This is a genomic window from Ruminococcus flavefaciens MA2007 (assembly GCF_000621845.1).
Classification (GTDB): Bacteria; Bacillota; Clostridia; order Oscillospirales; family Ruminococcaceae; genus Ruminococcus; species Ruminococcus flavefaciens_E.
The window spans coordinates 173,014-230,684 of sequence record NZ_KK211355.1; the positions used below are offsets into that span (position 1 = coordinate 173,014).

44 protein-coding genes, 3 tRNA genes and 1 pseudogene (2 of these 48 only partly in view) are annotated in these 57,671 nt (G+C 47.5%); 28 read left to right on the forward strand and 20 right to left on the reverse strand.

What is annotated here, in order from left to right; translation table 11 throughout:
• From T497_RS0113855 to T497_RS0113900, 9 genes are all read left to right on the forward strand, one after another.
• Positions 1–554, forward strand: partial view of a PP2C family serine/threonine-protein phosphatase gene (locus tag T497_RS0113855; RefSeq protein WP_028516130.1) — the 3' portion only. Its footprint begins 493 nt before the window's first position; the window shows 554 of its 1,047 coding nt (coding positions 494–1,047); its start codon lies off the left edge, out of view; its stop codon occupies positions 552–554.
• A 336-nt stretch (positions 555–890) separates the two neighbouring features.
• Positions 891–2,213 (forward strand): immunoglobulin domain-containing protein, encoded by a 1,323-nt coding sequence (locus T497_RS0113860; RefSeq protein WP_028516131.1) that lies wholly within the window; start codon positions 891–893, stop codon positions 2,211–2,213.
• A 219-nt stretch (positions 2,214–2,432) separates the two neighbouring features.
• Positions 2,433–2,666: a hypothetical protein gene (locus T497_RS0113865; protein WP_028516132.1), complete on the forward strand. Its 234-nt coding sequence runs from the start codon at positions 2,433–2,435 to the stop codon at positions 2,664–2,666.
• Complete coding sequence (locus tag T497_RS0113870; RefSeq protein ID WP_028516133.1) at positions 2,653–2,952, forward strand: sigma-70 family RNA polymerase sigma factor; 300 nt, start codon at positions 2,653–2,655, stop codon at positions 2,950–2,952. The genes T497_RS0113865 and T497_RS0113870 overlap by 14 nt, the downstream gene beginning before the upstream one ends.
• A gap of 9 nt (positions 2,953–2,961) precedes the next feature.
• The gene (locus tag T497_RS0113875) at positions 2,962–4,290 is read left to right on the forward strand and encodes an aminotransferase class V-fold PLP-dependent enzyme (RefSeq protein WP_028516134.1); all 1,329 of its coding nucleotides are present in this window, start codon (positions 2,962–2,964) and stop codon (positions 4,288–4,290) included.
• 68 nt (positions 4,291–4,358) lie between these two features.
• A complete protein-coding gene (locus tag T497_RS0113880) occupies positions 4,359–4,670 on the forward strand; it encodes a DUF1292 domain-containing protein (RefSeq protein ID WP_051530689.1) in 312 nt (103 codons plus the stop codon).
• Positions 4,671–4,950: 280 nt separating this feature from the next.
• On the forward strand, positions 4,951–6,255 hold the full coding sequence (locus T497_RS0113890; RefSeq protein WP_028516136.1) for a GGDEF domain-containing protein: 1,305 nt from the start codon (positions 4,951–4,953) through the stop codon (positions 6,253–6,255).
• Between the two features lie 570 nt (positions 6,256–6,825).
• Positions 6,826–9,231 carry an HD-GYP domain-containing protein gene (locus T497_RS0113895; protein ID WP_051530690.1) on the forward strand — a complete coding sequence of 802 codons (2,406 nt, stop codon included), beginning with the start codon at positions 6,826–6,828 and terminating at the stop codon, positions 9,229–9,231.
• Between the two features lie 52 nt (positions 9,232–9,283).
• Entirely contained in the window at positions 9,284–9,649 is a 366-nt protein-coding gene (locus T497_RS0113900) for a hypothetical protein (RefSeq protein WP_028516138.1), read from the forward strand.
• Positions 9,650–9,717: 68 nt separating this feature from the next.
• On the opposite strand, the gene pfkB is transcribed toward T497_RS0113900, so the two are convergent.
• Positions 9,718–10,626 (reverse strand): 1-phosphofructokinase, encoded by a 909-nt coding sequence (gene pfkB, locus T497_RS0113905; RefSeq protein ID WP_028516139.1) that lies wholly within the window; start codon positions 10,624–10,626, stop codon positions 9,718–9,720.
• Between the two features lie 67 nt (positions 10,627–10,693).
• Positions 10,694–10,778 (reverse strand) — tRNA-Leu (locus T497_RS0113910).
• 159 nt (positions 10,779–10,937) lie between these two features.
• On the opposite strand from T497_RS0113910, the gene T497_RS0113915 reads away from it, so the two are divergent.
• Positions 10,938–11,013, forward strand: a tRNA-Thr gene (locus T497_RS0113915).
• A gap of 157 nt (positions 11,014–11,170) precedes the next feature.
• On the opposite strand, the gene T497_RS0113920 is transcribed toward T497_RS0113915, so the two are convergent.
• From T497_RS0113920 to T497_RS19055, 3 genes and pseudogenes are all read right to left on the reverse strand, one after another.
• Positions 11,171–12,427 carry a tyrosine-type recombinase/integrase gene (locus T497_RS0113920; protein ID WP_028516140.1) on the reverse strand — a complete coding sequence of 419 codons (1,257 nt, stop codon included), beginning with the start codon at positions 12,425–12,427 and terminating at the stop codon, positions 11,171–11,173.
• Positions 12,399–12,821, reverse strand: coding sequence for a hypothetical protein (locus T497_RS0113925; protein ID WP_028516141.1), 423 nt, complete (start codon positions 12,819–12,821; stop codon positions 12,399–12,401). Before T497_RS0113925 ends, T497_RS0113920 begins: the two co-directional genes overlap by 29 nt.
• A gap of 48 nt (positions 12,822–12,869) precedes the next feature.
• Positions 12,870–12,950: pseudogene (locus tag T497_RS19055) on the reverse strand (XRE family transcriptional regulator); the annotation flags it as partial.
• 241 nt (positions 12,951–13,191) lie between these two features.
• On the opposite strand from T497_RS19055, the gene T497_RS0113930 reads away from it, so the two are divergent.
• A complete protein-coding gene (locus T497_RS0113930) occupies positions 13,192–15,756 on the forward strand; it encodes a dockerin type I repeat-containing protein (RefSeq protein WP_028516142.1) in 2,565 nt (854 codons plus the stop codon).
• Positions 15,757–15,849: 93 nt separating this feature from the next.
• On the opposite strand, the gene T497_RS0113935 is transcribed toward T497_RS0113930, so the two are convergent.
• The 7 genes from T497_RS0113935 to T497_RS0113965 form a co-directional block, all read right to left on the reverse strand.
• A complete protein-coding gene (locus T497_RS0113935) occupies positions 15,850–18,210 on the reverse strand; it encodes a glycoside hydrolase family 9 protein (protein WP_028516143.1) in 2,361 nt (786 codons plus the stop codon).
• A gap of 506 nt (positions 18,211–18,716) precedes the next feature.
• A complete protein-coding gene (locus T497_RS0113940; protein ID WP_028516144.1) occupies positions 18,717–20,672 on the reverse strand; it encodes a hypothetical protein in 1,956 nt (651 codons plus the stop codon).
• Between the two features lie 12 nt (positions 20,673–20,684).
• The gene (locus T497_RS0113945) at positions 20,685–24,086 is read right to left on the reverse strand and encodes a toll/interleukin-1 receptor domain-containing protein (protein ID WP_028516145.1); all 3,402 of its coding nucleotides are present in this window, start codon (positions 24,084–24,086) and stop codon (positions 20,685–20,687) included.
• 149 nt (positions 24,087–24,235) lie between these two features.
• On the reverse strand, positions 24,236–24,934 hold the full coding sequence (locus T497_RS18600) for a dockerin type I domain-containing protein (protein ID WP_028516146.1): 699 nt from the start codon (positions 24,932–24,934) through the stop codon (positions 24,236–24,238).
• Positions 24,935–25,088: 154 nt separating this feature from the next.
• A complete protein-coding gene (locus tag T497_RS0113955) occupies positions 25,089–25,448 on the reverse strand; it encodes a four helix bundle protein (protein WP_028516147.1) in 360 nt (119 codons plus the stop codon).
• A 149-nt stretch (positions 25,449–25,597) separates the two neighbouring features.
• Positions 25,598–25,673 (reverse strand) — tRNA-Gln (locus T497_RS0113960).
• 171 nt (positions 25,674–25,844) lie between these two features.
• Entirely contained in the window at positions 25,845–27,485 is a 1,641-nt protein-coding gene (locus tag T497_RS0113965) for a vWA domain-containing protein (RefSeq protein ID WP_028516148.1), read from the reverse strand.
• A gap of 586 nt (positions 27,486–28,071) precedes the next feature.
• Here T497_RS0113965 and T497_RS0113970 point away from each other — a divergent pair.
• The 13 genes from T497_RS0113970 (at position 28,072) to T497_RS0114030 (ending at position 44,186) form a co-directional block, all read left to right on the forward strand.
• Entirely contained in the window at positions 28,072–30,432 is a 2,361-nt protein-coding gene (locus tag T497_RS0113970) for an ATP-dependent helicase (RefSeq protein ID WP_028516149.1), read from the forward strand.
• 29 nt (positions 30,433–30,461) lie between these two features.
• On the forward strand, positions 30,462–31,886 hold the full coding sequence (pyk, locus tag T497_RS0113975) for a pyruvate kinase (protein ID WP_028516150.1): 1,425 nt from the start codon (positions 30,462–30,464) through the stop codon (positions 31,884–31,886).
• A complete protein-coding gene (locus T497_RS0113980) occupies positions 31,883–32,713 on the forward strand; it encodes a hypothetical protein (RefSeq protein WP_028516151.1) in 831 nt (276 codons plus the stop codon). Before pyk ends, T497_RS0113980 begins: the two co-directional genes overlap by 4 nt.
• The gene (locus tag T497_RS0113985) at positions 32,710–33,573 is read left to right on the forward strand and encodes a hypothetical protein (RefSeq protein ID WP_028516152.1); all 864 of its coding nucleotides are present in this window, start codon (positions 32,710–32,712) and stop codon (positions 33,571–33,573) included. Before T497_RS0113980 ends, T497_RS0113985 begins: the two co-directional genes overlap by 4 nt.
• Complete coding sequence (locus T497_RS0113990; RefSeq protein ID WP_028516153.1) at positions 33,551–34,057, forward strand: GNAT family N-acetyltransferase; 507 nt, start codon at positions 33,551–33,553, stop codon at positions 34,055–34,057. Before T497_RS0113985 ends, T497_RS0113990 begins: the two co-directional genes overlap by 23 nt.
• Before the next feature lie 5 nt (positions 34,058–34,062).
• Entirely contained in the window at positions 34,063–34,365 is a 303-nt protein-coding gene (locus tag T497_RS0113995) for a Dabb family protein (RefSeq protein WP_028516154.1), read from the forward strand.
• Between the two features lie 65 nt (positions 34,366–34,430).
• Positions 34,431–35,174 (forward strand): SDR family NAD(P)-dependent oxidoreductase, encoded by a 744-nt coding sequence (locus T497_RS0114000; RefSeq protein WP_028516155.1) that lies wholly within the window; start codon positions 34,431–34,433, stop codon positions 35,172–35,174.
• A gap of 67 nt (positions 35,175–35,241) precedes the next feature.
• Positions 35,242–36,492: a bifunctional folylpolyglutamate synthase/dihydrofolate synthase gene (locus tag T497_RS0114005; protein ID WP_028516156.1), complete on the forward strand. Its 1,251-nt coding sequence runs from the start codon at positions 35,242–35,244 to the stop codon at positions 36,490–36,492.
• A gap of 499 nt (positions 36,493–36,991) precedes the next feature.
• Positions 36,992–37,213 carry a hypothetical protein gene (locus tag T497_RS0114010; protein WP_024861728.1) on the forward strand — a complete coding sequence of 74 codons (222 nt, stop codon included), beginning with the start codon at positions 36,992–36,994 and terminating at the stop codon, positions 37,211–37,213.
• 12 nt (positions 37,214–37,225) lie between these two features.
• Entirely contained in the window at positions 37,226–37,990 is a 765-nt protein-coding gene (locus T497_RS0114015) for an ABC transporter ATP-binding protein (protein ID WP_196243047.1), read from the forward strand.
• Positions 37,980–40,043: an FtsX-like permease family protein gene (locus T497_RS0114020; RefSeq protein ID WP_028516158.1), complete on the forward strand. Its 2,064-nt coding sequence runs from the start codon at positions 37,980–37,982 to the stop codon at positions 40,041–40,043. Before T497_RS0114015 ends, T497_RS0114020 begins: the two co-directional genes overlap by 11 nt.
• A gap of 274 nt (positions 40,044–40,317) precedes the next feature.
• Positions 40,318–42,039 (forward strand): SulP family inorganic anion transporter, encoded by a 1,722-nt coding sequence (locus tag T497_RS0114025; RefSeq protein WP_028516159.1) that lies wholly within the window; start codon positions 40,318–40,320, stop codon positions 42,037–42,039.
• A gap of 542 nt (positions 42,040–42,581) precedes the next feature.
• On the forward strand, positions 42,582–44,186 hold the full coding sequence (locus T497_RS0114030; protein WP_024861732.1) for an ABC-F family ATP-binding cassette domain-containing protein: 1,605 nt from the start codon (positions 42,582–42,584) through the stop codon (positions 44,184–44,186).
• A 402-nt stretch (positions 44,187–44,588) separates the two neighbouring features.
• On the opposite strand, the gene T497_RS0114035 is transcribed toward T497_RS0114030, so the two are convergent.
• The 5 genes from T497_RS0114035 to T497_RS0114055 all read right to left on the reverse strand — a co-directional run bounded on the left by T497_RS0114035 (position 44,589) and on the right by T497_RS0114055 (position 47,739).
• Positions 44,589–45,311 (reverse strand): hypothetical protein, encoded by a 723-nt coding sequence (locus T497_RS0114035; protein WP_028516160.1) that lies wholly within the window; start codon positions 45,309–45,311, stop codon positions 44,589–44,591.
• Positions 45,312–45,322: 11 nt separating this feature from the next.
• Positions 45,323–46,036, reverse strand: a complete 714-nt coding sequence (locus T497_RS0114040; protein ID WP_028516161.1) for an NAD-dependent protein deacylase — start codon at positions 46,034–46,036, stop codon at positions 45,323–45,325.
• A 3-nt stretch (positions 46,037–46,039) separates the two neighbouring features.
• Complete coding sequence (locus tag T497_RS0114045) at positions 46,040–46,435, reverse strand: secondary thiamine-phosphate synthase enzyme YjbQ (RefSeq protein WP_028516162.1); 396 nt, start codon at positions 46,433–46,435, stop codon at positions 46,040–46,042.
• A gap of 312 nt (positions 46,436–46,747) precedes the next feature.
• The gene (gene nth / locus T497_RS0114050; RefSeq protein WP_028516163.1) at positions 46,748–47,383 is read right to left on the reverse strand and encodes an endonuclease III; all 636 of its coding nucleotides are present in this window, start codon (positions 47,381–47,383) and stop codon (positions 46,748–46,750) included.
• Entirely contained in the window at positions 47,380–47,739 is a 360-nt protein-coding gene (locus T497_RS0114055; protein WP_028516164.1) for a hypothetical protein, read from the reverse strand. Before T497_RS0114055 ends, nth begins: the two co-directional genes overlap by 4 nt.
• Positions 47,740–48,039: 300 nt before the next feature.
• Between T497_RS0114055 and T497_RS0114060 the strand changes: the two genes are divergently transcribed.
• Entirely contained in the window at positions 48,040–50,280 is a 2,241-nt protein-coding gene (locus tag T497_RS0114060) for a glycosyl hydrolase (RefSeq protein ID WP_028516165.1), read from the forward strand.
• Between the two features lie 588 nt (positions 50,281–50,868).
• Here T497_RS0114060 and T497_RS0114065 read toward each other — a convergent pair.
• Both T497_RS0114065 and T497_RS0114070 read right to left on the reverse strand, forming a co-directional pair.
• Positions 50,869–51,465, reverse strand: coding sequence for an AAA family ATPase (locus T497_RS0114065; RefSeq protein ID WP_028516166.1), 597 nt, complete (start codon positions 51,463–51,465; stop codon positions 50,869–50,871).
• A 20-nt stretch (positions 51,466–51,485) separates the two neighbouring features.
• Positions 51,486–52,838, reverse strand: coding sequence for an SLC13 family permease (locus tag T497_RS0114070; RefSeq protein ID WP_028516167.1), 1,353 nt, complete (start codon positions 52,836–52,838; stop codon positions 51,486–51,488).
• A gap of 655 nt (positions 52,839–53,493) precedes the next feature.
• On the opposite strand from T497_RS0114070, the gene T497_RS0114075 reads away from it, so the two are divergent.
• From T497_RS0114075 to T497_RS0114085, 3 genes are read left to right on the forward strand one after another with little or no spacing between them, the layout of a single operon-like run.
• Complete coding sequence (locus T497_RS0114075; RefSeq protein WP_028516168.1) at positions 53,494–54,432, forward strand: calcium/sodium antiporter; 939 nt, start codon at positions 53,494–53,496, stop codon at positions 54,430–54,432.
• Between the two features lie 13 nt (positions 54,433–54,445).
• A complete protein-coding gene (locus T497_RS0114080) occupies positions 54,446–54,826 on the forward strand; it encodes a zinc ribbon domain-containing protein (RefSeq protein ID WP_028516169.1) in 381 nt (126 codons plus the stop codon).
• 19 nt (positions 54,827–54,845) lie between these two features.
• The gene (locus tag T497_RS0114085) at positions 54,846–55,199 is read left to right on the forward strand and encodes a hypothetical protein (protein WP_028516170.1); all 354 of its coding nucleotides are present in this window, start codon (positions 54,846–54,848) and stop codon (positions 55,197–55,199) included.
• A 62-nt stretch (positions 55,200–55,261) separates the two neighbouring features.
• Here the strand turns inward: T497_RS0114085 and T497_RS0114090 are convergent, their stop codons facing one another.
• Positions 55,262–57,671, reverse strand: partial view of a beta-propeller domain-containing protein gene (locus tag T497_RS0114090; protein ID WP_028516171.1) — the 3' portion only. 2 nt of this gene lie beyond the right edge of the window; the window shows 2,410 of its 2,412 coding nt (coding positions 3–2,412); the start codon is cut by the window's right edge — 1 of its three bases falls inside, at position 57,671; the stop codon is at positions 55,262–55,264.

A 57,671-nucleotide genomic window follows, 5' to 3' on the forward strand; every position in this document is an offset into this window, starting at 1 on the left:
GAAAATGCGTGGTCATCGACGGCGACAGCAACGTTTTTGCGCCTATTCCCGAGGATCCGCGCTGCTATGAGAACGTTACCACTTCCATGTGTCAGGACGACGCGGCGCTTTCGGCAAGATTCTTCTATCTGCCAAAGGGACTTATGCCTGCGGCGGTTTTCCTTTGTACAGACGGCGTGGAGAACTCCTACTGGAACGAGGAGCAGCTTTTCAGCTTTTTCCGCGGACTTGCTCTTACAATAGTTGAAAACGGCATGGAGGACGGCGTGGCACAGCTTGCGGACTTCCTGCCTGCTATGACGAAAAAGGGCAGCGGCGACGACGTTACCTGCTCGGGTATAATCAATATGCCGAAGCTGGGCGCCTGCTCGGACGGCATACGGGAGGACTTGGAAGCGGCGGCTGCGGCTATCTCCGAGGAGACATTGCCCGAGGATATCGAATATGCCGACGAGGAATCACAGCAGGTCATCTCAGACGTTGTGGCTGAGCCTGCCGAGAGCGAAGAATCGGCAGAAGAAGCTCCCGAGGAGCAAACAGAGATCAGTGAATAGAGTAAGGAACGGCGCTTTTGCCGTTCCTTTTTTATTTTGGACGCCGTCCCCTATATATATTCCGAAAAGGGGAGATCTTCAACGTGAACAGGTTGAAGATCACAAAAAGTTTACCGAAGATACATAGATGAGATTCCTGCGAAAAACAGCCATAAAATACAAGTTGTTGAGCTAAATTGCGAGAATTAGTGACAAATGTCATTGAAACAGTGACAAATGTCACTTGGTTTTTTATGTTCCGATATGTTAAAATATGCACATATTAAACCTTGGGAGGCATAAAACCGTTCATGGCGCCGAACGTTTTTATATTTTATTTTAAGGAGGATTTCTGAGATGAGAAACTTTAAATCAAAGGCAGTATGCCTTCTTTCAAGTGCTGTGCTTCTGTGCGGAGCAAGCGGGATGACTGCAAATGCGGCAACGAACTATAGCTTTACCGCGACTTCGCGCCCGACTATTACTGCTATGACAGTAAGCGAATATTATCTTGATAAGACAGATATCGAGATAGAAAGCGACAAGACAGCTGTTATCAATGCCAAAAAATCTTCAAGCTTTACATTGCCTGCAAATTCCACAGTAAGCTATCAGTGGTATAAGAACGGCAGTGCTTTGAGCGGAGAAACAAGGAGTAGTCTGACTGTTTCTTCGGCAGGAACCTATTACTGCGAGGTAAAGGTAAAGGAAGAGATAACTATCTATGTGAGCGTGTCAAGAAAACGAACAGGATATAGAACCAAAACATATACTACAGGCAATGCTAAAGTAGCCGAAAAGCTTGTAATAACAAAACAGCCCACAGGCGGCACATTCGACAACAGCAAGGGCTATTTCGATATGTTCGTTTCAGTTAAGGGCGGAACAGGCTCATACACATATAAATGGTACTGGAACGGTAAGGAGACCGCTCTTACAGGAACAGGTATGAGAGTTTACGGCGCAGGAACGGGATATTGCGTTATCACCGACAGTAACGGAAAAACGGTTACTACTCAGAACGCTACTGTAAGCTATGCGCAGTTTAAGATAACCTCTCAGCCAACTGGCGGATACTTCGACTATAAAAACGGTTATTATGATATGTATGTATCTGTGACAGGCGGAAGGGCACCTTATACATATAAATGGTACTGGAACGGAAAAGAAACATCTCTTACTGGAAACGGAATGAGAGTTTACAATGAAGGAACAGGATATTGTGTAATAACCGACGCTAACGGCAACAAGGTTACAAGCAATAGCGCTAAAGTAGTGTATGCACCATTTAATGCACATTACGAGGATTACGGCTATTTCGATGCAGCAGGTTCACTTCAAATGATGGATCTGACTGTTACTGCTGCTGGTGGAACAGGAACATATACATATAACTGGCAGAAAAAGGTAAACGGCAAGTGGGAGGACATAGGTGTTTATACGGGAAAGGAAGCAACTTATACGGTTAGCTCATTTGACATAATTGACAACGAAGAATATAAATTTATGTTCAAGCGCGACGATATGTATATTTATTCGGCTTCTTTCTATGACTCATATCGCTGCATCGTAGGCTATACCGATTCAACAGGATACCATACAAGAACACTCGATGAAATAAAGGTTTACAGCAAAGGTCAAATAAGCCATTGGTGGCCTATCCCCAATGTTCCAATGTAAAATAAAAGAAAAGGAACTGCAATAGCAGTTCCTTTTTTGCGTAAAACGGGCTTAGTTCTTAGCTCTTAGTTCTAAAGAATTTTCAAAAAGGTCTTGACAAATAAGAACAGATGTTCTATAATATAATCACAAGGAATGGAACGCTAGTTCTTAAAGCTATCTTATCAAGGGTGCAGCATATGCTGCTCGTGCTTCTTTTTCTTAATAAGGGGGCAAATCATGACACAACTTATCAAAAGCTATACCAACAGCAGAGGCCTCGTAAAACAGCGTATCACCGAGCTTTCCGAGCTTCGGCTCAGTCTTGTGAAAAGGGGGGATATCCGCAGAGTCGCCGAGCTCGACCTTGACCGCCGCATTCGTATGCTCTATGAGGAGCACGGCGAAATGCAGGAGATAATCTCGCATCTCACTTCGTATAACAGGAGGCGTGAGAGCTTTGGCAAGATGTGACTTATGGTATTCTGACAAGATGAGCGGCAGGGAGGATATGGGCATTAAGCGTATCCTCAGCCGCGGCGATAAGGACAGTGAGTCGTCAAGGCTCCGCAGTATTCTGTTAAAAGTTATTAAAAATGAGCTGACACCGAGACAAAAAGAGATTATTATGCTATACTATTTTAAGGGCGCGGATATAGCTGATATCAGCGAAAGGCTGGGTATCTCACAGCAGGCGGTCTATGCCGCTATGTCACGCGCTAAAAAAACTATCTACGGTATACTGAAATATTACATCTGAGGAGGTTGTATGGATACTCCTATATACGATTTTTTGCGAAGCTACGCCGATTCGGGTACGCTGAGAGCTCATATGCCCGGGCATAAGGGGAATGCCGCGGCTGAGCTCGGGGAGCTTTTTAAGCTCGATATCACCGAAATAAAAGGCGCGGACAGCCTTTTCGAGGCTGAGGGCATAATCGCACAGAGCGAGGACAATACCGCGAAGCTCTACGGCAGTAAGGCTTCGATTTTCTCGGCAGGGGGCTCGACTCTTTGCATACAGGCTATGCTGGCTCTTATGAAGCAGGAGCGCCGCCGCGTTATAGCGGTCAGGAACGTTCACCGCGCTTTTCTCAATGCGGCGGCTCTGCTTCGTCTGGAGGTTCAGTGGATAATGCCGAGATACAGCGGCGGTATCCTGTCGGGCGAGCTTCAGCTCGCCGACGTGGCGGCGGCATTAGCCGCCGACCACACGCCAGCCTGCGTTTATGTGACCTCACCCGATTATACGGGCAGGCTGGCGGATACCGCCGCACTGGCTCGGCTCTGCCACAGCTATGGAGCGAAGCTCCTTGTGGATAACGCTCACGGAGCACATCTGGCTTTCTTTGAGGAGAGCCTGCACCCTATGGCTCTGGGAGCAGACCTGTGCTGTGATTCAGCGCATAAAATGCTGCCTGCTCTTACAGGAGCGGCTGTGCTTCATACCTCCTGCGAGGAGTACGTCCCGAAGCTGAAACAGGCTATGAGCCTTTTCGGTTCGACGAGTCCGTCATATCTTATCATGGCTTCGCTTGACCTCTGCAACCGTTATATCGCAGAGCATATACGGGACGACATTGCCGCGGCTTTGCCGCGTTTGGCGGAGCTTCGCTCCGCTCTGTCCGATAGGCTTGTTTTTGCCGAAAGCGAACCCTTCCATATCACGGTGAAAGCCGCTGAAAGCGGCTTCTGCGGCACTGAATTAGCGGAGCTTCTCCGCGAAAGGGAAGTTGAATGCGAGTACGCAGACGACGAGCTTGTGATACTTCTCATGTCGCCTTTTTCGGCGGCGGAGGACTACAGGCGGCTTCAAGCCGCGCTGGAAAGCGCGGCGTCGGGAGCTTCGCCGAGAAATAGGAAAAGCTTTAGTTTTCAGCCGAAGCTCCCGCAAATGGCTTTAGCCATTTGTGAAGCCGCCTTTGCGGAGACCGAGAAAATTTCCGTTGAGGACGCCGAGGGACGTATCTGTGCGTCGGTAAAGGTGCCCTGTCCGCCTGCGATCCCCATAGCGGTCAGCGGCGAGGTCATAGACAGGCAATGCGTGGAGCTCTTTCGTGCATATGGCATAAAAACTGTTCTCGTGGTGAAAAATTGACGCAGACTATTGCATTTTACCTCCATATGTGATAAAATATAGTAAAATATTATTGCGGAGGTAAAGCCATGAGCGATATGAACGAAAAAGACCTCGACGAGCTTGAGGAAGAAGATGAAATAGAGAACTACATCACTCTCACCGATGACGACGGCAACGACGTATCTTTTGAGATAATCGGCAATGTTGAGTACAAAGACCACCTTTACGCGGTTCTTCTGCCATTCGACGACGAGGACGACGAGGTAGTCATTCTTGAGGTCATTCCGGGAGAGACTCCCGAGGAAGATGACTTTGTTTCCGTTGACGACGATGAGCTTCTCGGCAAGGTATTCGAGGAATTCAAGAAGAATTACGACGGCGAGTACGAATTTGAATAATTGATTTATGAGCTTCCATGTATTTTGCACGGAAGCTTTTTTTGTCAAATCCTCCAAAGAGGGCTGCTTTTCATTGTTCAAAGCTACAAATTGATTCTATTTGCTTGACGCGTTCACAATTTGTTCTCAATTTTAAAAAGAAAATATGATATTATTTATTATATACATTATGATATAAACAGCTGTAAAAAAAGCTGTTTTTTGAGGATATGCTTTATTATTGATTATTTTTATCGGGAGCGCAAAAAGCTCTCGGAACATCATTTTAGGGGGACTCGTTATGGAAAATTTTAATTTAAACGAGATGACATTAGAAAAAGCGATCGATTTATTCAAGGACAACGTTGGCGCTCTTGTCATTGCCGACAGTAAGAACGATTCCTACAAGTCCGTTGTAAGAAGAGGTATTTTTAATAAGCTTGTTGCAGAATCGGGCGGCAAGTACCATGAGCTCATTGAAAAGCTCTGGTATCATCTTAGCAAGACTTCTGATACCGTATCCGAGAAATATCAGTCGTTTGTCATGACGTCAGGTTCTTTTGCTGGAAAGTATTCCAGAAAAGTTGAGGTAATGGTAGATGATATAGCCTGCATTGTACAGGTAACTATATATCCGTTAAAGGAAAAGGAGACATACCTCTTTATACTTGATGAGCTTGACGACAGCCAGTCCATGGACGAGACTCTGACTACACAAAAGGTCAAGACCTTCCAGAATACATATCTTTTTTCGATGTATATCGACCTTGTCAAGGATACTATCCACGGTATCAGCGTTACAGAGCTCTCTGACGACGTTATCAATCAGGAGCTTAAATATACTCAGTGGCGAATGATGATAGTTAATGCTATAAATAAAGATTATCAAGGTCAGTTCCTTGAATGGAGCGATCCCGAGTATCTCAAAGTCAAATTTGCTCCCGGACAGACCGCTTCATTTGACTGCCTTATGACGAACCTTGAGGGCAAGGAGATATGGGTTAAGCTCATATTCAGCCGTGTGGGAACAAACAATCCCGACGACTACCGTTATATCTACATGGTCCAGAATATAAATGAAGAAGCACAGGAACTCAGAAATACCCTTGCTCAGTACGCAGACCGTGCTTCAAAGGATCCGCTTACTGCGATATATAACCACGGAAGAATGGAAACAGAGATAAACAATGCCCTTATAGATAAGGTCGCAAAGGGAGAAGCTGTTTCGATAATGATAATGGATATCGACTTCTTCAAGCACGTAAACGATAATTACGGTCATGCAGTCGGCGATGATACGCTCAGACACTTTGCGGCTTTGCTTAACGATTATCTCAACAAGAACAATGGCGTAGTCGGACGCTGGGGCGGCGAGGAGTTCGTGGCTGTTTGCTACGATGCAGACCGCGAAAGAGCTGCGGCGATAGCTGAGGATATCCGACAGAAGGTAGCCGCCGAAAATTTTGCAGTTGTCGGAAATATCACCTGTAGTATCGGCGTTACTACGCTCAATGCTGCCGATGATTTTGAGAAAGCCTACAGACGTATGGATAATGCGCTGTACGAGGCTAAATCCAGCGGAAGAAACTGCGTAAGACTTGCATAAATAAACGCCACCAATGTAACCATGATACTCATATAGAAGTTTTATAATTATTATTGAGAGAACCCCTTTTGAAAAAGGGGCTTCTCTCAAACTCTCTCCCTAAAACTTTCGTTTTGTTTTTTCACAGATAGGGTGCACCTGCATTTTTGCAGGTCTTTTTTTATTTAAGATGCGCCCTATCTGTGAAAAAACCAGATAAAAGTCTTTGGAAAGGGGTATGGGGGTGACTCCCCGCAGTGCGGGGAGATGTCCGCAGGACAGAGGGGCGCGCCTCCGTCAGAGGAACCTTTCTTCAGAAAGGTTTCCCCCATAATTAACTATAAGCTTCTATATAAGTGTTGCGGTTAAAATGTCGGGGCTTGGCTTTATTCATAACACACAACTGCCTCCGCAGCTGCGGAGGCAGTTCTATTTTCGTTTCAAAAGTAAATTTTTTGTGCAGCTATTGTTTTTTTATGCTTCATATGGTATAATATGTATATAATAACTTTAAATATTGAAAAACTTTTTGATATATTCTTAAAAACATATACTGCCTGTTTTGCATAATAAAGGGGGCATATCTGAAATATGAACAGTATTATTGAATTGCTGAAAGAATACCAGCTTAATATAATGCTCGCACTGAGCCTGATATGCGGTATGCTGGCTTTTTTTGTCTTTATAACAAAGGCCATAATACCCGGGCGAAAGTACATAATCTTCTCACTTGAGCTATGTGCAATGTTCCTGCTGATATCAGAGCGAATGTCCTATCATTACCGCGGAGACACCCGACAGATAGGATACTACATGGTCAGGATAAGCAATTTTCTCGTATTTGCGCTTACTCTCGGCATTATTTTTACCTTTACATTGTACCTCATAAACGTTTATATCAATGAGGGCGGTATGGAAAAGCCGCCTGTGCGTCTGAAGCTATCCTGCATAATGTGCGCTCTGGGACTTGTGATGCTTATTATCTCGCAGTTTACAGGCTTTTACTACACCTTTGACGAGCAGAACTGCTACCAGCGCTCAGCAGGCTTTCCGATATGCTATATCATACCGCTGATAATACTCGTCCTTGATATGTCGGTAATTATACAGCATTACAAGCGTATCAGCAAGCATATGCGCATACCGATACTGCTTTTCTCCATCGTTCCGCTTATATCTTCGATAATACAGCTTTTCACATACGGCGTTTCCCTTACGAGCATGACTCTTGTGGGACTTGTCGTACTGCTCTATGTATTCGCGCTTCTGGATATGAACTATATGATAGAACGCGCCAACAAGCACGAAATAGAGGTAGTCCGCGAGGAGCAGAAGAATATGCACCTGCTGTTCGAGCAGACGGCTACTGCTCTTGCAAACGCCATAGACGCCAAGGATAAGTATACTCACGGTCATTCGCGCCGAGTTGCAAAGTACTCCGTAAAGGTGGCAAGAAGCGCAGGCAAGACCGAAAAGGAATGTGAGGAGATATACTTCGCCGCACTGCTCCACGACGTTGGAAAGATCGGCATAAAGGACAGTATCATCAACAAGGAGGGCAAGCTCACCGATGAGGAATACGGCGCTATCAAGACTCACCCCGTCATCGGAATGCAGATACTTTCCAGTATCAGCCAGTCTCCGTACCTCAGCATAGGTGCTCACTATCACCACGAGCGCTATGACGGTCACGGCTACCCCGCAGGACTAAAGGGCGAGGATATCCCTGATATCGCCCGTATAATCGCTGTTGCCGACGCCTACGACGCCATGACCTCGAAGAGAAGCTACCGCGATCCTATCCCTCAGCAGATAGTCCGCGAGGAGTTCGTAAAGGGCTTGGGCACTCAGTTTGATCCCAATTACGGAAGAATAATGCTCCACCTCATCGACCTTGATTCCGAGTACATAATGAGGGAGAGCGAGGACGCCTCCGAGGGCGAGGCTATAGGAACTCTGCTCTGCGGACCGTACCGCACTACGCGCTCTGACGGTATACTGCTGAATAACGGCATAGTGCATATACATCTGACCAGCTATATGTCCGACGAGCGAAGCGAGGAAAATATCCCGAGCTTTGTGCTTTTCGATTCGCTGGACGGAAGAATGCACGACAACGAGCGCAAGCAGAGAGACCTGCTGTACTACGAATACGCCACTGTCCACGCCGACGGTGTCGTCGAGCAGAAAGGCACAAGAAACGCCCGAGTCAGGACAAACGAGACCGCAGGAGCTTCCGCTGAAGCAAAGGCTATGCTCCGCGGCGAAAAGATAGAATTCGATATCGAGGCTATGCGCTGTAAGGACCATGTGCTCATCAGACTTATGAACTGCTACCGATTCCATGAGATAATACTCGCTCTGCCCGACAGCACAAGGTTCTGCTATCTGGCACTTACGGGCAAGAACTGCATAATCGAGGCCGTTGACGTAGCTAAGACAGGCGAGAAGATAAACGAGGGCTATATCCCCCGTATCGCAGAGGAGATAACCTACATAGACGTTCCGCAGGGCGATATCCCCAATGTTCAGGTGGACGGCTGGCGCTCGGATTGTTCCGAGGGCTTCGAGATAACCAACGGAACACGTATCTCATTCCATACAATGAGCCTGCCTACCGCGAGACTGGTATGGCACTGTCCGTTCATTGTTATCTATACCTCCGAGGACGGACAGGTGAACGGCAAAAATTACCGCGAACTTACAGTTGTTCGTCTTGACGGCGAGGGCTGGGAGGAGGACGACCACGCCGAGAACAGAGTTCACGTCAACAAGCTGGACGACTTCACAGACTGGAACAGCTTCAAGGAGAAAAACAAGGCAGGTCAGGACTGCGAGCTGTTTATTAAGATACAAAGCGGACAGATAGATATATCTGCGGAATACTGCGGTTTGTCCATACACTCGATAACAACGGTGACCGACGACGTCCCGAAGCTGTATGCGGCTCTTACGGGAGACCAGTGCGCTATTACGAATATCAGGATAAGCCGTTAGCCATGGACGGATAATATGCCGAAATAATACTTTCGATTCAAGGAAATCACTCATGAAACAAATCAAGAATTTACTGCTGCTTCTGGTATGCATTGCAGCGTATATCGCCCTTTGCATAGTAAACTATCCGCAGGCTGAATCCCTCGGAGCGCTGCTTGTGCTCATGGCTCTGTTTTTTCCGACGCTCCCCGTTACGGCTTCAGCGGAGCTCCTTTACCTTGCAGCAGGACGCAGAAAATGGACAGAGATAACAGGCTTTGTCCTCGATATACTGGGAACTGCGCTGATGTCCGCCTATTGGTTCTTAATGGTCATAGGCGGCGGTGATAAGAACAAGTCGGCGGCACTGGCTGTTATCCTGATAAATGCCGCAGTTACGGCTTTTCTCGGACTAAAGCTGAAATTTCAGAAGGAATAAAAAAGCACCCCGAAGTATAGCACTTCGGGGTTTGTCCTGTATGGACGCCGAGGCGGCGTCCCCTACAGTTATATAGTCTTTAGCTGCTTCAACAGCTCGAATATGAGCTCCTTTTTGGCAAGTCCCTCGGAAAATGCCGTGGCACCGCCGCAGGCTGTTCCCAGCTTCAATGCGTAGTCAAGGTCGTTCTCCGCAGAGCCTGCCACAAAGCCTGCCAGCATGGAATCGCCTGCTCCTACGGAGTTCTTGACCGTGCCCATGCAGACTCCGCATTTAATGAGCCTGCCGTTCTCGCAAAGGAGTATAGCTCCGCTGCCAGCCATGGATACCAGAACGTTGCGAGCTCCCATAGCCTGCAATTTTACGGCGTATTCAACTACTCCGTCATAGGTGGAGATGTTCACGCCGAAAATCTCTCCCAGCTCATGGTCGTTGGGCTTGATAAGAAACGGCTTGTATTTCAGCACGTTCACAAGGAGCTCTCCCGACGCGTCCACAACAGTGCGGATATCGCGGTCTGAAAGCATTTCCAGTATGCGCTCATACACGTTGGAGGGCAGACTATTCGGGATACTTCCTGCAAGTATCAGCGTGTCGCCGTCCTTGAGCCTGTCCAGCTTCTTGAAAAGCTGTGAAAGAGCTTCGTCGTCTATGTGGGGACCTTGTCCGTTGAGCTCGGTCTCCTCCTCAGCTCTTATCTTTACGTTGATTCGGGAAGTGCCTTCTTTCAGCCTTACGAAGTCCGCGTCGATGCCCATAGCTTCAACACCGCGCTCGATAGCTTCGCCCGTAAAGCCTGCCGTGAAGCCCAGAGCCTTTGAGCGTATACCGAGCTCAGCAAGCACAGCGGAAACGTTTATGCCCTTGCCGCCGTAGTATATCTGCTCGGAAGCGGCGCGGTTGACACTGCCCAGAGCTATTTTCTCCGTCTTAACTACATAGTCTATAGCAGGATTGAACGTAACTGTATAAATCATGTTTTTTGCTCCCTTATAATGAGATATAGCAAAAGAAAAAGCGTTTACCTTTGGTAAACGCTTCCCTTGGTGCGAGTAATGGGACTTGAACCCATACGTCTCTCGACACACGCCCCTCAAACGTGCCTGTCTGCCTATTCCAGCACACTCGCATTGCAGTATTTCGTGACTGCTTTAATATTATACCAGAAAATAATATGCTTGTCAAGCCTTTTTTCAAAAAAAAATCAGAAATTTTTAGTTAATATAAAAAATAATATTCCGCAGTATTGACTTTTAAACGCCTTTAGTGTATAATATTATCTGTTGGTGCTGATGTGGCACAGTCGGTAGCGCAACGCCTTGGTAAGGCGTAGGTCGTCGGTTCAAGTCCGATCATCAGCTCCAAAACAAATACCGATAAATAGGCGTTTCTTCTATATGAGGAAACGCTTATTTATTTAACTGAATATCAAAGTGTCATTATTCTGTCATTACAGCTGTAAAAAGGCACTAAAAGAAGCGAAAAGCGGAGACCTTTCAAATGAAGGTACTCCGCTATTTTTTATCCTATTTTCTGTATATTATTTGGTTCTGCCTGCTCCTCAGGGCGCTTTTTCTGAGTGATGAACATATCCTGTAAGATGTTCGCCGCCTGTTCGTCTGCTTCCTGTACAGCGTGGAGATACTTGTTTGTTGTGACTATATCGGCGTGACCGAGTCTTTGCTGAACTGTCTTGATGTTTGCACCGCCATATAACAGGAGCGTGGCGGAGCTGTGGCGCAGTGCGTGGAACTTCTTATGTTCCAGACCGTGACGGGCAAGGAATTTACTGAATTGAACAGTCGGAGTCTGTGGATTGATTATTTCACCGTCTGCCTGAGTGAATACCCAGTCTGAGCCTTTCCAAGCTGTACCGAGCCTTTGAGCTTCACGGCGCTTCTCTGCCTGTAAGAGCTTTACAAGCTCTATACAGTGGGGATTTAACGTGATTGTTCGGACTTCATAATCTTTCGGCGGTTTTATTGCTATGGGCTGCCCTTTGAGCTTATATGCGGAACGTTCAACGGTCAGCTTGCAGGTCTCATAATCAAAGTCAGAGAACTTCAATGCACATAATTCACCACAGCGGCAGCCTGACATAATAGCAAGCTGTATAAGCACTTGAAACTGTAATGGCTCATCTTCCAGACATTCAAGCATTTTTGCAGCCGCCTGTTTGCTGAATATCTCAATTTTGGGAGTTGTTACCTTTGGCAGCGTAAGCCGTTTACTGTCAGCAGGGTTCTGTGAGATCAGACCGAGTTTGACCGCCTGAGTCAGTACGCTCTGTAATACTGTCAGCTTACGGCGTATAGTCGCAGGGGATAATTTCGGGTTATTTTCGTCAATAGTTCCGTCCTTCTTGCGTCTTACGTCGCCTTGAAGCTGATTGACAAAAGCCTGAACGTGTGCAGACCGTAACTCAGAGAGCTTGATGTGACCGAGAGCCGGGAGAATAACATCATTAAGGGTTCGCTCATACTCGAAATGTATTCGGGGAGAGAGCGAGCCTTTTTTTATATCCAGATACATCGGCACAAAATCAGCAAGTTTGAGAGACCTCTGAGAACCTGCAAGACCGTTCTGCACCTGATCTTCAAACTCCATAGCTGCCTTTTCAGCGGCTTTTACAGCCTGCTTTTCGGTCATACCGTGAGGAACTTTCCATGTCATACTCTGGAAACGCTGTTTCCCGTCAACGCCGTATCCGTCCGATACGCGGAAGCGGAAGGATATGAGCTGACCGTCTTTATTCCTGTTTTCCTTGATGTTCGCCATTCTTCAAAACCTCCTTATACTCATTGAAAAGGTTTATCATACTTTCAGTAAGTTTTTGTTTATACAATGGTTCTAATCCTAAAGCTGATATTTCAAATTGTACATCTGTAAAAGTAGGAAAATATGCTTCTAAAAGACTTAGAGCATCACATGATTGATTTTCTCCTAATTCATCTATAAGATTTATGGAACGAGCAGCTTGTAATGCAAGTTCTGTATTGTTACCTGACAAGTATTCTTGTTTACATTTTGCTCGATATAGAATCATTACAATTTCCTCAAATATGTTATTTTCAATAATGAAATTCAGTTCCTTATCAAGTGTTTTGCTCATGCTCTGTAATGAAAGAACGGCTTTTACGCTTAATCCAGTTGTTGTACAAGCTTTTTGCACATCTTCATCTCGTGTAGGTGTTTCTGTAAGTCCAAGAAGATAATCGGTTGATACATTATAGTATTTTGCAATAGCGATTAGCGTTTCATAATCAGGCTGATTTCTGCCTGCTAACCAGTTACCAAAGGTTTGCCTTGTAACTGAATAAGCTCAGGACACTGTCACGGAATATGTAATAACGAAAAAACAGTATGCCTTTTTCGATTTATGCCCTTTCCAAAATTTTTTTTGAGAAATTTTCAAAAAAGGTGAGAGTTCTTGCATTTTCAAACGTCTAATAAGTGAACAGTAAAAATAACAGGCTATCTGTTTCCCCGAAAGGGTTCTGCACAGCAGACTGCCGTTTATTTACAAAAAAGGAGGGTTTACTATGAATAAAAGGAAAATACTGACGTTCATCACAGCACTGACGATGAGTCTGACATCTCTGTCATTCACCCCTGCATATGTGGTTGCGGAGGACAGTACCGCAGCAGTTTCAGGCACTGAAACCAACGTGGTAAAGAAAAAAGGCGATATTGCGTTCAATATTTCTGCCGATTTACCAAGTATGTACACAGGCGACGAGCCGAATTTAGATGACTGCGTTCTCTGGGTAAAGACCTACGACAACATGGGATATTCTTCGATACTGCACGATATCGGCAGCTTCACAGTGGACTCGGGACGTTATTCAGACCTGTACACCATCGACACAAGTGAGGTGGATAACACACAGGAAGGCAAATATCTGGTAACTCTTAAACCCAAAGCAGGTGCTTCTTTCAGAGAAACTTCTGAATATGACACGACCTTTGACATAACCATGCAAGGAAAAGAATCCTATAGCTATATAATGGTATATGACAAGGATAGAATCAAGGATACTCCGATATATCTGCGATTCTACACAGAGGATATTGAAATTACCCGCGGTCTGGGCATGGGTATAGAGCTTTGCGGCGCAATGGCTTCTGATGTAAGATATGAAATTGAGGACGAGACCATAGCAAAGGTCAGTGAAAACTCAGGTTCAAAATATCTTTTCCTTGAAGCTCTGAAAGAGGGTGAGACTACCGTCAATGTTTACACCTCCGACGGCAGAACCACGAGCGAAAAGATAAGAGTTACTCCTCAGTCAGCTACAACTGTGACACAGACTCCGCCCGTAACTACTACAACTACTTTAGCAGACCCCAACGCTACCACCACCCGTCAAACTACAACTACTATAGCAACAGTTTACAAATGGTGGTACGATTACTCGTCCTATACCACGACAACGGCGGTATATACAATGCCTGCGACCACAACCACTGCTATAGGATGCTGGGCGCCTAAAATAGAGTTTGATACCTCTCCTATGGAAATAGGCGAGGTGCGTGAGGGACGCTTCTACAATCCCGAGACAAAAAGGACCGAAAACGGCGCGGTACATACCACCAGCAATAACATCAAGGTAGAGTATACCAAGGGCAGTGATACCTTTAAGGTGACTGCATTGAAGGCAGGAAGTGCAAATATCAGCTTTTATGAAAAGGAATGTGCACTTTCGGGTTCTCTGAACATTACTGTATCGGGCGAGCCTGAACCGCCTGTAAGCCAAACAACGACTCTGCCGACTGTAACAACTACGACAACTACAACTGATGTCATAGACCATAATGAATTAAACGTTGATTTTGCTCCTACAGTGGATTTTGAAACATCTGATATGAAGGTCGGCGAGACACGAAAGGGACGTTTCTATAATCCTATCTCCGAAAAGTCCACAGGCGGCAATATAAAGGCTTCGGACAATGTATCCGTTAAGGTGGAAAAGGACGGCAGCTTTGAGGTAACTGCTTTGAAGGCAGGTCCTGCGGGACTTGAAATAACCGACAATGACTGTCCGTTCACAGGCTCTGTGTACTTTAATGTTGTTGAAGTAAGTAAGATGAAAGGCGATTCCAACTGCGACGGTCAAATGGATATGTCGGACGTAGTCCTCATTATGCAGGCTCTTGCTAATCCGAATAAATATGGCGAAAACGGTACAGCAAAGGTTCATCTTACAGCGCAGGGCAAGGAAAACGCCGATATGGACGGCAACGGTCTTACTGTAGGCGACGCTCAGAAGATACAGCTGAAGCTTCTCGGTCTCGATGATGACAGCGAGCCTTTAACTCCTTTAGCACAGGCTGTAGGCGTTGATACAACAGACGAAGCAATAAAGCTTATCAGAAGCTATGACCTTAACGACTACAATGTAAACGCCCGCGAGACCATGAAGCAGATGTTCGAGAGCTTCAAAAAGGACGGCTTTATCTATCGCTTTGCCGAAGTCACAGGCGATGACGCAGTAAAGCTCCGCGACGACTATGTAAATCCGCCTGTCTTGCTCGGTCCTTATGCGAATTTTGAGGATATCGGTATTCTCTATCATGTAAAGGCATATGACATGAACTATCAGTTATACTACTTCAACAGAGGCAATGATTACGCAGGTCAGTCTATGGCTGGTTATATCAAGAACCGCTTTGGCTTTAATGTAACAAAGGTCATCGACGATAAATATTTTATCTTCGACAGCAGCAAGGACGGTCAGAACGATATCAGCGTGATTTTCGCTTTAGACGACGGACATTACTGCAAGGTAAGATGTTTCGGCTCAGAAGCAGAGCTTATGAAGCTTGCAAAGTCGCTGAAAAGCGTGAAGCTCCCTCTCGGTGAGAAAAAGATAACCGACCTTAACGACGTAAACGCTCTTCTGATTGCCTATGAGACAGAGCACAAGCTCCCTGTTTCCATGATTACATCAATCAGTCAGGGTGACAAGCAGGTTTATGTATATCTGGGCACATTTGATATCAAAGAGCAGGAAAAGGTCATTGAACAGATGAAGAACTATATGAAGTTCATGAACATCGACGAGGAACTTGTATGTTTTGCAATTCCTCAGATCGTTGCAGACTGAAAGAAAACATGATAAATATAGAAGATAAAACAGAGAAAGAAGAAAGGCTCCCAATGGGAGCCTTTCTTCGTAATGTTATGTTTTTTCGTTATATCAGCCCTGCTTGATAAGGAGCTTTCTAAGCAGTATCTCGTCGTACAGGTCTACATTCTTGTCGCCGTTGAAGTCGAACTGGTCAGCGGCTTCTTTTGAACTGAAAGGCGAAACGCCGAGTATCATCTTGCGGAGCCTTACAAGCTGTGCAACCTTGTATACCTTGGCAGGCTTTGTGCCGTCGGGCTCAGTGCCGCCTACAAGCTTGCCGTCTGCGTAAACGCAAACGTTGTCACAGCGCTGTGCAAGCTCAACGCCGCTTACGATGTTGTCGTAGTCCTCGCCGACTTCGTCAAGGTCTATCATGCCCTTTCGGCTCCAGTCGTTGGAGGAATCCCACTTCTCACCGAAGTAGTTGCCGATGATGAGCTGATACTTCTTGTTGGAGTTTGCAACTGCATAGTCAGGCCACGATATCTCGATGTAGTAGATATCGTCCTTGAACTGCTTTGGCTGTGAGAGCACAGCGGACTTGTCAGTCACCTCGGTCTCAACCTGGTCGTATGTCTTTTGCAGTACGAAACTGCCGGGGATAGTCTTGTTCTCGAATTCCTCAATGCTGAAATAGTAGCGTACAGACAGGTCAGTGTGTGGCTCAAGGCAGTTCGTATTCACGAAGAATGTCAGCTTTGTAACGCCTGAGCCTGTAGCCTCGGGAGCTTCGGAGCAATAGCCCGATACCCAGAAATCATCGCCTGAGAAGAGCTGTGAGTCGTCCTGTTTTTCGGCAGGAGGGAAGTTCTCCTCGGGCTTCATGGTCTTGTCGCCCTTGTAGAGGTAAAGACCTGCCGCCGCGCCTACGATAGCCGCATTGTAGTCGATAGTTACCTCGTTGTAGATCCAGTCCTTGGTAACGTCGTTGTGCTGGTCGTCGCCGTCGGGACCGCCTGCAAGAGCGCCGTAGAGAACGTGCTTGTGCTCGGCAGGGTCCTCAGCCATTGTAAGTCCCGAAGCCGCACGGTGGTGGGGATATTTGACGGAGTTCTCGCCGTAGCCTACAACATAGCTTCTGCCAAGAGGGTTATCGCCGATGATGTATTCCATTTGTCCCAGAGCCCAGTCCGAGAATGCATAGTCGGGGTTCTTGTCGTTGTACTTGTCCTTGCCCTTGTTGTATTTGTCGTATACCAGAGCCGTGAACTGTACCGCAGTGTTGTATCTTGCACTGCCCCATGTATCGAGGTAGAAGTAGCCAGCAGGAGTTATCTTGCCCTTTTTGCCCTCCATAACAGTGTTTATAGCCTTGGCTTCCATTTTCCAGAAGTCAAGGACTTCATACTGACCTCTGCCGATAGCCACGCGAGTTTCCTCGCATACCTCGGGGTACATATCCTGAATGCGTCCGAAGAGTATGCCAACGCCGTTCCACATATCGTTCCAGCAGAGAACGTATCCGGGAGGCGCATAGTAGTCGATGTATTTCTCGCAGGCTTCGAGGTAGTCATGGTCCTTTGTGATGAGGTAGAGCCAGCCTGCCGCGAAACAGAAGTCGTCCTCCCACTTGTTGGAGGTGTAGAAGCTCATAGGACCGTCGCCGCCTGCGCCGACTTTCTTCTCGTTCTTGTTTGCAAATTCAAAGAGCGCCTTTGCGTAGTCGAGACACTTCTCGGCGTACTCGGGGTCTGTGTCCTTGAAGTTGTAGTAGTTGATAGCCAGAGCCGCCGCGCTCTCCGATACGTCGTCGGTGGTGGGGAGCTCAGATGTGGCAAAGAATGCAGGACGTCCCATAGCGTCTATTTCGGGAGACTGCCAGTATTCATGGTCAACGCTTCCGTCGCCTACCTGATAGCAGAAGGCGAGAACGTCGCCGTTTTTGTCACGGAAGGTGCTCTTCATGAAGTAGTCGCAGAAGTAGCGGCATATGGTCTCGGCGTGAGCGTCCTGACCTGTTTCCTTGTAGGCATCGCGGAACTCATAGTAGCCCCATGACACAACAGAAGCCGCATAAGCCTCGGGAAGTCCGAACTTTACGTGGTCGCCTGCGTCGTGAAAACCGCCTGCAACGTCGATGAAGCCGTCACCGTCGAGATCGAGGATATCCTTGTATTTTTCCATGAACGACTCGGGGAGATTAGTGCCGGAATGGTCGTCGTCAATGGGGTGCATAGGCACCTTTGCATCGTATACGTGGCAGTTTCCGCGCCATGAAAGGCGGTTGTTGTCGGCAACTCCCGTACCGCACATATTAGCGTCGTAGAAGTAGAGCGTGTATTGTAAAAGCTTAGCCCAGTTGTTCTCGGTCTCTTCGTAGTCGACAACATTGGGAGTAGCCTTGGCGAAAGCAGGCATAGCCGCCGCCGAAGCGGACACGGCAGTTACCGCCGCCGCAGTAAAAGCGGATAAGCGCTTGAATATCTTCATAAACTCAGTCCTTTCTGTTGGATAGCCGTTAGCTTTGAGATTAAATAATGACTTGAAAAGCGCATGAACGGGATTCCAAAGGGACTGTGTTCCTTTGGTCAGGTCAAGGGTGACTCCCCACAGGGTGGGGAGATGTCGCAACGCGACAGAGGGGACGGACCCGATTAGGGGGACAGCCCTTGTGGGGTGTGGGGCAAAGCCCCACAGTTACAAAGCGCTTCGCAAGGGGTGAATCCGAAAACAATCCAGTGAATTGTTTTCGGAGAGGGGACGCCTTGCAAGTGAAGGCGTCCCTTAACGGGCGGGTAATTTCTATATTCCATTTTATCCCATATCGGCGCAAATGTCAACGCATAACTTGCGGACTTGGTTAAGTTATCAGTTGAGAGCCCAGAATTGAGAGTTAAGGTGTCGCCCTGCGGCGACGGATAAAAAGTGTACAAAGCAAGCTTATAACTCTCAGCTCTGCACTCTCAACTCTAAACTAAAACAACCATTTAGCTATGCTAAATGGTTGTTTTGTATCTCGCCATAAGCGACATAAGGTCGTATTTGCACATTTCGGGTTTGGTCTCCATGAGTCTTTGCTGAGTTACAAGGCAGGGATTCCTGCGGAACTTGTCGCTCCGCTCGCCCGAGCGCCAGCCGATTGAAGCCATGTAACAGCACCAGCGGCGGTGCTCCAGTGAAGCCAGTCCATAGGCGAAACTGTCCTTTTTCAGCTTAGCGAGGACTTCCTCCTCACTGCCGTTCATCTGCCATGCAGTGCCCGTGTACTTCATAAGGGAGCCGTTTCTGCCGATGAGCGATTCAAGCTTTTCACTGAGCTCCGCGCCGTTTTCTGCGGCAAGCTTTGGTATGATATCGTTCTTGACCTCATCGTGGTATGCGGCGGCTTTGCTCGATGAGCGGCGGAAAAGCCTCAGCCTGTTCCATTCCTGCTCGGGGTCTTCCTCGGAGTTGTCCGCAGTACCCGTTTCGTCGGCGGTAATGAGCTTGATATTGTTGTAGAAGTGGTTGTAATTCTTGGCGAGCTTGTCTATCTCGCGGTTGATTATCATGTCAAGAGTGATGACTATGCTTCTGTCGTCAATGAGACTGACATCGGCAAGGGAGCTGTTTTCTGCGGAGATATAGCCTGCAAGACGTCTGTCGGTGTCCATTCGCATGAGAATAGGCAGTTTAAGTCCGCGCTCGTCAAAGAGCTCCTCAAGCTGTATCGCGCAGTGTATCGAAAGGTCGATATTTTCAAGGGCTATGACCGCATAGGTGTAGGGCTCGGCGTCGAGCTTCTCCCGTACAGTGTCGTAGAAGCTGATATGTGAGATGTTCAGCTCGTGGAAGTTTATCTCCAGAAGTCCGTCTGCGGCGCTGCTTTTCATTGTGACCTTGTCATCGGTGATATCAAAGGTGTCACGGCTGAGCTGATTGAGGAACACCGCCTTTTTCGCCTTGATATTGCTGTCGAAAACGTCGATGATTATGCGGTTGCTCTCGTGTACTACGCCGAGATTCATAGCCTGCAATACCGCCTGCTGACCGAGCTGTCCGAAGCCTGCTACCAAGAGGTGAGCAGTCCAGTCCTTCAGCGGAGTATCCGTGCCGATGTATATGCTGTGGAGAGGGTGGTCGGAGTACATCTTGTGTATCTGCATTTCGGGAAGTCCCACTACCTCCAGATCGAAGTAAGCGTCTGTGCCTGCGGCGCTGTTGTAGTATTCCGCGATAAGCCTGCCTATGCCTTCTTCCTCGCACCTGCACGATACCTTTGCTCCCTGAGCAAGCCTTATCCTATCGTCGGAGTCCTTTTCGTTCAGGCGGAAAAGCTGTAACAGGGAGAAGTTCCGTATGGACGATGTCTCAAAGAGTATGATATTTGTGGCTGTTTCGATCCGTGTTTTGGCAAGAAGCGTCTGAAGCTCCGATTCTGCCGCTTTCAGCACGTCTGCGTAGTGCACCACATAGCCAGCCTTGTTGAGGCGGTATATCTCCTCGTTGTCGATAGACTCGGTAGTGACTATGTGTATGCAGGTCTTTTTCGGGTTTGACTTGTTGTTTTTCAGCATGGACTTGACGTCGCTGTTATAGCCGAAAACCACGATATGACGGCAGTTCTTGTCCCTGCGGAAGAATATGATAAAGCGGAGCAGGCGTTCCAGGAACTTGTAGATGAATGAAATAGTGCAGTAGGGGGCGGTGAATACCGCTATACAGTAGGCGTAGCCTATGACCTTGTTGAGCACTGAGGGATTCTCCTTCATAAATGCGACGGTGTCCTTGATAGTTACCGAAGTCTTGAAGCCGAATGCGTTGATACTGTTTTGCAGTACCAGCAGCACCTTGAAGAATGAATCGTATTTATTGTAGTATATGATACCCTGTGCAGTTGCTATCAGGAATGACAGCACTGCCAGCAGGAATATCAGCCGCGTCGTATTCTTACGACCTTTGTTGTTGCCCATTTGTCAGTCCTTTCATGCCTCGCTCAGAGCCGTTAGATAGTCCTTTGCGGCGCTGAGAAGCTGCTGAGTGGTGTATATCGGGAAGAAACCTGCTTTGTTTTGACCATCGTCGCTGATGAATACCGTATCAGCTTTTGCAGGAGCAGCGGCGAAATCGTCTATCCTGTAGCGGACAGTGAATCTTGAAGTATCCAGCAGCCATGCCTGTGACTTGTCCCATACGGCGTATACACGGCTGCTGTCAGCTGAGGGCTTTGTCTCAAAGAGAGCCGCTGAGGTGCTGTCTGATTCGTAGATATCGTTATCGTAATCGTTTTCAAAGTCAAGTCGGCAGCTTCTTCCTGTGAAGCCCTCTGCGTTCATTTCGTAAAGGTGAGAGTCGCGGCAGAGCACGGCGAATTTATCATCGCCGACTGCTGCGACGGATACAGGCTCCTGACTTGTGCCGTTAAGGGAAACTGTCGCCTTGCGAGGTCCCTTTTCGGCGTCAAAAAGACCAACTGTGCGGTCACTGAAAAGAACTCCCACGGTATTGTCATTCTGCCAGAAGATACGCTGTATATCGGGGCTTGTATCGCTTTCGGCGTTGAATTCAAGCTTTATATACTGACTTGAGGAGAAGTCGTGAACGATAAGGGCTGTTTTTCCCTCGTCGTCATCGCTGAGCTTAGCCAGCATAGCAGCCTTGCTGCCCGAAACAGCGCACAGCTCATCGACTATTTCTTTGTCCATGAGGATAGAGTTTTCTTTCTTCTGCGCCCATGACTTGAAGCTGCCGTCAGTGGAAACGAACACTAAATTCCTGTTGGTGTCTGCAAGGTAATAAGCTCCGCCCTCAGCGGGGATAAGCTGGGAGCTTCCGCGCATAGTCGCAGGAGCGTCCTTGACATCGGTCACCTTGCCGTCAGCAGTGTTTATTATCATTATGCCGTCTTCAGTGGAGGTTCCCTTATATGCGTTCACTATGAGCTTGTCGCTGCCCACAAACGCAGCGGAGAGGGCTCTTCCGCCGTCGAGTTCAGTCACCTCGGTGCATGAGCCTGATGCTGTATCGTAAATGAACAGGTGGTTGGTGAGCTGACTTCCTGAATTATATTCACCGTTGGGGTAGTATATGGATACAACAGCAGCCTTTGTGCCGTCGTCGGAAACTGCGAGTACATTGCGGTCATACATGAACTCTCCTGTGTCGATATCCGTGTATGATGAGTTCATTTTAGGATACTGGATATAGGCGGTGTTGGAGTAATTCTCGGCGGTGACGTACTTGCCGAGACTGTAGCTGCAAAGGGATATCTTTGTTGCCATGGTCTGGACTCTGTATGCGGACCTGTCGGACTCCTTGCCCGATATTAAGCTTTTAAGACTCATCGCGTATTCCTCGCCGCTGGCAAGAGTGAACATAACAAGTCCGTTCTGACTGAATGACGCGTCTATGATTTCACCGTCTATAGGGAGTGACTTTATGAGCTTGCCGTTTTCATAGTCCACAAAGGAGATAGTGCGGTTTGTGGTGACTGCAAGAACGTCATGCTCATAGCCTGTGGTCTTGGCAGGCATGAGGAACATCTTTCCCTTGTTCTGATAGTTGACAGGGAGAGAAGCAGTCCACTTCTTTTCCTTCATTTCCTTGTCATAGCGTGAGATATCAGTGGTGAGGTCAAATGCAATTACACTGCAAGCCGCTGTTACAGGCTCATCGTTGAAGAATTGCAGATAATTGGTGTTGATGCCTGTTTCAACGGGATAGTTCAGCTCGATACTGTTCCTGAGCTTGAGAGCGTGGTCTTTTATCTCATAGGCTCTCAGAGTATCGTCGTCAAAGGCGATATAAGCCACATTGCCGCGGACAGCCTTTATATCGAAGTTTATATATACACCGAATGACTTGCCGTCGAAGTCGAGCTTCAAGGTGTCTGACACCTTACCTGTTTCGCGGTCTATAATTTCAAGCAGGAGATTATCTCCCATAATAGATGTGCCGCCGGGAAGCACGTTGCTGTCATTGTACATACGCAGAACGTACTCGTCGTCCACTATGAAGCTGTAGCAATGGTAAGCATTATCGGGCTTGGGAGACTTCCACTTTATCTCGCCTGTAGCGCCGTCAATGCGCCATATGGACTTGTCGGAGTTGGCGATATATACATCGCCGCCTGTGCCCTGCTCGTCCTCCTCAACGGAGTGTATGTAGTTGGTGTATATCTTATTGAAAATCGAGCTGTTTTCATAGGTGATACTGCTGGGAGAGCTTGCATTATGGAAATAGGTGCCTGTTTTGTCAAGGCTTACGTCGAAATATGCTGTCAGCTCATTGGAGCCGCTTGTTGAGGCAAATTCGCTGTCTGCTGCTGACAGCTTCTTGATGAGCTTTCCTGTCTCGGCGTCCCAGAAGTAGACTCCTGTAGCGTCCTTGGAAACTACGGACTTTCCGCCGCCCATGAATGAGAGCTGCTCAACGGCGCAGTCGTGCTTCAATGACAGCTGGGGCACCATTTGCGTATGTCTGAACATACCCAGCTCACGGGAGAGGGCGTACTCCGCCTCGGGGAGCACGGGCTTTTCCTCGCCCTCTGAGGGCAGAGCCGCTACTGCCTTTTTTATGGCAGGTATAAGACTGCTCTCCTTGTAGAGGTTTTCGGACTCAACAGCAAGGTGTCCTGCGTTCTCAACGAGAAGCTCGCTGTTCTTGTTCTCTATCTCGATATTCTGTTCCTTTATCTGGTCGTTCTGCTTCTGTATCTGCTTGTTCTTGCCGTTAATGGTGACTGCCGAAGCAACGCTGATAATGGAAATAAGTGAGAGTATACCCGAAACACCGCCGAAGATACGTCTTCTTCTGGCAGCCTCGCGGCGCTTCTCACGCTGGTACAGGTCGTTGAAATCGCAGCCCAGCAGGGGAGCGGCGATACGGAGATACTCGGTGTTCAGCTTCTTCATTGAGTCCTTGATATTGTCCGCAACGATATTGGCGGCAAGGGGCTCGACGTCTACCTTTACCGTGATCTCCTCGCCCTTTTCATTGGTGGTGGTGATCTCGGCGTAGGTCAGCTCCTCGGGGAAGGACTCACGGGGATCGCCGTTTACCAACAGGGTGATGATGTTGGTGTTCTTGTTGTCGTGGAGTTCGCGGAAACGGGTGAGCTCCTGTAAACACCACTTGGACTCGGTGTACTGGGGCGAGCAGATAACTATGAGGTATTCCGAGGACTCGATAGCGTTCTTGATTATCTCGCTGAGGTCGCTGCTTGACTGGAGCTCCGAAACATCGCGGAAGATACGCCAGTTTTCCTTTTTTACGCCCAGTGACTTGGGAGGCTTGTAGGCTTCGAGGAGCTTTTGCAGTCTTTCAGCCGCCTGCATATCGGGCTCGATATGACGATAGCTTATAAAAGCTTTGTATTTGTATTCCATCTCATTCTCCTTATACATATGAATTATATGAATTTCATATAAAGATATTGTATCACATAATTACTCGAATAGCAATGATTACGGCGAAAAAATCGCGTCCCGTTTTTGTCGGGACGCGAATACGCTTTTTTGAACTTCCTGCTGTGCGATCATACAGGTGTTACTTCTGGAACATCTGAAGGACGAGTAGTAGTTGTTGTAACCTTTGTGGTAGTTGCAGTAGTTGATGTTGGCTTAGCCGTAGTAGTTGTTACCTTTGTAGTGGTTGTTGTGGAAACAGGCTTGGCTGTAGTAGTTGTTACCTTTGTAGTAGTTGTAGAAACAGGCTTAGCCGTAGTAGTTGTTACCTTTGTAGTAGTTGTTGTGGAAACAGGCTTAGCTGTAGTAGTCGTAGTCTTTGCGGTAGTTGTTGTAGTTGCAGGCTTAGCTGTAGTGGTCGTAGTCTTAGCAGTTGTTGTAACAGTTGTGGTAGTTGTAGTTGCCTTTGGATCGGCATTCGGATTCTTTAAGTATTCAGGGAAACTGAGCTTTCCTCCCACAGATGTGTATGCATAATAGCTCAGTATAGTCGAAGCGTCAACAGCATTTACAGCTCCGTCTTTGTTTACGTCCTGAGTTGCAAGCTCGTACTCAGTGGGCTTGTCCTTGGATGTTGCGTATCTTGCGTAATTTGACAGCGCAATTGAAGCGTCTACGGCGTTTATTGCGCCGTCAGCGTCTGCGTCGCCCAGCTTGATAGTGTTGTGAGCTGCGGCTTCGTCTGAGTTAGCCTCTGCGGCATTGGCACACAGAGAAGTGCCGAAAACCATAGTGACTGAAAGTAATGTAGCAATAATCCTCTTTATCATAAAGAGCCTCCCTTAGTTATATTGTATATAGATATTATAGCACCTTTATCCGATTTGTCAACGTCCGGGAGTAAATTTGCGGCTTGGGGGATAAAAACAGCGCTTCATTAAAAATGAAACGTGGACTGTCCTTATATAACCAAATTGATGATATTCATTTTTTATTCTCTTTTGCAGTTTTCAGAGAAGCTGTAAGTATCTTTTTTATTTCAAGGCAGTCATTCAGCATTGATTCTCCGTGAGATTTTTCAATATAATCGGTCAGTATCAATAATCTAAGCCAGTATTCTGTCTCGGCGGTCTCTTTTAAAGCTATCTGCATTTTTGCTATAAAATCAGCAGGACTTACTCCGTATGCCGCTTCATTTGCGTTTGCACCGATAGAAGTTCCGCTTCTGATTATCTGCTTTGAGATGATTGATTCGTTCTTCTCTTTTACAAGATACTGATATAATTTTACTATCCGTGCTGCGAATGCAAGAGATTTATCTAAAAGAGGATTGTGTTTATCCATAAGTAATTTCACCGATTTCAATGAATAATGAAAAATGAATAGTGAAGAATGAATAATACAGAAACGCCCCAAAAGCATTTATTCTTAATTTTTCATTATTCACTATTCATTATAAATTGAGCCCCGACGCATCAGCGTCGGGGCGTTTCTGGTTGGGGTGGAAGGATTTGAACCCTCGAAATAACGGAGTCAGAGTCCGCTGCCTTACCACTTGGCGACACCCCAATATGTGTACTGAATTATTCAGCTTTATTATTATATCACTGAAACGATTGCTTGTCAATAGGAAATATAAAAATTTATCATTTAACTATAAGTGCTTATGCAGAAGTCCCCCATGCGAGTAGGGGACCGCTGCATATGTATCACATTTTTCTGCCTTTCTTCTGTACTACCTTAATCATAGAGTTTCTCTGCGAGTCTTGCCAGAGAGATGAGCTCCTCAGTCTTGTCGTCAAATGCCAGTGACTTTGCAGTTCTTGCAACGTAGTCGTAGCTTGAGCTGCCCTTGAACTCTGAATTTCTGAGAAGCATTGCGAACTCGGCTGCTGCTGAAGCCAGTTTTATGGACTCGGAGGGCTCGGAGTTGTATTTCTCCATTCCGAACAGCTGAGATTCGTAGATATCGCCGTCCTCACCGACGGGCTTGTAGGTAACTGAGAGCTTGCAGAGCTCGCTTCTGCCGTTGTCAACGGGAGGCTCTGCTGTGTGCTCTGAGCTGAATTCCAGCTGAACGCCGCGGTATGTATCGCCTGTCTGAGCCAGCTCTACCTCATAGAGAGCTGTAACGCTGTGACCTGCGCCCACTTCGCCTGCGTCCTTGGTCTCGTCGTAGAAGTCCTCTGCGTTCATGAGTCTGTTATCATAGCCGATAAGTCTGTAGCTCTTTATCTGCGATGGATTGAACTCCACCTGTATCTTGACGTCTTTGGCGATAGTGTAGAGAGTGCCTGCCATTTCCTGAACGAGAACGCGGTGAGCCTCGTCGACGGAGTCGATATAGCTGTAGTTTCCGTTGCCGTTATCGGCGATAGCCTCCAGCTTGTCGTCCTTGTAGTTGCCTGTGCCGAAGCCTAAGACTGAGAGGTAAACGCCCTTGTCTCTCTTGGACTCGATAAGCTTTACCAGCTCGCTCTCGGAGCTTGCGCCGATGTTGAGGTCGCCGTCTGTAGCGAGGATAACGCGGTTGTTGCCGCCCTCAATGAAGTATCTTTCAGCCAGCTTGTAAGCCTGCTGTATGCCGCCCTCGCCGTTTGTGCCGCCGGAAGCTGTAATGGAGTAGAGAGCGTTTAGTATCTCGTCCTTATCCTTGCCGCTTGCGCCCTCAAGGATAGTATCGGAGTGTCCTGCATATGTAACGATAGATATACGGTCTTTTTCCGTGAGCTTCTCAGCCAGCATGGAGAAGGCTGTCTGCACCAGAGGAAGCTTGTCGTATGAAGCCATAGAGCCTGAAGAATCTATAAGGAAAACGATATTTGAGGGCGGAGCCTCCTTTTCGGGCATACGCTTGCCCTGTATGCCTATCATCATGAGCTTGTTTGCAGGGTTCCACGGACAGTCTGCAAGCTCAACGTAATCGCCGAAAACTCGTCCTTCCTCGGGATCGGGATAGTCGTAATCGAAGTAGTTGATGAATTCCTCTGCACGGACAGCGTCCTCGGGGATGATAGTGCCGTCCTCAAGAAGTCTGCGTATATTTGAATAAGAAGCAGTGTCAACGTCAGCCGAGAATGTTGAGAGAGGCTCGGCTTTTGGATCCTTGAAGCCTGTTTCGATGTATTCCTTGTAGCTCTCATTGCGTGAAGCCTGAGTCGGACGCTCATAATATCCGCCGTCGCAGTCATATTCGGGAGCACAAACCGTAGCTTCATCTATATCCTCATGAACTATGGAGTTATTGTTCCTGTGCTCGTCCTTCTTGTAAGTACCGCCATTGTAATTGCTTGTGGCTCCCTCGCCGCAGCTGCAAAAAGCGCTCATCATTAATGTACAGGCAGCAGCCATTGCTGCGTATCTTGTTAGCTTGGTATTCATAGATAAACCTCCCTGATGTCCCGAGGGACTATTTTTTTTTACGTACTGCGGTGACTTCCGCAGCTCTTTTCTATGCTTTTATTATAGCTCCTGAACGGGCAGTTTACAACAACAGAAAAATGCCATTTTAAAGACGATTTGAAGTATATTTTTTTAATATCGGGTTTCATTTCCTTACAATTTATTGACATTCTTACAGCATTCTTGCAAATGTAAATAAAAAATGGAAAAATTTCACATCAGGTCTTTTCAAGTATCAACAAATGTGCTATAATAAATGCAGAGCATTTATTATAAGTATTAAAAAGCCCTTGCAGATACGCAAATCAGAGATTTGCTCCCTGCAATCGGGCGATTATAGCACAACGCTTTGCTTATGTGCTATAATTAATGCAGAGCATTTATTATAAGTATTAAAAGCCCTTGCAGATACGCAAATCAGAGATTTGCTCCCTGCAATCGGGCAATTATAGCACAACGCCCTGCTTATGTGCTATAATATACATATTAACATATGCAAACTATTGAACATATAGGGTATATCATAAATATACCTTTTTAAAATAGCATAAATGGAGATCTTGTTATGGATATTAAAAATTACAATTTGGCAAAGCAGGCGGCGCTTAAAAGATATTTCAGCCGTATGAACGAAATGCAGCAGGAGGCTGTATTCACTGTAAACGGTCCTGTTCTTGTGCTGGCTGGCGCAGGCAGCGGAAAGACCACCGTTATCGTAAACCGCATTGCTAACATGATAAATTTCGGTAACGCCTATTTCGACACCACCCGTGAGGGAAGTGCCGAGGATATAGCCTTTCTCAGGGACTACGCCGAGGGAAAGACCGACGACTTTGATACTCTCAGGGATATCGTTGCCGTTGAGCCTATCCGTCCGTGGAACATACTGGCTATAACCTTTACAAACAAGGCGGCAGGAGAGCTCAAGGAGAGACTTGCGGCTATGCTGGGCGATGAGGCTATGAATATTCACGCCTCTACATTCCACTCAGCCTGCGTAAGGATACTCAGAAGCGAAATTGAAGCTCTCGGCTATGGCAGGGATTTTACCATATACGATTCCGACGACAGCCAGAGAATGATAAAGAACGTAATGGGCGAGATGGACGTTTCCGAGAAGCAGCTTGCGCCTAAGGCTGTTCTCAGCGATATCAGCTTTGCAAAGGACAAGATGATAAGCCCTGCGGAGCTCCGCGCAGACGCAGGTCAGGACTACCGCAAGAAAATGGTTGCTAAACTCTACGCCCTTTATCAGGAGCGCATGAAGACCGCTAATGCTCTTGACTTCGACGATATACTGGTGCTCACAGTGGAGCTCTTCGAGCAGTTCCCCGAGGTGCTGGAGAAGTACCGCAGCCGCTTCAAGTACATTATGGTTGACGAGTATCAGGACACAAACCACGTACAGTTCAGACTGGTATCGCTCCTTTCCGAGGGACACAAGAACCTCTGCGTAGTGGGCGACGACGACCAGAGCATATATAAGTTCCGCGGCGCCAATATCGAGAATATCCTCGGCTTCGAGGAGCAGTTCGAGGGCGCAAAGGTAATAAGACTGGAGCAGAATTACCGTTCCACACAGACTATCCTCGACGCGGCAAACTCCGTTATCAGCCACAACAACAGCCGTAAACCCAAGACTCTCTGGACATCGGGCGAAAAGGGCGACAAGGTGTACTGGTACAAGGCTGTGGACGAGACAGACGAGGCTAAATTCGTAGCAGATACCATACTTGATAAATACAAGGAGACAGGACGTTATTCCGACTGCGCCGTTCTCTACCGAATGAATGCACAGTCGAACTCTATCGAGCGTATGCTGGTAAAGTGCGGCATACCATACAGAGTTTACGGCGGTATGCGATTCTATGACCGCAAGGAGATAAAGGACGTTACCTCATATCTCAGCTTCATAAACAATCACAATGATATGCTCCGATTCCGCAGGATAATCAACGAGCCAAAGCGCGGTATCGGCGATTCTACCCTCACCATTATCGAGGATATCAGCCGCGACCTTAAATTATCGCCATTTGATGTGCTGAAAAACTGCGAGGAGTACGCGCCCCTTTCCAAGAAGGTAACAGCGCTGAAAAACGCATATCAGATGTTTGAATTCCTTACTGAGAAGTCCGAGGAACTCCCATTGGACGAATTCCTCGACGTGCTCCTTGACAAGACAGGCTACCTCGACAGCCTTAAAGCACTGGAAAACGCAGATACCAAGATAGAGAACGTACAGGAGCTCCGCACCTCCATGGTACAGTACATGGAGCAGGCAGACGAGCCCTCACTCAGCGGATTCCTTGAAGAAGTTGCCCTCTACACCGAGGCTGACCGCGACGACGGCAGCGGCGACAAGGTAACTCTGATGACGGTGCACTCCGCAAAGGGACTTGAATACGAGAATATCTTCGTTATCGGCATGGACGACGGTATCTTCCCAAGCGCCCGTTCATTTGACAGCGAGGACGACATGGAGGAGGAAAGACGACTTGCATACGTTGCTATAACCCGTGCAAAGAAGCACCTTTACCTCACCAATGCAAGACAGCGTATGCTCTTCGGACAGACTCAGCACAACGTAACATCACGCTTTATGAAGGAAATAGGCAGCGAGCTCGTGGAAAAGCACGACAACGCCGCAGCCATGAAGCAGCAGCTTGAGGCTGAGGACAAGTCCGTTACCGAGGTACGCTCCGCAACTCTTCAGCAGCAGCTTGCAAGAAGCAAAAAGACCGCAGGGGGCGCTCCGAAGGAGACTGTTGCATATGCAGCAGGGGAAAAGGTCTCACACAGCATATTCGGCGAGGGCGTTATAGTCTCCGTAAAGCCTATGGCTAATGATTCCATGCTGGAAATAGCCTTTGACAAGGTAGGCACAAAGAAGATAATGGCAAACTACGCAAAGCTTAAAAAGCTCTGATAAGCTCCTTACGGAAAGAGGAAAATACAATGAGAAAGACTAAGATAGTATGTACCATAGGTCCTGCAACTGACGACGAAAACATAATGCGCGAGCTCATGCTGGCAGGCATGAACGTAGCACGTTTCAACTTCTCCCACGGAGACTATGAGACTCACGAAAAGCGTTTCCGCGTTATCGAAAGACTCAGAAAGGAGCTTGACCTGCCCGTTGCCACTCTCCTTGATACGAAAGGTCCCGAGATAAGACTGGGCAAATTCGTCGACGACAAGCCCGTTGAGATACACGACGGCGATATATATACTCTGACTACCGAGGACGTGCTCTGCGACGATAAGGTCGGCAGCATAAGCTTCAAGAAGCTGCCCCGTGACGTCAGCATGGGCACAAGGATACTCATAAATGACGGTGTTATCGAGCTTTTAGCCGAAAAGGTAACAACAAACGAGATAATATGTAGAGTAGTCCACGGCGGTACGCTATCCAACAACAAGGGAATAAACGTCCCCGGAGTAAAGCTTTCCATGCCCTATCTCAGCGAAAGAGACATGGACGACCTTGAATTCGGCTCAAAAATGGGCTTTGATTTCATTGCCGCAAGCTTTGTACGCACCGCAGCTGATATCAACTACCTGAGAAAGTTCACACAGAGCCTCGGCTGGTTCGATGTGAGAATTATCGCTAAAATAGAGAACACCGACGGCGTTGAGAACATCGACGAGATACTCGAAGCTGCTGACGGTATCATGGTCGCAAGAGGCGACATGGGCGTTGAGATACCATTCGAGCAGATACCTGCTATCCAGAAGTCCCTTATCAAGAAGGGCTACAACGCAGGCAAGCAGGTCATCACAGCTACACAGATGCTGGAGTCCATGATAACCAATCCCCGTCCTACCCGTGCGGAGATAACCGACGTTGCCAACGCTCTTTACGACGGCACCAGCGCTATCATGCTCTCAGGCGAGACTGCCGCAGGCGCTTATCCTGTTGAAGCAGTAAAGACTATGGCTCTCATTGCCGAGACTACTGAGAACAACATCAACTACAAGGCTCGTTTTGCGTCGAGAAGCTCCGACCAGAACGGCAGCGTTGCCGAGGCTATAGCCCACGCAACAGTAACTACTGCCCACGACCTTAACGCAAGAGCTATCATCACTGTATCTCTCGGGGGACAGACTGCGAGACTTATTTCCAAGTACCGTCCCAGCTGTCCGATAATAGGCTGTACCATGAGCGAGGTGGTTTGCCGCCAGATGAATATGAGCTGGGGAGTTATACCATTTATAATAGATGAAAAGACCAACACCGACGACCTCTTTGCCGCAGCAGTAGAAGCTGCCGAGTCGCACCGACTTGTTGAGGACGGCGACCTTGTGGCTATCACCGCAGGCGTACCTTTGGGCGTGTCGGGTACTACCAACCTTATGAAGGTCGAGAAAATAGGCAAGTGAACAGGGAACTGAACAAAAAGATAAGAAGAACGGAGTTCTTTTCGGGACTTGCGCTAACTATAGTCTTAGGTCTGGGTGTTGTCATAGGCTCGCTGCTCAGGCAGGAGCTGTGGTTCTCCATAAAAATGGCGGCGCTCCTTTGTGCGGCGATAATGTTCCTTATTGGCAGACACCGCGACAGTTCCATGAGCTATCTTATGGGAGCGGCGTTTTCAATTATCGCCGTATCACAGGCATATGGATTCTACAGCGACCTGACGCTTCTGCTGGACTTAAAGCCCGACGAAATGGAATTTTTTCTGCGGTCGGCGGTATCGGGCATGGTGCATTCAGCCTTTACCTTTGCCGCCGCAATAATGTGCGCTCTTTTATACATGGGCATGATCGGCATTATGCGCCGCAGGACTATGATGATATTCCTTTATGTGTTCATAGCCGTCTGTATACTGTCCAGTTACAATGTCGGCGATATAGTAATGGACCTGACGATACTGCTTTCCCTGTGCTTTGTGAACGAAAACCGCAGTACCGAAACAAAGCCGGGCAAGGCAGGCAGGCTCAGTATCACGTTCTTTCCCATAGCCGCTGTTGCAGCCGCAGTTCTTTTTGGTATAGGAGTAATGATACCTGTATTCAGTTTTGATTCAGAAATGGAAAATGCGGAGAAATGGGCGGCAACAGCAGGTATAACAGGCACTGTCATCATGGCAGCGGGAGCTGCTATACTTCTGATAATGATACTTTTGTTCCCGTTTTTTCTGCTGGACAAGCAATTCCCCTACGATACGCAAAAAGCATTGACGAAAGCTGAGGATACACTAAAATGACACATAATACTGCAAAACGCAGCAGGATACTTGAAATAATCATCGCATTACTGCTTGTAAGACCGACATTGCTGACTATTTTCAGCTTTTATTCACTTGATGGCGACGATGTAAGGAGAATGATACTGAATCAGGCACTATATGGGCTGTTGGTAACTGTTCCGCCTGCTATACTCATAATAACGCGGAAATACGACCGTGCATGGTCAAAGCTGCTTATGGGAGTTTCCCTTGCGGCGAATATATTTACAAGCGACGGCTTGCGCTATGTGACTAATTTTGGCTTGTATGTGCAGAATATCCGCTACGGTATCGGCATTTTTGCATCAAATATGGGAGCAATGACGCTGTTCCTGCTGAGCGTTGCCGCAGCTATAGTGGTTCTTCTTATGATGTTCGGCGTCATAAAGTGGAAGGACAGGAAAACGATGTTCATCTGCCTTTACATATTGGCAGGACTTGCCGTAATGTCGGCGCTTGTTTCGCGTCAGAGGTCGGTAATTTTAATGACAATGCTTCTGATGATGATATTCATGCATGAAACTCAGGAAAAGACCGATGTAAAAGCGGTCATCGGCTGGATAGGCGTCTTTTTCGGAGCGGCTGCCGATATTTTCTTTGATTATAAGCTCAATAGTATTATCAATCCTATAGAAAGTGATTCGGGATTTCTTGATTATCTTCAGAGCACTGTGCAGTTCGGGACGGGGCTTGTTTTTTTCAGAACTATCGCCTATGCAGCGGCAATGGCGCTGATACCACTTATTATGTTTGAGCGCAAGGAGCCCCTTGAAAGAGTGGTGACTCCTCCCGACACCGATGACGAGGAAGACGAAGATGAGTCTGACGATAACGACTGAACGCCTTATCCTACGTCAGCTGACTCTCGATGACGCAGAAGCCGCTTTTGAATGGACAGGCGACGCGAGAGTTGCAAGATACATGATATACTCCACTCACGAAAGCGTGGAGACCACAAAGAAATGGCTCAGAACTGTAAAGTCTACGGATACACAGTTCGAGTTTGGCTTTGTCCGCAGAAGCGACGGTAAGCTAATCGGCTCAGGCGGTATAAGACTTCTGGAGGACGGTTTCTGGGAGTTCGGCTATAATTTCCGTTTTGACTGCTGGGGAATGGGCTACGCTACAGAAGCTTCAAAGGCTATGATAGACCACGTTCGCAGCAAGTTTGGTGATGTTCCTCTGAGAGCTGAATGTGCGGCTGAGAATACAGCCTCCGCTCATGTTATTGAGAAGTGCGGACTTGTGTTCAAGGGCTTCGGAGAATACACAAGCTACGACGGACTTAAAACCTTCAAAGCAAAAATTTACGAAAGCAGGTAATTATAATGATAAAACACATCGTTATGTTCAAATTAAAGGAAGCTGACGGCAGAAGCGAATACGAAAACGCACTTGAAGCTAAAAAGCGCTTCGACAACGTTATCGCCAATGTCAAGGAGCTTAAAAAAGGCGAGGTAGTCATCAACTCAAAGGACGCTCCCGAGAGCAACTATACTATCTCACTTCTCTGCGACTTCGAGACTATCGACGACCTCAACGCTTATCAGGTACACCCTGCACACCTTGAATTCGGCAAATTCATAGGCAGCGTAAAGACTGACAGAGCTTGTATCGACTACGAATATTGAGATGACATTCCCCGTGGCACGCAGCACGGGGATATCATATATATACCCTATGGGAGGAAGAAAACATGGTAAACGTAAAAGGCAAATGGGCGCTCATTACGGGCGCGAGCCGTGGAATCGGATATCTTTCCGCGATTTTCATGGCTAAGCAGGGCTGCAATCTCGTTCTCCACAGCAGAACAGAGGAGCACTGCGCAAAGGTCCTCAGCGAGGTAAAGGCGCTGGGCGTTGACGCTTACATTGTGACAGCAGAGCTCTCCGACATGGAACAGGTAGAAAAAATGTGCCGCACTATCGACGAAAAGGGCACAAAGCTTGACATCATTCTCAACAACGCAGGACTTCAGATAGCCTACAGAACGGACTATCTCGCAACTCCTGCTTCGGATTACGACATAAGCTTCAGGATAAACACCACCGCTCCAATGATGATATGCTATCATTTCCTTCCGCAGATGAAGGAGCGCGGCTTCGGACGTATAGTCAATACCACCAGCGGTATCGACCTTGAACCCGAGCAGGCAGGCTATTCCGCGGCAAAGGCGGCTCTCAACAAGGTAACACGGGACCTCGGCAAGAACTACGAGGGCACAGACGTTACTCTCAGCCTTACGGATCCGGGCTGGTGCAGGACAGACCTTGGCGGACCAAATGCGCCTAATTCTCCCGAGAGTGCTCTACCAGGCGTACTTGTGGGAGCTTTCATCGACGACAAGAAGTGCGGACGTATCTTCTCGGCACAGGAGTTTACGGGCATGACTCTTGAGGACGCCGTTGCCAGGGCTGAAAAGCAGGCAGGGGTGTATTAATTGAGAATGTAGGGGCGCACAGTGTGCGCCCGTGCAATATTCTGATATAATAACATAAGGAGTAACCATGAACATCGAAGAATGTATGAGCTTCATAAATTCCTATACCAAATCAGGGGGCAGGATAACCGACCTCTCCCGTGCAAGGGAGCTTATGAAGCGTGTGGGCGATCCCCAGGAGCGCCTTAAATTCGTTCATATCGCAGGCACCAACGGCAAGGGTTCTACCCTTGAATATATCGGCAGAGCATTACAGCTTGCAGGCTATAAGACGGGAAAATTTACCTCGCCATTTGTTCTGCGCTACACGGACAGGATACGCATAAACGACGACGAGATAGACGAGAAGTCCCTCTGCGATATAGCGGAGTTCGTAAAGGAGCGCGTTGACGACAAGGCTTATTCCCAGTTTGAGATAACAATGGCGATAGCCATGCTGTGGTTTGAGCGTGAAAACTGCGATATAGTTGTACTTGAAACGGGCATAGGCGGAACTCTCGACTCTACAAACGTGATACCGCCGCCCCTGCTTTCGGTGATAACGTCGATCTCTCTCGACCACACGGCGCTTCTCGGTGATACCGTTGAGGAGATAGCCTCCCACAAGGCAGGCATAATCAAGAGCGGCTCAGCGGTCATACTCTCCGATGACAATCCCGACAGCGTCAAGGAGCTTGTCCGTGAAACTGCCGAGAGAGTGGGAGCGGAGCTCGTACCTCTTGAACCTGTTATTCCTGCGGCAGACGGCGGACTCTTCTCGCCGTTTATCTACAGGGGAGTAAAGCTTTCTCCTGCAATGGCTGGCATACACCAGAAGTACAACGCCCAGACTGCCATAACAGCCTGTCTTTACCTGAGAAGCAAGGGCTTCGAGGTAAGCGACGGCGCCATAATAGAGGCTGTGGAGACCACACAGGTCAAGGCGCGTGTGCAGTACATAGACGGCGAGCCCCCTGTTATAGTGGACGGCGGTCATAACCCCTCGGGAGTGAATATGCTGTCCCTTATGCTGATGTATCTCAGCACGAGAGGGAAGAAGATATACACAGTCATGGGCATGGTGGATTCCAAGGACTATGTGGACTGCGTAAAGACCATATCGGGACTTTCGGACAAGCTTTTCGCAGTTGACGGCTTTGCGCCCAATGCAGTATCCGCCGAGACTATCGCGGATATAGCTTCATTCCGTACAGAAGCGGAGTTCGGGACTCTTGCGGAGTGCGCGGAAAAGGCAAAAGCGCTTGCCCGTGAGAACAACGGAGTTGCGGTGATATGCGGCTCTTTGTATCTTGCCAGCGAGTACCTTAACAGCCGTTAGCTGTTATGAGCATATGAACGGGATTCCAAAGGGACTGTGTTCCTTTGGTCAGGTCAAGGGTGACTCCCCACAGGGTGGGGAGATGTCGCAACGCGACAGAGGGGACGGACCCGATTAGGGGGACAGCCCTTGCGGGGAGTGGGGCAGCGCCCCACAGTTACGAAGCGCTCCGCAAGGGTGAATCCCGAAAACAATCCAGTGAATTGTTTTCGGGAGAGGGACGCCCTGTAAGAGAGGGCGTCCCTTTATCGGGCTGTCGTGGACGCAAGCCCCTACAGATGTTGTTTTAGGATATGTTGATTCGGGCGCACGATGTGCGCCCCTACTAATCACTAAGCACTAACAACTGATCACTTATCACTGATAATTATTCGCTGACATTACAAAATTGTAAGGTTGCGTAATGTTAAAAATACGACATAAGCTATTGCGTGATGTATAATAAGATCATGGAAAGGGAGAACGGCTCCCGAGAAAATGACCGAAAGGAAATGATCTTATGAAAAAGCATACTTCAAAAATTATCAGGATTCTCTACCATATCAGCAGCATTTTAATGGTCGTATTCGGTACTGCGGAATTATATGAGATATTTGTTGTAAGAGCAGCCTATGATCCGCGCAGAAGTGTTGTAGAAGCTCTTTTCTGGAGCACATTTGCAGTTTTCCACCTCTGCAACTGGTATGTAAGAAAACACAAGAACACAATTGATACATTATAAGGAGATAAAATTATGTCATTACTCAGATTACAGAACGTTGAAAAATATTACGGAAGCCGTTCAAGCCTTACAAAGGCAGTTGACGATATCTCCTTCAATGTGGAGAAGGGCGAGTTCACCGCTATAATGGGAGCTTCGGGCAGCGGCAAGACTACTCTCCTCAACTGCATATCCACTATCGACCGCGTTACAGCAGGACATATCATGCTTGAGGATACCGACATCACAAAGCTCAAGGGCAAGGAGCTGAACAAGTTCCGCAGAGATAAGCTGGGCTTTATCTTTCAGGACTTCAACCTTATGGACACCCTGACAGCCTATGAGAATATCGCCCTTGCACTTTCCATTCAGAAGCGTCCTGCAAAGGAGATAGACAAGGCAGTAAAGACCGTTGCCGAGCAGCTTGGCATAACAGAGGTGCTTAACAAATACCCCTATGAGATGTCAGGCGGACAGAAGCAGAGAGTAGCCTCCGCAAGAGCTATCGTTACTTCTCCTAAGCTTGTCCTTGCCGACGAGCCTACAGGCGCACTGGACTCAAAGTCCTCGAAAATGCTTCTGGAGCGCTTCAACTATCTCAACCATGAGTGCGATGCTACTATTATAATGGTAACTCACGACTCATTTACCGCAAGCTATGCTTCGAGAGTTCTTTTCATCAAGGACGGCAAGGTTTTCAACGAGATAAACCGCGGCGGAGACAGTCGAAAGCAGTTCTTTGACAAGATAATCAACGTAGTTACCCTGCTGGGAGGTGACGTCAGCGATGCTCTTTAAGATATCCCTCAGCAATATCCGCAAAAGCCTGAAGGACTACGCTATATACTTCTTCACCCTTGTCCTCGGAGTTGCGGTATTCTACGTATTCAACGCTATAGAAACACAGACCTCATTCCTGAAAGTGAATGAAGACCAGCGTGAGATGATAAAGATCCTTACCACCTCTATCTCAGCAGTCAGCGTATTCATAGCGGTAGTCCTCGGACTTCTCATCGTATACGCAAGCCGATTCCTCATGAAGCGCAGGAACAAGGAATTTGCCCTGTACATGATGCTGGGCATGAGCAAATGGCGCATATCCGCACTTCTCCTCTGCGAGACAGTTATCATCGGTATCGGTTCGCTTTTTGTGGGACTTCTCATCGGCGTGGGACTTTCACAGGTCATGAGCGCCGTAGTCGCAAATCTCTTTGAAGCCGACATGAATGCCTATAAATTCACTGTTTCGGGCTCGGCTATCACAAAAACTATCATCTATTTCGGCATTATGTACGCTGTAGTAATGCTGAGAAGCGGCTTTGTTATCAGCAAGTGCCGTCTTATCACACTTATGAACTCGGGCAGACGCTCAGAGAAGATAACCATGAAGAACCCTTGGGTATGCGTGATAGTATTCCTTATCTCCGCAGCAGCTCTTGGCTGGGCTTATTACTCAGTAGGCTGGAACGCAGAACACCTCAGTTTAAGAAAGTTCGGCTTGGCTATTATTGTAGGCTGTGTTGCTACATTCTTTATATTCTGGTCTGTAGCAGGAATGCTTCTGAGAGTTATGATGTCCGCAAAGGGTATCTACCACCACGGACTCAACAGCTTCACATTCCGTCAGCTCAGCAGCAAGGTAAACACCACAGTTGCTTCCATGACAGTTATCTGTCTCATGCTTTTCGTTACTATCTGCACTCTTTCCACTGCATTTACTATCAGAAATTCCATGAATCAGGGCGTTGAGGAGAATTATCCCGTGGATTTCTATGTTCAATTTGCAGAGAGCGCGGACGATCCCGAGAATCCGTGGCTTTACAAGGGCGGTAATATCGACGATGTATACGCACAGCAGAACGAAAGCATTTATGACGAGTTCGGAGAATATCTCCACTTCCATGACTATATCGACGATGATTTCACATTATATGACTTCATTGGAGACAAGAGAGATGAGTTCTTGGAGAATAATAATGAATTTTACTCACGTTTCAACTTCACCGAAACTATCATAAAGCTCAGCGATTACAACGCTCTTATGAAGCTTTACGGCAAGGAGCAGATAGAGCTTGCCGACGATGAATACGCAGTATGCGCAAATGCTCTTGGCTTTACAGATATTTATACAGGGTTCCTTAAAGATAAGACCGAGGCAGTAATATACGGCAAATCTCTCAAGCCTAAGTTCACAAAATGTATCGAGACGTCTATCTACCCCGGAATGCAGGCAAATAATGCAGGTGCTTTCATAGTTCCCGACAATGCAGTATCAGAGAATGGTCAGTGCTTTGATAATTTTGTGGGCAACTACAAGGCTACAGATAAAAAGGGCATTGCAGAAGCTGAGAAAACTGCCCGTGCAAAATGGGAAAACGCAATACACTGGTATACGAGCGACACAAAGGGCGGAACTAACTACAATATGTCCACAAGGATAGAGACTGTCAACAGCGCTATAGGAATAGGCGCTATCGTTACATTTCTCGGACTTTACATCGGATTCATCTTCCTCGTTTCCTGCGGCGCTATCCTCGCACTGAAGGAGCTCTCAGAGAGCGCAGACAGCCTGCCGAGATATACAATGCTCCGCAAGCTTGGCGTAGAGGAGAAGGAGATAACAAAGTCCATATTCAGACAGTCCGGAATATTCTTCCTGCTGCCGCTGCTGCTGGCTTGTCTCCACGCATACGTGGGTATGAGATTCGGCAGATTCGGACTTGAACTCCTTATAACGGGAGATTATATAAAGCCTGTATTATTCACCGCAGCATTGGTCGTGCTGATATACGGCGGATACTTCCTGCTGACATTCCTCGGCAGCAAGGCGGTAACAAGAGAACAGAAGTAAGCTTATACAGATTAAAAAGCCATAAGGTTAAGCCTTATGGCTTTTTCTGAGTTATTAGTGGATAGTGCATAGTGATTAGCAGTGGCGGCGTTCCGTCTTCTTCCTACAAACGGATAAAATGCTATAGATTTTTTCCACGACAGACAGGAATATATATAAACCGACAAAATTTTTCCCCCTGTTTGAAATCTCTTGAAAACCGCTGTTTTTAGTAGTATAATAGATAGCGTTGCGTGTTTTTTATCAGAAAATAACGGAAAAAGAGGTTAGAAATATGGCTGAAAAAGCATTGAAACCCACAGAAGAAAAGCTCAAACCAAAGCTTTTCTCGGTAATGAAGACCTACACCAAGGAGCAGTTCGTAAAGGACGTTATCTCGGGAATAATCGTCGCTATCATAGCGCTGCCCCTGTCTATCGCGCTTGCTCTCGCTTCGGGAGTAGGACCTGAGCAGGGACTTTATACCGCTATCATCGCAGGCTTTATCGTTTCGTTCTTAGGCGGAAGCCGTGTTCAGATAGCAGGTCCTACGGCGGCATTTGCCACAACTGTTGCGGGAATCGTAGCTGTTGAGGGCATGGACGGACTTGCCATATCGGCGATAATGGCTGGTATTATCCTCATAATCATGGGATTCTGCCGCTTCGGAGCTCTCATCAAATACATACCGGGTACTATCACCACGGGCTTTACCTTTGGTATCGCCGTGACTATCCTCCTCGGACAGGTCAAGGACTTCCTCGGACTTACCTATGATAAGGCTCTTATGCAGGAAAAGCTCGGCTTTGAGTCGCCTATCGAGACAGTTGAAAAGGTAAAGGCGATAGGTCTGTTTATGGATACTATCAACTGGCAGGCGCTTCTTATCGGCGTTATCTCGCTGGCAATACTTATCCTCTGGCCGAAAAAGCTGGAGAAGATACCTGCTTCACTCATTGCGGTCATTGTCTGTTCCGCTATCGTAAAGCTCAGCGATATCAATGTAAATACCATTGGTGACCTCTATAAGATATCAAATTCACTTCCGAAGCTCACTGTGCCCGAGGTAACATTCGGCAGAGTAAGAGCTCTTATCCCCAATGCTTTCACTATTGCAGTCCTTGCAGCTGTTGAGTCGCTTCTGTCCTGCGTTGTTGCAGACGGTATGGTAGGCTCAAAGCACCGCTCAAACATGGAGCTGGTGGCACAGGGCGCAGCAAACATCGGCTCGGCATTCTTCGGCGGTATACCTGCTACAGGCGCTATCGCACGTACAGCCGCAAACGTAAAGAACGGCGGACGTACTCCTATCGCAGGCATGGTACACTCGGTAGTCCTTGTGGTAATACTGGTAGTTCTCATGCCCTATGCTTCACTGATACCGATGCCCACTATCGCAGCTATACTCTTTATCGTAGCTTATAATATGTGCGGCTGGAGAAACATCAGAAACACAGTAAAGACCGCTCCCAAGAGCGATATCGCTGTACTTTTCGTAACACTGATACTTACAGTAGTATTCGACCTTGTAGTCGCTATCGGCGTCGGCATGGTAATGGCTGCACTTCTCTTCATGAAGCGTATGGCAGACGTTACCGAGGCTCATGCATGGGTTGATGTTGACGATGAGGATACCGATCCCGATAATATCCTCCTGAAGAAGATACCGAAGAACACCCGTGTGTTCGAGATAAACGGACCTATGTTCTTTGCGGCTACAGATAAGTACAAGTACGTGCTCAGCGACAAGGATATAGACGTTCTCTGTATCAGAATGAGAAATGTTCCTGCTATCGACGCTACAGGCGTTGAAGCTCTCATGCGTATCGTTAAGCGCTGTGAGCGCCACAACGTAAAGGTTGTATTCTCACACGTGAACGAGCAGCCTATGAAGGTCATGAAAAAGGCCGGTTTCGTTGAAAAGGTTGGCGAGAAGAACTTCTGCGACCATATCGACACAGCTCTCCAGAGAGCAGAGGAAATAGAGAAAGAAATAGAATCAAAGAAAGTGAAATAAATCAGAAGCACCGTGAGGATAAGTCCCTTGCGGTGCTTTTTTGACGAATGAGCGTTTAAGTAAAGTCAGACAAAAAAACGTGCGGATTTTAACGGATATGTATAAAGAACGTCGTTTTGTCCACTTAATCTGCGAAAAATGAGTTGTCAATGTATACTATCCATGGTAATATAATACACAGAGAATGGTCCTTGAAGTTCCAATTCTCATGCAGATAGCAGAAATGCCTATCTGTAAGCCTGCGAGGGCTTTTGAAAATCATCCTCATTGAACCGATACCGAAGTTTCAGTGTTCTTCGGTGTCGGGATTTTTTTGTCTTTACAAGACCTTGGAAATATGGTATAATAATTTTTGTTGTGCATTAAGACAAGCTTATAAACACATAGTTGAGAATTGAGAGTTGAGAGTTATGGTGCCGCCTGCGGCGGTATTATTCAAATAATGTTTGCTAAGCGAACACATTAACTCTGAACTCTCTACTCTCAACTCTAAACTGAATCAATTATTACAAAGCTATAATTGATTTGAGAAAGGATCAGATATGATAACAGTAAGCAATGTGAGCGTGCAGTTCGGCGGCTCAACACTTTTCAAAAATGTAAACCTTAAATTCACAAACGGCAACTGCTACGGCGTTATCGGCGCCAACGGAGCAGGCAAGTCCACATTCCTCCGCGTGCTCTGCGGCGAGCTGGAGCCTGCTTCGGGCGAGGTCACTATGCCAAAGGAGGAGCGTCTCAGCGTTCTCAAGCAGGACCACTTCGCATATGACGAGTACACAGTTCTCGACACCGTAATTATGGGTAATGCCCGTCTTTACGAGATAATGCAGGAAAAGGACGCTCTCTACGCAAAGGAGGACTTCTCCGAAGAGGACGGCGTCAAGGCTTCAGAGCTGGAGGGCGAGTTTGCGGAGCTCAACGGCTGGGAGGCAGAATCCGACGCTTCAAAGCTCATACAGGGACTCGGTCTTTCCGAGGATATCCTTTATTCGCAGATGGCAGGTCTTTCGGGTAACGAAAAGGTAAAGGTGCTTCTTGCACAGGCTCTTTTCGGCAATCCCGATATCATACTCCTTGACGAGCCTACCAACCACCTTGATATCGACGCGGTACGCTGGCTGGAGGAGTTCCTCTCCGAGTACTTCGGTACAGTCATCGTGGTATCCCATGACCGTCACTTCCTCAATAACGTCTGCACCCACATCGTTGATATCGACTACAACAAGATAAAGATGTACGTGGGCAATTATGAGTTCTGGTACGAGTCCAGCCAGCTCATTCAGCGCATGATAAAGCAGCAGAACAAGAAGAACGAGGAGAAAATAAAGGAATTAAAGGACTTCATCGCACGATTCTCCGCTAATAAATCAAAGTCCAATCAGGCGACTTCACGCCGCAAGCTCATCGAGAAGCTCACCGTTGAGGAGCTTCCTGCATCAAGCAGAAGATATCCGTTCATCGGCTTCGATATGGACAGAGAGCTCGGCAAGGATATTTTGCAGGTAGAGGGACTTACCAAGACCGTTGACGGCGTAAAGCTGCTCAACAATGTAAGCTTCACTCTCGGCAGAACTGATAAGGTAGCTTTTGTGGGCGAGAGCGAGCAGGCTATCACCATGCTGTTCAAGATACTTATGGAGGAGGAGCAGCCTGACAGCGGCAGCTTCAAGTGGGGCGTTTCCGTCACCACATCTTATATGCCAGTGGATAACTCGGAATACTTCAACGGCTGCGAGCTTTCCATACTCGACTGGATTCGTCAGTACTCCGTAAAGGACGAAACAGAGACATATCTCCGCGGCTTCTTAGGACGTATGCTCTTCTCGGGCGACGACGTGTACAAGCCTGTAAATGTGCTTTCGGGAGGCGAAAAAGTGAGATGTATGTTCTCGCGCATGATGCTTTTCGGTTCTAACGTGTTGGTGCTTGACCGTCCTACGAACCACCTCGACCTTGAAAGCATTACCGCTGTAAACAACAGCCTTATCAACTTCAAGGGCGTAGTGCTCCTTGCTTCTCACGACCACGAGATAATGCAGACCACTGCTAACCGCATAATCGAGATAACTCCCGACGGCTGCCTTGACAGACAGGGAACATACGAGGAGTTCATCGACTTCAAGAAGGAGAACGGACTTTTATAAGCTGTTGGCTGAATTGAGAATGCAGGGGCGAGATCCGCTCGCCCGTTTGCATGGTTTGCCTTTGGTGGACTGTCGGGGACGCCAGCCCCTACAGATAAAAAATCCCGAAAGAATAACCATAATACTCATATAAGTTTTATAATTATTATTGCGAGAACCCCTTTTGAAAAAGGCTTTTCTCTTATCATTTTCAAGACCGTTATTTCATTTTTTCTATAATAGAGCCCCCAAAAATAACTTGCCCCTCTTTAAAAACTACAGAGGGGCTCTTTTATAGAAAAAACCAGATAAAAGTCTTTGGAAAGGGGTATGGGGGAGAACCTTTCCTCAGAAAGGTTTCCCCCATAATTAACTATAAGCTTCTATACAAGTGTTGCGGTTATTCTTTCGGGATTTTTTCGCTTATTCAAAGGGTACAAGCTCTGTTACGCATTTTTCTCGCCACTGAGCGTACAGCTCGGAGCCCTGCACAAGCTTCACAGCTTCTTCGGCAGCGTTGTCCTGAACTTTGCTCTCATAGCTCTGTGTATAGGCGTAAACGCGGTATGGAGCGTTATTGACGATAAGGTCGATAAAGCTGTACTCTGTCTCCAATTCGGCAGGAGCAGCTTCGTCGGGAGAAGCAACGCTGACATTGCAGGCGCTGACGGGATCGGCTTCTGAAACAAGAGAAACAAGCTTTTGTGTGTCCTCGCTGCTGAGGTCTCCCAGCTTGCTGTAGTCACCGAAAAGCATGAAGTCATCGTCTGTTGTCTCGGTGAGAACAGAAGCCAGCCAGCGGTCGTCGTCAAGCTGATAATTCTCGGTGTACTCCTCTTCACTTGTCCAAAGTCTGTTGAAGCGGTCGATAGTGCCCTCATTGTGCATATAAAAGCCGCACCAGACAGCTCCGTCTGATTGAACTATAAGATCGGATTTAGTGTAGGAATTGGTGTTGTATAGTCTTTCACGATAAATGATACGGCTTTCGGCGGAGCTTGTTTCGGCGCTGCTTCTTGAAGTGGTCAGTTCTGCGGGTTGGGGCAAAGGCGGAATGGCAGACCGTGTATCGGCACTGCTTGTCTTTCCCGAACCGCAGCCTGCCAGTAGTATCGCTGATAAAGCGGCGGCTGTAAGTCGTTTCATGGGATATCCTCCTAAATACGGGAGAAAACTTCTCCTATTCTGTCGCAGATGAGCAGGTCTGCATTACTGTCCATCTGTGTGGGAGCCATATTGATTATGACGAGGTTCTTTCCTCGGAAGTATCGGATAAGTCCTGCGGCAGGGTATACGTTCAGCGAAGTTCCGCCGATAATAAGGGTATCGGCATTGCTGATAGCACGGACTGCACCGTTTACAGTATCGTCGTCGAGAGACTCCTCATATAGCACTACGTCGGGCTTTACAACGCCGCCGCATTCGCATTTGGGGACTCCCTCGGAGTTTATGATATAGTGAACGTCGTGGAATTTGCCGCATTTTGTGCAGTAATTGCGCAGGACGCTGCCGTGGAGCTCATATACCTGCTTGCTGCCTGCTGCCTGATGAAGTCCGTCGATGTTCTGGGTAACGACAGCGGTGAGCTTGCCCTGCTTTTCCAGCTCTGCAAGCTTGATATGGGCAGCATTTGGCTTTGCGTCGAGACAGAGCATTTTTGCCCTGTAGAAGCGGTAGAACTCCTCGGTCTTTTTCATGAAGAATGTGTGGCTGAGGATAGTCTCGGGCGGATAGTCCCACTGCTGACTGTAGAGACCGTCAACGCTTCGGAAGTCGGGTATGCCGCTTTCCGTGGAGACTCCTGCGCCGCCGAAAAATACTATATTATTGGACTCGCTGACTATCTCGGCGAGTTTTTCTATATTGTCCATAGCTTAGTCCCCCATGACCTTTACGAAGAATTTGCGTGTTCTCGGACCGTCAAACTCGCAGAAGTAGATATCCTGCCATGTGCCGAGGAGAAGCTTTCCGCCTGTGATGATGACAGTCTCGCTTGCGCCTATGGCAGAGGACTTGATATGTGCGTCGGAGTTGCCCTCGACGTGCTTGAATGACTGTAGATCGGGAAAGAACTTGTCCATACCCTTGATGAAATCGGTCTGAACGTCGGGATCTGCGTTTTCGTTAGTGGTGATAGCGGCAGTGGTGTGAGGGCAGTAGATAATGCAGATACCCTCAAGAACGCCGCTTTCCTTAACGGCTTCTGTTACCTCGCGTGTGATATCGACAAGCCCCTCAGCAGGGGTGCTTAGTTTAAAGTTGAAAAGCATATTATGACTCCTTTCGGTTGCTCATTTTGCTACGCAAAACAGAGCTGAGTGATTAGTAATTAGTGATTAGTTGCAAATAGCGCAGTTAACATTCGTCGAGCCTACGAACGGGATTCCAAAGGGACGTGTTCCTTTGGCGGAGTCCAGAGGCAGAGCCTCTGGCAGGGTTCGGGGCAGAGCCCCGAGATACGAAGGCGCCTCGCAAAGGGTGAATCTGAAAACAGTCCAGTGGACTGTTTTCAGAGAGGGAACGCCTTGCAAGAGAAGGCGTTCCCTAATGGGCTGTCGAGGACGCCAGCCCCTACAAAAGTATCATGATTTATCAGCGTAATATTTACAGAAATAATTCAGCGGACATTCCTCGCACCGCGGTTTTCGTGCGCTGCATATATCCCGTCCGAACTCCACTGTTCTGTGGCAGAAATCCGAGGACACCTCGGGCGGTATGAGCTTCACAAGGTCTTTTTCCACCTTGGCAGGCTCTTTGTTTTTCGTAAGTCCCAATCTCCCTGTAATGCGTATGCAGTGTGTATCTGTGACCATGGCAGGCTTCCCGAAAACGTCCCCAAGCATAAGGTTTGCGGTCTTTCTGCCGATACCCGACAGCGTGAGAAGCTCCTCCATAGTGCCGGGTACCTCGCCGCCGAAGTCGTTGATAAGCTGATTCGCCATTTCTTTCAGGCTCTTTGCTTTGTTATGGTAAAAGCCGCAGGGCTTTACGTCTTGTTCGAGCTCCGCTATATCGGCATTTGCGAAGGCTTCAAGAGACGGATATTTCTTGAAAAGCGTCTCTGTGACTATATTTACACGGGCGTCGGTGCACTGAGCGGCAAGCCGCGCCGCGAACATCAGCTCATAGGGCTTTGTGTAGTTCAGCGTGCAGGCGGCGTCGGGATAGAGCTTTTCCAGCTCCTCTACAGCCAGTTTTGCTATTTCTTTCTTCGTCATTTAGCGGACTCCTTCAGCTTTTTCTGCTTTTCGAGTATGCTGTCGTATACCTTGTACATCTTCTGCACCGTATTTTCGAGGAAATAGTAGTGCTTGATGTAGAACATCAGCAGTACGAGAACTATTGTCACGAGGGAGAGAACTGCAAGATTCACCTTGAATATCAGCACCGCGAAGAATACTATCAGAATGAATGCGAAGAGCATAGTTACCAGAAAATGGACGATACGCTCATGCTGCATAAAGGCTATCTTGTCCTTGTGCTCAGCCATTATCTCGTCCAGTTCCTCGGAGCTTTGGCACTTTTCAAGGCGCTCCTGAATGTATTTCATATAATTTGTAAGATATTCGGTCATTTTCTCACTCTCCTCATAGACAATGTTAATGAAACTCCACTAAAATTATACACCTTTTTAGCAAAAATGTCAACAGAATTGAAAGAAACGGCGAGAAAAAATCCTCTTATTTAACTAAAGTATGTTTTAAGTATTATTTAAGTTAAATTTGAGCTATCATACAAATAAAAATAACTCTGATTGTGCGGATATACGAAAATTTTTACGGGTATTTAAACATTTTTCTGCAATTATTGATTTTTACTGAAATAATGATATAATTAAGTTGCAAAACTATATCTAAACAGGAGGATATTAAACATGGGAACAAAAATTTTCAAGAAGGCAGGCTCGGCTGTGATGTCGGCAGCATTGCTGCTGAATACAGCTCTTTACAGCACCGCAGCAGTAACTGCGGCTGACGAGCCTATAAAGTTTGAGTTCGAGAACGCTGAGATAACAGGTACTATCTCGGTTGAAAAGGATTCAAACGCAAGCGGCGGCTCTGTCCTCAAAATGACCGAGGACGGCACTATCACAGTGAAGCTCACTGTTGAGGAGGGCGGTCCATATAAGCTCACATTCTACGCTTTTGGCATAGGTACTGACAAGCAGCAGAATCTCAGCGTAAACGGCTCCTCACAGGGCGCTATAGGCATACCGCAGGGTACTGAGTATCAGCCTGTGGAGCTCACGGCTATCCCTCTCAAAGCAGGCGAGAACACTATCGTTATCGAGAAATCATGGGGCTGGTCACAGTTCGACTACCTCACAGCTGAGCCTATGTCAGGCGCCAAGATAGAAGCTAAGCAGACTACTCCCTGCGACCAGCTTGCAACAGTTGAGACACAGAGCCTCATGGCTTATCTCGCAGACAATTACGGCAAGCATATAATCTCAGGTCAGCAGGAGATATACAGCGGCGGTCCTCACGGCCTTGAGACCGAGTTCGAGTACCTCAAGGACACCACAGGTCACTATCCTGCTATCCGCGGCTTTGACTACGGCAACTTCTGCTGTCCTCTCTACGGCAGTGACGACGGCTCAACAGACCGCGTTATCGACTGGGTAAAGAACAAGGGCGGTATCGCTACTGCTTCATATCACCTCAATGTGCCGAAGGACTTCGCAAGCTACACCATAGGCACAAAAATGGACTGGGCACAGTCTACCTATACAGCTAAGGACACTGATTTTTCACCCTCAAAGGCTGCTACGGCAGGCACAAAGGAGAATGAATACTACCTCTCAACACTGAAAACTCTCGCTAAGGAGTTCAACAAGCTTGAAGCTGAGGGAATCCCCGTTATCTGGAGGCCTCTCCACGAAGCCGAGGGCGGCGGCGGTGAGAACGGCTCATGGTTCTGGTGGGGCAGAGAAGGCTCGGCAGCCTATAAGAAGCTCTGGCAGTACACCTACAATACTCTCACAAATGACCTTAACTGCCACAACCTTATCTGGGAGTGGAACAGCTATAACTTCGCAACATCAAAGGACTGGTACCCCGGCGACAACTATGTTGACATCATCGGCTACGATAAGTACAGCTGCACAGACTGGTCAACAGGAAGCGCAAGGTACTACCACAACGACAGCCCGTTCTCCTCTACATTCTACGGCATCATGGAGAAGTACGACAGCGCAAAGATGATATCCCTTGCCGAGAACGACAGCTTTTCAACTCCCGATAAGCTTCAGGAGGAAAAGGCTGGCTGGCTCTACTTCTGTACATGGTATGACGGCGGTTCGGATACAACGAACTTCCTGTCCAACCCAACATTCAATACCAAGGAAGACACTATCGCAATGTATCAGAGCGAGTACTGCATAACTCTTGACGAGCTCCCAAAGGATCTCTACAAGAAGAACGGCGTAACTCCTCCCAATCCGTCAAAGACAACAACTTCCACGACCACAGCGACTACTACAGCAGATCCCAATGCGACAACAACTACAACTGCTTATAAGTTCGCTATCCAGAAGAAGACCGTTACTATCCCCGAAAAGCCTGCACTTGCAGTCGGAAAGCAGATGAATATCACTATCACAGGCGCACCTAACGCTTCTATCGGCGGTGCTATCGGCTTCGGCACAACTGCCGACGACTGGCAGAACATCGAGTGGAAGGGCAATGCCGACAAGGACGGCAAGCTCACAGTATACGTTGATCTCAAGGAAATGCCCGATACCTTCAAGACCTGCGAGGTTCAGGTATGGTGGTCAAACGTATGGAACGCGGCTACTGAAAAGGCTATCGACCAGCCTTACACTATCGACAGCTGCGAGGTCAAGTACTTAATGGGCGGAGCACTTGAAGCCGTATGGGGTGACGCTAACTGCGATAATATAGTAGATATGAGCGACGTTGTACTCATAATGCAGGCTCTTGCAAATCCGAACAAGTACGGACTTGAGGGCACAGAAAAGTCCCATATCACGGAAATAGGCTGGAATTGGGCTGACGTTGATCTGTCCAGCAAGGGCGTAACAGCAAATGACGCACTCAGAATACAGGAATATCTCCTTAAAAAGATAGATACACTTGTTCCGAATGCAAAGTAAAACATAACGAAAAAAGCTGCACATTAGCGAGGGCGTGATAAAAAAATTTATCACGCCCTCTAAAATAATAAAGAAGAAAGAATAATGAATAAAGAATAATGGTGGTATCGCCTTTGGCGATATTTTATTATTATATCCGTGAAACGGATACCTTATTTTTTATTTATTATTTATTCTCTATTCTTTATTCTTTTAGAAAAAGCCGTAAAGAAGCTAAAACTTCTTTACGGCTTTTTTGCTTTATGTGCAGCTTTTTTATGTGCAAATGCATGGGCGGATAAAATATCAGCCAATTAGGGGACGCCCTCACTTGCAGGGCGCCCCCTCTCGAAAAACAATTCACTGGATTGTTTTTCGATTCACCCCTTGCGACATCTCCCCACACTGTGGGGAGTCACCCCACCAGAGGCGCTGCCTCTGACCTTACCGGTACGTCCCCTCTGTCCTACGGACATCTCCCCATCTTATGGGGAGTCACTCTGCCAAAGGAACACAGTCCCTTTGGAATCCCGTTCATATTGTCAGGCAGTAATTACAACATTGAAAATACTGTTTTCTAATGGCTTAATTCTAAGTTCTTAGCTCTAATTACTCCTCGCCCATTCTTGACTTGATGTACTTCTCAAGGAGGTCAACTGTCCTGTCAAGTCCAAGACGGGAGCTGTTAATGCTCAGGTCGTAAAGACGTGAATCGCCCCAGTGACCGTCGCAGTGATAGTTGTGATAGCGCTTTCTCTTGCGGTCTTTCTTGTCGATGAACGCCTTTGCCTTGTCCTCTGTGAGGTTGTAAACGTTCATGACGCGCTTGATCTTTTCACTCATATCTCCCAGTATGAACAGCGAAACAAGACACTTGAAATCGCGGAGCTTTGTCTCGGAGCAGCGTCCCACTACAACGAAGGATTCGCCGCTTGCAGCCTTTTCTCTCAGGAATGTGAACTGCATTTCTGCGATATTGTCCTCGATAGAGTTGCTGTAGCCGTTGACTCTGCGTGAAAGCAGATGATTCTTTGGCTTTTCGTTGTACTTTTCGATCTCATCGGGAGAAAGACCTGTTTTGTCTGCTATCTCCGTAATGAGATGACGGTCGTATATCGGGATATTGAAGCGCTTGGCAAGCTGCTCGGCAATAGCCTTGCCGCCGCTTCCGAACTCTCGACCTACTGAAATGATTACCTGTGACATATATATTCCCCCTTATTGAATTATAAATAACGAACAAATAAATAAACAGTTGATATTGCAAGTACTATGACTGTGGCAGGAGCGAGCTTCTTGCAGTATCTGCCCCAGCCGATAGGATAGCCGTTTTTCTGTGCAACGGAGGTTCCCACAACGTTTGCGGAAGCTCCGATAGGAGTAGCGCTTCCGCCGATATCAGTACCCATTGCAAGTCCCCATGCCAGAGTTGAGATAGGAACTCCCGAGGACTCTGCAAGGCTCTGTATGATAGGCACCATTGTAGCCGCAAATGGGATATTGTCCACGAATGCGCTTGCGATAGCCGATACCCAGAGAATGATAGCCAGCATGAGCATAACGTTGCCGCCGCTGATATCGCCGATGAAGTTTGCTATAAGCTTGAGTATGCCTGTTTCTTCAAGTCCGCTTACCACGATGAAAAGACCGATGAAGAAGATAAGAGTTTTGTAGTCGACTTTCTTGATAAGCTCCAGTGCGTGCTTACCAAAGGCGATAAGTGTGATAGCAGCTATGAAAAGTCCGATAGTTGCTACGGTGAGGTGAGTTGTTGCGTGAGTGATGAGCAGGATAACTGCCAGTGCGAAGATTATGCTGCTGATGATGAAGTCCTTTTTGTTGGTGATAGCCTCTGAGGGCTTAGGGAACTTGCTCATATCAACCTTTTCCTTGCCGCTGCCTGCTATCTCCTTGCGGAAAGCAAAGAACAGGAACAGAACGGATACTGTCAGCGAGATAGCTGCGCAGAGACCTGTGTTTGTAAGGAAGTCGAAGAATGAGAAGCCAAGTGAAGTACCGATGATGATATTCGGAGGATCTCCGCACATTGTTGCCGAACCGCCTAAGTTCGCACAGAAAATCTCGGAAAGTATCATAGGTACGGGATTGAATTTGAGCAGAGAAGAAAGCTCGATAGTAACTGCTGCAAGGAACATGATAACGGTGATACTGTCGATGAACATCGAGAGAACTGCCGACATTATCATGAAAGTGATGAAAATGGGGACTGTTCTGCATTTTACGAGATATGCTATCTTCATGCAGAGCCAGCGGAAGAAGCCTGCCTTAGCCATGCCCTCTACCATTACCATCATGCCTGCTATGAAGATGATAGTCGCCCAGTTTATGCCCTTGCTTTCGCTTTCCGTGACCTGATACCAGAAGTCCTTGGTAGCAAAGCTTTTAATGGCGAGAGTATCCATAACAGCGCTGCCGCTGCGCATACAGATACCGAATACAACGACAAGGGTGAGGATACCGCTGCCGAGTGTGACGTAGTGCCGCTCTATCTTGTCGAGAACTATCATAATGAACATTCCCACGAAGATAATAACGGCGAAAATTTGTGCTGCTGTCATATAAACCTCCATGACTGCGGAGCTGAGCCGCATTATTTGCTTACCCATTAAATAGGTAAAATACACCATTCCGAATTATAGCACAAATGGAGGAGCAATTCAATACAAATATTGTTTTTTTTCGGCAGAAATCAAATTTTGGACAGGCTGTTGGAAATTGACGAAAAATGCGATTATTTTTAGTCAGAGTGTCGAGCCATTCTTTTAACATCAGCTTATGAACGGGATTCCAAAGGGACTGTGTTCCTTTGGCGGAGTGACTCCCCATAAGATGGGGAGATGTCCGAAGGACAGAGGGGACGTACCGGTAAGGTCAGAGGCAGCGCCCCGAATACGACAGGCGCCTCGCAAAGGGTGAATCCAAAAACAGTCCGGTGGAATGTTTTTTGAGAGGGTGACTCCCTACAGTGTAGGGAGATGTCCGAAGGACAGAGGGTGCCGGACACGATTAGTGTCGCCTTGCAAGAGAAGGCGTTCCCTTGAATGGGACGCCGAGGACGTCGTCCCCTACAGAAAGGAAAGGATATTTTTTCGCCGTGGGTATTGCAAATAGTCAGAAGATGTGGTATAATAAGATATGCAGTCGAAAGACTTCTGAGCTTGTAACAGGTTCAAAAGAACTTATAATAGACGCTGCATGGGAGAGAATGGATAAATGCTAAAGTATATTTTGCTCGTAGGCGGATTTGTGCTTCTTATCAAGGGCGCGGACTTCTTCGTTGACGGAAGCTCTGCGGTAGCCAAACGGCTCAAGGTACCGTCACTTATCATCGGAATGACCATAGTTGCTATGGGTACGAGCCTGCCCGAGACCTCGGTCAGCGTAAGCGCCTCGGTGCTGGGAAAGAACGACCTCGCCATAAGCAACGCCGTGGGCTCGAACATATTCAACCTCATGGTGGTCTGCGGAGTCTGTTCACTGCTGTGTCCTATGGCAGTCGGCAGGGAGACCTTGAAAAAAGACCTGCCCTTTTCCATAATAGCGGCAGGAGTTCTTCTTGGACTTGGCACATTTACGGGAACGGTCATGCGCTGGGGCGGAGCTGTACTCCTTGCGCTGTTTGTGTTCTTCCTGTACATGATGATAAGCTCCGCGAAAAAAGCCCGTGCTTCGGGAGAGCAGACCGACGAGGACGAGTATAGGATAATGCCCGTGTGGAAATGCCTGCTGTGTATCATAGGCGGCGGAGCTGCCATAGCTGTGGGCGGAAAAATGGTAGTCGAGGGCGCTTCCGATATTGCCAGGACTTTCGGTATGTCGGACAACCTTATCGGTATGACTATAGTTGCCTTGGGAACAAGCCTGCCCGAGCTTGTTACATCTATCGTTGCGGCACGCAAGGGCGAGGTGGACATGGCGCTGGGAAACGTTGTGGGCTCGAATATATTCAATATACTGTTCGTGCTTGGAATAGCTGCTGTTATCTCACCTATGGCATATACCATTGAAAATGCCATAGATACGGCGGTTCTTATTGTTATGAGCCTTTTCGTACTCATACTCTGTCTGCCGAAAAAGAAGCTGGTGCGCTGGCACGGTGCAGTAATGCTGGCGGTTTATGCAGGCTACACTGCTTATATTTTTGTGAGATAAAGGGGAGAGGGATATGTATTGCTCAAATTGCGGCTCGATAATGGACGAAAGACAGGCTTTCTGTCCGTTTTGTTCGGCTCCGAATCCGAATTACCGTCAGAATGTTCCGCCGCCTCAGTACGGACCGTATAACTATGGTCCGCCGCAATTCTACCGCGACGTATCGCCTTATTCGCCCTATAATGTGAATCCCGAGAACGAGCCTGCGGAAACGCCTCTTCTGGTCTTTTCTGCAATCGAGCCGATAATAGGACTTATCGCAGGCATAGCAAGTCTCAGCAGGCACGAAAAACGTGCAGGAAGAGCTTATCTGCTGGCGGCAGGAATAAGCTTCGGCGTAAGAGTATTGATCGTAATAATGTACGTGGTTTTCAGCGTATTGTTGATATCATGAAAAATAAGGGGGAAAGATAATGACCTGTAAACACTGCGGAGCTTCCATATCCGAGCATGACGTAAAATGTCCATACTGCGACAGCTACATAGACCATGGCACGGCAAATAACAGCTATAATAACGGTGCGCCTATGCAGAACAGGCAGGCTTTCCGCGTTCAGGGACCTGACGAACCGCAGCCGATATTTATCGTTATTTCCCTTTTGATACCGCTTTTCGGCTTCATAATCGGAGCTGTGAATATCTCGGGGGGACACCCCAAGAGCGGCAGGCTTTACCTGATACTCGGTGCGGTATCGTTTTTCCTTTTGTTCTGCGGAACATTCATGTTCCCAATGATGTTTATGCTGCCGTTTTTCCACATGAAATGAGCAAAGCTCCCGTGTCTGGACACGGGAGCTTTTTATAGTTTTCAGATCGCTGACAGCTCAGATCAGAATACGAGTTCGTCTGTGATGTCAAGTGTGTGGATATCGGAAGCTACGAACTTGTTTGCAGCAAGGGTGTAGACGTAGTCGCCTATATATACTGCACGGTTGTAGAGTGAGATATAATAAATATATGCAGAATCGTTTTCACTTACCGATGTGACATCGCCCTTTTTTACGAATTTGCCGTCCTCAAAGCTGAAGAATATATACGATGAGGTATACTTCTGATCGCTTTCGTAACCGTCGTTGTGGTAGGTATATTCATCGAGTCCGATAGGTACGCCGATGAGGTTCTTTTCGGGAGCTATGAGCAGAGCCTTTCTGTCCCACTGAGCAGATGAGCTGTAGTATTTCTCGGTCTTGCCGTCAAGGTCGTCCCAGTCATAGTCGTAAAGCATATCGTTTTTCCATGTAACTGTGTCAACTGCCTTTACATTGTTCGGATCGGAGTTGTCAAACATAGTCAGCTTGATACCTGTTATTCTGCCGTCGTCGTCAGCGTCATTGCCGAAGCCGAGAAGAAGTCCGTCGTTCCATGACTGCATATATGAGCTGAATCCGTTTATTTTCAGCTCGCTGAGAACTACAGGATTTGCAGGATCGCTGAGGTCTATAGCGTACAGGGGATCGGTCTGGCGGAATGTAACGATATAAGCCATATTTCCGCTGAAGCTTGCGGACTTGACCTGCTCGTTGATACCGAGACCGTCTACCATGCCGACCATGTTCATATCCATATCGAGAACATAGACTCTGTTGTCCTGTTTTACTGTCTCATAGGAGTAATAGCCGTTGCTTTCGCCCTTTATCCTGTCCCATAAGCCGTCGATGAAGCCTTCATCGTCCGAATATCTGTGGAAGGTCTCCTTCATCTCGGTATAGCTTGCGGCAACGCGGAAGTAGCCGTTGTACTCGCTCATCGAGAACTGATCGTTTACATAGCCGTCTATGGTACAGCCTGCCTGGGGCTCGATATTTCCGTCCTTTATGGAGATGCGTGTGATATCGGTAGTGTTTCCGTTTTCCCAGCGTCCTGCCGCAGAGTAGAGATTATCTGCCGAGCAGTATATACAACCGCTGTGATCTGCCAGAGTCTTTATGTCCTTGACCTTGGGAGCGCCTGACTTGTTGAGGTCTATGCTGCCGATAATGCTGTAGTTCAGCCATAATGCCGAATCAAACTCGCTCGGGAGCAGTATATCCTCAGCTTCGACAGCTCCGAAGGTCTTTGACATACCGTAGCAGGGGATATACTTTCTGATATTGTCGCTGCCGCCGATCTCCTCAAAGCTGCAAGTGCTATATTCTGAGATAAGGAACATATATCCGTCGGGGGATATCCTTACGTCGTTGTAATAGCCGTCCTGCTTGTAGGTATCAATGAGCTTTGGCTCATCGTCTGTTGTGTAGAACGAAACGAAGGTGTGTGTGTAGTAGTAGTTATCTGACTCATCGCAATAGCTGTCAGTACCCAGTATAGCTATCATATCATTGTAGATATACATATCGATGACATTGATATTCTCGTTATCTCCGAAGTCACTGTTGAGCTCGATGGAGGTATGACCTGTGAACTTGCCGTCCTTTACATCAGCAACGCGGAGAAAGTTACTGAATACCTGATTTTTGTTGGTAGCTGAGCCGATGTAGTAGATACGCTTGCCGTCGGTCTTGACGATATCGGCTTCGAGGACGTCCTGCTCCTGATAGTAGGTATCGGAGTGCTCGGGATCAGCCTCTGTAGTGGGTTCCTCTGTGGGAGCTTCTGTTGTTGTCTCGGTAGCCGGCTCTGTAGAAGCTTCTGTCGTTGTTTCGGTAACAGGCTCGGTCTTTGGCTCTGTGGGGAGCTCTCCGTCAATGATAGGCACTTCGGGTTCAGTGCCGCCGCCTGCGCCGAAACCGCCGCCCTTGGCGTCAGTGGAGCCTGTATATTCGCCGCCGTTGGTCATTGGCGCTTCGGCAGATGATACAGTCTCTTCATCAGCCTCTTTCATTACGAAGTCATCGCTTTTGTATTTGTTTTGTTCTTTTTCGCTTTTGAGCTTTGCTTCCTTGAACATGGTATATATCTGGTCGTAGTTCTTGGCGCCGCTCATATAGCTTGCCTGCTTCTTTATCTCTGTGTCTTTTTCAGCAGGCTTTGTGCCTGTCTCTCTGCTGTCCTGCTGCATGGGAGCTTCCGAGACGGTGGCATTCTTATTATTAAACTTTCCGTTGTTCAGTGAATATGCGGCAGTTCCTCCGATAACTGTGCAGGCAGCCGCAGCAGCTGCTATTCTTCCTGCCATGGAGATGCCGCTTCTCTTTTTCTTTGGTGCTTCATTATCAAGCATTATCTTTATATTTTCGGGCTTGAGCCTGTCGGGAACGGGCTCTGACTTCATCTGCTCTCTGAGCTTATCATCGTTATTC

What these genes read in the sequence shown, in the direction of transcription:
- T497_RS0113860 (WP_028516131.1), top strand. Translation starts at nt 891, where the DNA reads ATGAGAAACTTTAAATCAAAGGCAGTATGCCTTCTTTCAAGTGCTGTG.
- T497_RS0113865 (WP_028516132.1), top strand. Translation starts at nt 2,433, where the DNA reads ATGACACAACTTATCAAAAGCTATACCAACAGCAGAGGCCTCGTAAAA.
- T497_RS0113875 (WP_028516134.1), top strand. Translation starts at nt 2,962, where the DNA reads ATGGATACTCCTATATACGATTTTTTGCGAAGCTACGCCGATTCGGGT.
- T497_RS0113880 (WP_051530689.1), top strand. Translation starts at nt 4,359, where the DNA reads ATGAGCGATATGAACGAAAAAGACCTCGACGAGCTTGAGGAAGAAGAT.
- T497_RS0113890 (WP_028516136.1), top strand. Translation starts at nt 4,951, where the DNA reads ATGGAAAATTTTAATTTAAACGAGATGACATTAGAAAAAGCGATCGAT.
- T497_RS0113895 (WP_051530690.1), top strand. Translation starts at nt 6,826, where the DNA reads ATGAACAGTATTATTGAATTGCTGAAAGAATACCAGCTTAATATAATG.
- T497_RS0113900 (WP_028516138.1), top strand. Translation starts at nt 9,284, where the DNA reads ATGAAACAAATCAAGAATTTACTGCTGCTTCTGGTATGCATTGCAGCG.
- pfkB (WP_028516139.1), bottom strand. Translation starts at nt 10,626, where the DNA reads ATGATTTATACAGTTACGTTCAATCCTGCTATAGACTATGTAGTTAAG.
- T497_RS0113920 (WP_028516140.1), bottom strand. Translation starts at nt 12,427, where the DNA reads ATGGCGAACATCAAGGAAAACAGGAATAAAGACGGTCAGCTCATATCC.
- T497_RS0113930 (WP_028516142.1), top strand. Translation starts at nt 13,192, where the DNA reads ATGAATAAAAGGAAAATACTGACGTTCATCACAGCACTGACGATGAGT.
- T497_RS0113935 (WP_028516143.1), bottom strand. Translation starts at nt 18,210, where the DNA reads ATGAAGATATTCAAGCGCTTATCCGCTTTTACTGCGGCGGCGGTAACT.
- T497_RS0113940 (WP_028516144.1), bottom strand. Translation starts at nt 20,672, where the DNA reads ATGGGCAACAACAAAGGTCGTAAGAATACGACGCGGCTGATATTCCTG.
- T497_RS0113945 (WP_028516145.1), bottom strand. Translation starts at nt 24,086, where the DNA reads ATGGAATACAAATACAAAGCTTTTATAAGCTATCGTCATATCGAGCCC.
- T497_RS18600 (WP_028516146.1), bottom strand. Translation starts at nt 24,934, where the DNA reads ATGATAAAGAGGATTATTGCTACATTACTTTCAGTCACTATGGTTTTC.
- T497_RS0113955 (WP_028516147.1), bottom strand. Translation starts at nt 25,448, where the DNA reads ATGGATAAACACAATCCTCTTTTAGATAAATCTCTTGCATTCGCAGCA.
- T497_RS0113965 (WP_028516148.1), bottom strand. Translation starts at nt 27,485, where the DNA reads ATGAATACCAAGCTAACAAGATACGCAGCAATGGCTGCTGCCTGTACA.
- T497_RS0113970 (WP_028516149.1), top strand. Translation starts at nt 28,072, where the DNA reads ATGGATATTAAAAATTACAATTTGGCAAAGCAGGCGGCGCTTAAAAGA.
- pyk (WP_028516150.1), top strand. Translation starts at nt 30,462, where the DNA reads ATGAGAAAGACTAAGATAGTATGTACCATAGGTCCTGCAACTGACGAC.
- T497_RS0113985 (WP_028516152.1), top strand. Translation starts at nt 32,710, where the DNA reads ATGACACATAATACTGCAAAACGCAGCAGGATACTTGAAATAATCATC.
- T497_RS0113990 (WP_028516153.1), top strand. Translation starts at nt 33,551, where the DNA reads ATGAGTCTGACGATAACGACTGAACGCCTTATCCTACGTCAGCTGACT.
- T497_RS0113995 (WP_028516154.1), top strand. Translation starts at nt 34,063, where the DNA reads ATGATAAAACACATCGTTATGTTCAAATTAAAGGAAGCTGACGGCAGA.
- T497_RS0114000 (WP_028516155.1), top strand. Translation starts at nt 34,431, where the DNA reads ATGGTAAACGTAAAAGGCAAATGGGCGCTCATTACGGGCGCGAGCCGT.
- T497_RS0114005 (WP_028516156.1), top strand. Translation starts at nt 35,242, where the DNA reads ATGAACATCGAAGAATGTATGAGCTTCATAAATTCCTATACCAAATCA.
- T497_RS0114010 (WP_024861728.1), top strand. Translation starts at nt 36,992, where the DNA reads ATGAAAAAGCATACTTCAAAAATTATCAGGATTCTCTACCATATCAGC.
- T497_RS0114015 (WP_196243047.1), top strand. Translation starts at nt 37,226, where the DNA reads ATGTCATTACTCAGATTACAGAACGTTGAAAAATATTACGGAAGCCGT.
- T497_RS0114020 (WP_028516158.1), top strand. Translation starts at nt 37,980, where the DNA reads ATGCTCTTTAAGATATCCCTCAGCAATATCCGCAAAAGCCTGAAGGAC.
- T497_RS0114025 (WP_028516159.1), top strand. Translation starts at nt 40,318, where the DNA reads ATGGCTGAAAAAGCATTGAAACCCACAGAAGAAAAGCTCAAACCAAAG.
- T497_RS0114030 (WP_024861732.1), top strand. Translation starts at nt 42,582, where the DNA reads ATGATAACAGTAAGCAATGTGAGCGTGCAGTTCGGCGGCTCAACACTT.
- T497_RS0114035 (WP_028516160.1), bottom strand. Translation starts at nt 45,311, where the DNA reads ATGAAACGACTTACAGCCGCCGCTTTATCAGCGATACTACTGGCAGGC.
- T497_RS0114040 (WP_028516161.1), bottom strand. Translation starts at nt 46,036, where the DNA reads ATGGACAATATAGAAAAACTCGCCGAGATAGTCAGCGAGTCCAATAAT.
- T497_RS0114045 (WP_028516162.1), bottom strand. Translation starts at nt 46,435, where the DNA reads ATGCTTTTCAACTTTAAACTAAGCACCCCTGCTGAGGGGCTTGTCGAT.
- nth (WP_028516163.1), bottom strand. Translation starts at nt 47,383, where the DNA reads ATGACGAAGAAAGAAATAGCAAAACTGGCTGTAGAGGAGCTGGAAAAG.
- T497_RS0114055 (WP_028516164.1), bottom strand. Translation starts at nt 47,739, where the DNA reads ATGACCGAATATCTTACAAATTATATGAAATACATTCAGGAGCGCCTT.
- T497_RS0114060 (WP_028516165.1), top strand. Translation starts at nt 48,040, where the DNA reads ATGGGAACAAAAATTTTCAAGAAGGCAGGCTCGGCTGTGATGTCGGCA.
- T497_RS0114065 (WP_028516166.1), bottom strand. Translation starts at nt 51,465, where the DNA reads ATGTCACAGGTAATCATTTCAGTAGGTCGAGAGTTCGGAAGCGGCGGC.
- T497_RS0114070 (WP_028516167.1), bottom strand. Translation starts at nt 52,838, where the DNA reads ATGACAGCAGCACAAATTTTCGCCGTTATTATCTTCGTGGGAATGTTC.
- T497_RS0114075 (WP_028516168.1), top strand. Translation starts at nt 53,494, where the DNA reads ATGCTAAAGTATATTTTGCTCGTAGGCGGATTTGTGCTTCTTATCAAG.
- T497_RS0114080 (WP_028516169.1), top strand. Translation starts at nt 54,446, where the DNA reads ATGTATTGCTCAAATTGCGGCTCGATAATGGACGAAAGACAGGCTTTC.
- T497_RS0114085 (WP_028516170.1), top strand. Translation starts at nt 54,846, where the DNA reads ATGACCTGTAAACACTGCGGAGCTTCCATATCCGAGCATGACGTAAAA.